Source organism: Roseospira marina (genome assembly GCF_014197855.1).
Classification (GTDB): Bacteria; Pseudomonadota; Alphaproteobacteria; order Rhodospirillales; family Rhodospirillaceae; genus Rhodospira; species Rhodospira marina.
The window spans coordinates 1-57,671 of the sequence record NZ_JACIGJ010000008.1; the positions used below are offsets into that span (position 1 = coordinate 1).

At 68.0% G+C, this 57,671-nt stretch carries 47 protein-coding genes (1 of these 47 running past the window's edge); 31 read left to right on the forward strand and 16 right to left on the reverse strand.

Annotated elements, in window-relative coordinates:
- Positions 1 to 217 precede the first annotated feature (217 nt).
- The 4 genes from GGD82_RS11715 (at position 218) to GGD82_RS11730 (ending at position 3,289) form a co-directional block, all read left to right on the forward strand.
- Positions 218 to 982 carry an SAM-dependent methyltransferase gene (locus GGD82_RS11715; protein ID WP_170284297.1) on the forward strand — a complete coding sequence of 255 codons (765 nt, stop codon included), beginning with the start codon at positions 218 to 220 and terminating at the stop codon, positions 980 to 982.
- A complete protein-coding gene (locus GGD82_RS11720) occupies positions 969 to 1,820 on the forward strand; it encodes an ABC transporter permease (protein ID WP_150062563.1) in 852 nt (283 codons plus the stop codon). The genes GGD82_RS11715 and GGD82_RS11720 overlap by 14 nt, the downstream gene beginning before the upstream one ends.
- Positions 1,821 to 1,861: 41 nt before the next feature.
- Positions 1,862 to 2,050, forward strand: coding sequence for a DUF2065 domain-containing protein (locus GGD82_RS11725; protein ID WP_150062562.1), 189 nt, complete (start codon positions 1,862 to 1,864; stop codon positions 2,048 to 2,050).
- Between the two features lie 192 nt (positions 2,051 to 2,242).
- Positions 2,243 to 3,289 (forward strand): hypothetical protein, encoded by a 1,047-nt coding sequence (locus GGD82_RS11730; RefSeq protein WP_150062561.1) that lies wholly within the window; start codon positions 2,243 to 2,245, stop codon positions 3,287 to 3,289.
- Between the two features lie 177 nt (positions 3,290 to 3,466).
- Here the strand turns inward: GGD82_RS11730 and GGD82_RS11735 are convergent, their stop codons facing one another.
- Together GGD82_RS11735 and GGD82_RS11740 are read right to left on the reverse strand one after the other, a co-directional pair.
- Positions 3,467 to 4,816, reverse strand: a complete 1,350-nt coding sequence (locus GGD82_RS11735) for a M16 family metallopeptidase (RefSeq protein ID WP_246163906.1) — start codon at positions 4,814 to 4,816, stop codon at positions 3,467 to 3,469.
- A gap of 14 nt (positions 4,817 to 4,830) precedes the next feature.
- The gene (locus tag GGD82_RS11740) at positions 4,831 to 6,276 is read right to left on the reverse strand and encodes a M16 family metallopeptidase (RefSeq protein WP_150062560.1); all 1,446 of its coding nucleotides are present in this window, start codon (positions 6,274 to 6,276) and stop codon (positions 4,831 to 4,833) included.
- A gap of 186 nt (positions 6,277 to 6,462) precedes the next feature.
- Between GGD82_RS11740 and GGD82_RS11745 the strand changes: the two genes are divergently transcribed.
- The 3 genes from GGD82_RS11745 to cysN all read left to right on the forward strand — a co-directional run bounded on the left by GGD82_RS11745 (position 6,463) and on the right by cysN (position 11,220).
- Positions 6,463 to 8,217 (forward strand): O-linked N-acetylglucosamine transferase, SPINDLY family protein, encoded by a 1,755-nt coding sequence (locus GGD82_RS11745; RefSeq protein ID WP_150062559.1) that lies wholly within the window; start codon positions 6,463 to 6,465, stop codon positions 8,215 to 8,217.
- A gap of 151 nt (positions 8,218 to 8,368) precedes the next feature.
- Entirely contained in the window at positions 8,369 to 9,310 is a 942-nt protein-coding gene (cysD, locus tag GGD82_RS11750; protein WP_150062558.1) for a sulfate adenylyltransferase subunit CysD, read from the forward strand.
- The gene (gene cysN, locus GGD82_RS11755) at positions 9,310 to 11,220 is read left to right on the forward strand and encodes a sulfate adenylyltransferase subunit CysN (RefSeq protein WP_150062557.1); all 1,911 of its coding nucleotides are present in this window, start codon (positions 9,310 to 9,312) and stop codon (positions 11,218 to 11,220) included. The genes cysD and cysN overlap by 1 nt, the downstream gene beginning before the upstream one ends.
- Before the next feature lie 33 nt (positions 11,221 to 11,253).
- Here the strand turns inward: cysN and GGD82_RS11760 are convergent, their stop codons facing one another.
- Together GGD82_RS11760 and GGD82_RS11765 are read right to left on the reverse strand one after the other, a co-directional pair.
- On the reverse strand, positions 11,254 to 12,765 hold the full coding sequence (locus tag GGD82_RS11760; RefSeq protein ID WP_150062556.1) for a sensor histidine kinase: 1,512 nt from the start codon (positions 12,763 to 12,765) through the stop codon (positions 11,254 to 11,256).
- Complete coding sequence (locus GGD82_RS11765; protein ID WP_150062555.1) at positions 12,762 to 13,643, reverse strand: phosphate/phosphite/phosphonate ABC transporter substrate-binding protein; 882 nt, start codon at positions 13,641 to 13,643, stop codon at positions 12,762 to 12,764. Before GGD82_RS11765 ends, GGD82_RS11760 begins: the two co-directional genes overlap by 4 nt.
- Before the next feature lie 406 nt (positions 13,644 to 14,049).
- On the opposite strand from GGD82_RS11765, the gene GGD82_RS11770 reads away from it, so the two are divergent.
- On the forward strand, positions 14,050 to 14,712 hold the full coding sequence (locus GGD82_RS11770; protein ID WP_150062554.1) for a YceI family protein: 663 nt from the start codon (positions 14,050 to 14,052) through the stop codon (positions 14,710 to 14,712).
- Positions 14,713 to 14,760: 48 nt separating this feature from the next.
- On the opposite strand, the gene GGD82_RS11775 is transcribed toward GGD82_RS11770, so the two are convergent.
- The 5 genes from GGD82_RS11775 to GGD82_RS11795 all read right to left on the reverse strand — a co-directional run bounded on the left by GGD82_RS11775 (position 14,761) and on the right by GGD82_RS11795 (position 19,028).
- The gene (locus GGD82_RS11775; RefSeq protein WP_170284295.1) at positions 14,761 to 15,489 is read right to left on the reverse strand and encodes a gamma-glutamyl-gamma-aminobutyrate hydrolase family protein; all 729 of its coding nucleotides are present in this window, start codon (positions 15,487 to 15,489) and stop codon (positions 14,761 to 14,763) included.
- A gap of 74 nt (positions 15,490 to 15,563) precedes the next feature.
- On the reverse strand, positions 15,564 to 15,914 hold the full coding sequence (locus GGD82_RS11780; RefSeq protein WP_150062553.1) for a carboxymuconolactone decarboxylase family protein: 351 nt from the start codon (positions 15,912 to 15,914) through the stop codon (positions 15,564 to 15,566).
- A gap of 219 nt (positions 15,915 to 16,133) precedes the next feature.
- Positions 16,134 to 16,910, reverse strand: coding sequence for a monofunctional biosynthetic peptidoglycan transglycosylase (gene mtgA / locus GGD82_RS11785; RefSeq protein ID WP_375782126.1), 777 nt, complete (start codon positions 16,908 to 16,910; stop codon positions 16,134 to 16,136).
- Between the two features lies 1 nt (position 16,911).
- Entirely contained in the window at positions 16,912 to 18,285 is a 1,374-nt protein-coding gene (locus GGD82_RS11790) for a hypothetical protein (protein ID WP_150062552.1), read from the reverse strand.
- 155 nt (positions 18,286 to 18,440) lie between these two features.
- Positions 18,441 to 19,028: a hypothetical protein gene (locus tag GGD82_RS11795; protein ID WP_150062551.1), complete on the reverse strand. Its 588-nt coding sequence runs from the start codon at positions 19,026 to 19,028 to the stop codon at positions 18,441 to 18,443.
- A 188-nt stretch (positions 19,029 to 19,216) separates the two neighbouring features.
- Between GGD82_RS11795 and GGD82_RS11800 the strand changes: the two genes are divergently transcribed.
- The 9 genes from GGD82_RS11800 (at position 19,217) to GGD82_RS11840 (ending at position 31,262) form a co-directional block, all read left to right on the forward strand.
- Positions 19,217 to 23,344 (forward strand): chemotaxis protein CheB, encoded by a 4,128-nt coding sequence (locus GGD82_RS11800; RefSeq protein WP_150062550.1) that lies wholly within the window; start codon positions 19,217 to 19,219, stop codon positions 23,342 to 23,344.
- A 330-nt stretch (positions 23,345 to 23,674) separates the two neighbouring features.
- Positions 23,675 to 24,034: a PAS domain-containing protein gene (locus GGD82_RS11805; RefSeq protein ID WP_246163904.1), complete on the forward strand. Its 360-nt coding sequence runs from the start codon at positions 23,675 to 23,677 to the stop codon at positions 24,032 to 24,034.
- A 263-nt stretch (positions 24,035 to 24,297) separates the two neighbouring features.
- Positions 24,298 to 26,727 (forward strand): DNA translocase FtsK, encoded by a 2,430-nt coding sequence (locus GGD82_RS11810; RefSeq protein ID WP_170284294.1) that lies wholly within the window; start codon positions 24,298 to 24,300, stop codon positions 26,725 to 26,727.
- A gap of 8 nt (positions 26,728 to 26,735) precedes the next feature.
- Positions 26,736 to 27,866 carry a DUF1835 domain-containing protein gene (locus GGD82_RS11815; RefSeq protein ID WP_184013276.1) on the forward strand — a complete coding sequence of 377 codons (1,131 nt, stop codon included), beginning with the start codon at positions 26,736 to 26,738 and terminating at the stop codon, positions 27,864 to 27,866.
- Positions 27,863 to 28,306: an acetyltransferase gene (locus GGD82_RS11820; RefSeq protein ID WP_150062547.1), complete on the forward strand. Its 444-nt coding sequence runs from the start codon at positions 27,863 to 27,865 to the stop codon at positions 28,304 to 28,306. The genes GGD82_RS11815 and GGD82_RS11820 overlap by 4 nt, the downstream gene beginning before the upstream one ends.
- A gap of 182 nt (positions 28,307 to 28,488) precedes the next feature.
- The gene (locus GGD82_RS11825; RefSeq protein WP_281292736.1) at positions 28,489 to 28,968 is read left to right on the forward strand and encodes an MmcB family DNA repair protein; all 480 of its coding nucleotides are present in this window, start codon (positions 28,489 to 28,491) and stop codon (positions 28,966 to 28,968) included.
- Between the two features lie 132 nt (positions 28,969 to 29,100).
- Positions 29,101 to 29,670 carry a queuosine precursor transporter gene (locus GGD82_RS11830; protein WP_150062545.1) on the forward strand — a complete coding sequence of 190 codons (570 nt, stop codon included), beginning with the start codon at positions 29,101 to 29,103 and terminating at the stop codon, positions 29,668 to 29,670.
- A complete protein-coding gene (locus GGD82_RS11835; RefSeq protein ID WP_150062544.1) occupies positions 29,667 to 30,017 on the forward strand; it encodes a hypothetical protein in 351 nt (116 codons plus the stop codon). Before GGD82_RS11830 ends, GGD82_RS11835 begins: the two co-directional genes overlap by 4 nt.
- Positions 30,018 to 30,245: 228 nt before the next feature.
- Positions 30,246 to 31,262 (forward strand): adenosine kinase, encoded by a 1,017-nt coding sequence (locus tag GGD82_RS11840; protein ID WP_150062543.1) that lies wholly within the window; start codon positions 30,246 to 30,248, stop codon positions 31,260 to 31,262.
- A 73-nt stretch (positions 31,263 to 31,335) separates the two neighbouring features.
- Here the strand turns inward: GGD82_RS11840 and GGD82_RS11845 are convergent, their stop codons facing one another.
- Complete coding sequence (locus tag GGD82_RS11845; protein WP_150062542.1) at positions 31,336 to 31,995, reverse strand: bactofilin family protein; 660 nt, start codon at positions 31,993 to 31,995, stop codon at positions 31,336 to 31,338.
- Positions 31,996 to 32,074: 79 nt separating this feature from the next.
- A complete protein-coding gene (locus GGD82_RS11850; protein ID WP_150062541.1) occupies positions 32,075 to 32,749 on the reverse strand; it encodes an EI24 domain-containing protein in 675 nt (224 codons plus the stop codon).
- A 524-nt stretch (positions 32,750 to 33,273) separates the two neighbouring features.
- On the opposite strand from GGD82_RS11850, the gene GGD82_RS11855 reads away from it, so the two are divergent.
- From GGD82_RS11855 to fdhD, 9 genes are all read left to right on the forward strand, one after another.
- Positions 33,274 to 34,740, forward strand: a complete 1,467-nt coding sequence (locus GGD82_RS11855) for a polyhydroxyalkanoate depolymerase (protein WP_221240781.1) — start codon at positions 33,274 to 33,276, stop codon at positions 34,738 to 34,740.
- Between the two features lie 267 nt (positions 34,741 to 35,007).
- Complete coding sequence (locus GGD82_RS11860) at positions 35,008 to 35,826, forward strand: N-formylglutamate amidohydrolase (RefSeq protein ID WP_246163897.1); 819 nt, start codon at positions 35,008 to 35,010, stop codon at positions 35,824 to 35,826.
- An 85-nt stretch (positions 35,827 to 35,911) separates the two neighbouring features.
- Positions 35,912 to 37,057, forward strand: coding sequence for a carboxylate-amine ligase (locus GGD82_RS11865; RefSeq protein ID WP_150062538.1), 1,146 nt, complete (start codon positions 35,912 to 35,914; stop codon positions 37,055 to 37,057).
- 255 nt (positions 37,058 to 37,312) lie between these two features.
- Positions 37,313 to 38,473, forward strand: a complete 1,161-nt coding sequence (locus GGD82_RS11870) for a glycosyltransferase (protein ID WP_170284293.1) — start codon at positions 37,313 to 37,315, stop codon at positions 38,471 to 38,473.
- A 225-nt stretch (positions 38,474 to 38,698) separates the two neighbouring features.
- Positions 38,699 to 39,184 (forward strand): formate dehydrogenase subunit gamma, encoded by a 486-nt coding sequence (locus tag GGD82_RS11875; RefSeq protein WP_150062536.1) that lies wholly within the window; start codon positions 38,699 to 38,701, stop codon positions 39,182 to 39,184.
- Positions 39,181 to 40,758, forward strand: coding sequence for a formate dehydrogenase beta subunit (locus GGD82_RS11880; RefSeq protein WP_150062535.1), 1,578 nt, complete (start codon positions 39,181 to 39,183; stop codon positions 40,756 to 40,758). Before GGD82_RS11875 ends, GGD82_RS11880 begins: the two co-directional genes overlap by 4 nt.
- A 106-nt stretch (positions 40,759 to 40,864) precedes the next feature.
- The gene (gene fdhF, locus GGD82_RS11885; protein ID WP_150062534.1) at positions 40,865 to 43,669 is read left to right on the forward strand and encodes a formate dehydrogenase subunit alpha; all 2,805 of its coding nucleotides are present in this window, start codon (positions 40,865 to 40,867) and stop codon (positions 43,667 to 43,669) included.
- Positions 43,670 to 43,740: 71 nt separating this feature from the next.
- Positions 43,741 to 44,901, forward strand: coding sequence for a THUMP domain-containing class I SAM-dependent RNA methyltransferase (locus GGD82_RS11890; RefSeq protein WP_150062533.1), 1,161 nt, complete (start codon positions 43,741 to 43,743; stop codon positions 44,899 to 44,901).
- Between the two features lie 31 nt (positions 44,902 to 44,932).
- A complete protein-coding gene (gene fdhD, locus GGD82_RS11895) occupies positions 44,933 to 45,745 on the forward strand; it encodes a formate dehydrogenase accessory sulfurtransferase FdhD (RefSeq protein ID WP_150062532.1) in 813 nt (270 codons plus the stop codon).
- Here fdhD and GGD82_RS11900 read toward each other — a convergent pair.
- Positions 45,742 to 46,128, reverse strand: a complete 387-nt coding sequence (locus tag GGD82_RS11900; protein ID WP_150062531.1) for a flagellar basal body rod C-terminal domain-containing protein — start codon at positions 46,126 to 46,128, stop codon at positions 45,742 to 45,744. The genes fdhD and GGD82_RS11900 overlap by 4 nt on opposite strands.
- Positions 46,129 to 46,264: 136 nt before the next feature.
- Between GGD82_RS11900 and miaA the strand changes: the two genes are divergently transcribed.
- From miaA to ilvC, 4 genes are all read left to right on the forward strand, one after another.
- Entirely contained in the window at positions 46,265 to 47,236 is a 972-nt protein-coding gene (miaA, locus tag GGD82_RS11905) for a tRNA (adenosine(37)-N6)-dimethylallyltransferase MiaA (protein WP_150062573.1), read from the forward strand.
- Positions 47,237 to 47,374: 138 nt separating this feature from the next.
- Positions 47,375 to 49,132 (forward strand): acetolactate synthase 3 large subunit, encoded by a 1,758-nt coding sequence (locus tag GGD82_RS11910; protein WP_150062530.1) that lies wholly within the window; start codon positions 47,375 to 47,377, stop codon positions 49,130 to 49,132.
- Between the two features lie 60 nt (positions 49,133 to 49,192).
- Positions 49,193 to 49,708, forward strand: a complete 516-nt coding sequence (gene ilvN / locus GGD82_RS11915) for an acetolactate synthase small subunit (protein ID WP_184013277.1) — start codon at positions 49,193 to 49,195, stop codon at positions 49,706 to 49,708.
- A gap of 98 nt (positions 49,709 to 49,806) precedes the next feature.
- The gene (ilvC, locus tag GGD82_RS11920) at positions 49,807 to 50,826 is read left to right on the forward strand and encodes a ketol-acid reductoisomerase (protein ID WP_150062528.1); all 1,020 of its coding nucleotides are present in this window, start codon (positions 49,807 to 49,809) and stop codon (positions 50,824 to 50,826) included.
- Positions 50,827 to 50,992: 166 nt separating this feature from the next.
- Here the strand turns inward: ilvC and thyX are convergent, their stop codons facing one another.
- The 3 genes from thyX to GGD82_RS11935 form a co-directional block, all read right to left on the reverse strand.
- Entirely contained in the window at positions 50,993 to 51,946 is a 954-nt protein-coding gene (gene thyX, locus GGD82_RS11925) for an FAD-dependent thymidylate synthase (RefSeq protein ID WP_150062527.1), read from the reverse strand.
- An 89-nt stretch (positions 51,947 to 52,035) separates the two neighbouring features.
- A complete protein-coding gene (cbiB, locus tag GGD82_RS11930) occupies positions 52,036 to 53,052 on the reverse strand; it encodes an adenosylcobinamide-phosphate synthase CbiB (protein ID WP_150062526.1) in 1,017 nt (338 codons plus the stop codon).
- 860 nt (positions 53,053 to 53,912) lie between these two features.
- Entirely contained in the window at positions 53,913 to 54,185 is a 273-nt protein-coding gene (locus tag GGD82_RS11935) for a hypothetical protein (protein WP_150062525.1), read from the reverse strand.
- A 209-nt stretch (positions 54,186 to 54,394) separates the two neighbouring features.
- On the opposite strand from GGD82_RS11935, the gene GGD82_RS11940 reads away from it, so the two are divergent.
- Complete coding sequence (locus GGD82_RS11940; RefSeq protein WP_246163895.1) at positions 54,395 to 55,777, forward strand: AmpG family muropeptide MFS transporter; 1,383 nt, start codon at positions 54,395 to 54,397, stop codon at positions 55,775 to 55,777.
- Between the two features lie 84 nt (positions 55,778 to 55,861).
- Here the strand turns inward: GGD82_RS11940 and tkt are convergent, their stop codons facing one another.
- Positions 55,862 to 57,671, reverse strand: the 3' portion of a protein-coding gene (gene tkt / locus GGD82_RS11945; RefSeq protein WP_150062523.1) for a transketolase. 176 nt of this gene lie beyond the right edge of the window; only the last 1,810 of its 1,986 coding nucleotides appear in the window; its start codon lies beyond the right edge, outside the window; the stop codon is at positions 55,862 to 55,864.

The window sequence follows — 57,671 nt, forward strand, 5'->3', positions numbered from 1 at the left end:
TCAAGGTCATCAAGCGGATGGCCTACGGCTTCCGCGATGACGCCTACTTCTTCCTCAAAATCCGCGACGCCTTCCCCGGAATTCCGTCATGAACCAAATAATTTCAACACATACATTACGGCTTTACGCGCCCGACCGGGAGCGCCGGCGGGGGATGCCAAAGCGGTGGGAAAATGGCACAGTGGGGCTCCTCTCCACCGCACGGACTCCCCCCACCGTGGCCGACGACACCATTGACTGGGACGCATTTTTCACCCTGCACCACGACATGCCCCGCGAGGGGCCGGGCAGCGACGCGATGACGGAAGAGGTCGCCCGCGCCCTGCCCCCCCTGCCCGGCGGCGCCATCCTGGATCTGGGATGTGGCCCCGGCCGGCAGACGCTGGTTCTGGCGCGAACCCTGAAGCACTCCATCATCGCCATCGACACCCACCGGCCCTATCTGGAGCGGCTGGCCATGGCGGCGGACGATGTCGGCCTGTCGAGCCTGATCGAAACCCGCCAGCAATCGTTCTTCAACCTCGCCGACGAACCCGAAGGCGTGGCCCTGATCTGGGCCGAGGGCAGCATCTACATCCCCGGCTTCGTGGACGGGCTGCGCCTCTGGCGCTCGCTCCTGGTGCCCGGGGGCCTGCTGGTCGCCAGCGACATCGCGTGGCTGACCGACGACCCGCCGGAGGCCGCGCGAGCCTTCTGGGACGCCGACGGCACCGGCATCGAAAGCCTGCAGGACAAGATCCGTCAGGCCGGCGAGGAAGGGTTCGAGGTGCTGAGCACCCATCGCCTGCCCCGCGACGCGTGGTGGACCGAATACTACGAGCCCCTGGCCGAGCGCAGCGCCCGCCTGCGCGACGGCGCCGGCCCGGCTCTGACCCAGGTGTTGGACGCCAACGACCGGGAGATCGACGTGTGGCGGCGCTTCGGCGAGACCTACGGCTATATCTTCTTCGTGCTGCGCAAGGTGGACGATGACGCCACCTGAGGCCGGATCCCGGCTCGATCCCCGTGAACGCTCCGCCGCGCAAGGGTTCGCGTTCCGCCGCGTGTACGCCCTCATCCTGCGGCACTGGTACCTGATGCGCGGGTCGCTGCCGCGCCTGCTGGAACTCGCCTACTGGCCGATCATGCAGATGATCACCTGGGGGTTCCTCACGCAGTTCCTGGCCCGTGAATCGAGTCTGGTCGCCCAGGCCGCCGGCATCTTCATCGCCGCCGTCCTGCTGTGGGACGTGATGTTCCGGGGCAACCTGGGCATCTCGCTGTCCTTCATGGAGGAGATGTGGGCCCGCAACCTGGGCCATCTGTTCGTCAGCCCGCTGCGGCCGCTGGAGCTGGTCACGGCGCTGATGGCCATGAGCATCATCCGCACGCTCATCGGCATCGTGCCCGCGACGCTGCTGGCATGGCTGTTCTATGCCTACAACATATACGAGATGGGCCTGCCGCTGCTGGCCTTCTTCGTCAACATGCTGGTGATGGGCTGGGTCATCGGGTTGCTGGTCAGTGCCCTGGTGTTGCGCGTCGGGCTGGGCGCGGAAAGCCTGCCCTGGATCCTGATCTTCGCCTTCTGGCCGATCAGCGGGATCTACTACCCCATGGACGTGCTGCCGGTCTGGCTTCAGGTGATCGGCTATAGCTTCCCGCCCGCGCATGTGTTCGAAGGGATGCGCCAGGTGATGCTGGAGGGCACCATCGCCTGGGGGCACCTGGTGGCGGCCGTGGTCCTGAACGGACTGTACCTGTCGGCGGCGGCGGCCTTCTTCCTGCGGGTGTTCACCGTCGCGCGGGTCAAGGGCCTGTTGCTGAACATCGGGGAATAACGCCCCATACGAATCGTTGTGCCAACAAGTGTGGGAGCATCATGGTCCAGGATCTTCTGACCGCCCTCGGCCTCGTTCTGGTCATTGAGGGCCTGTTGTACGCCGTGTTTCTCACCCCCATGCGCGCCATGATCCGCGCCGCCCTGGACATGTCGGACAACCAGCTGCGCATCAGCGGGCTGGTGACAATGGCCATCGGCGTCGTGGTGGTCTGGCTGGTACGGCTGTAGGACCGCGCCGGGCGCACGATCGGAATGCGATAACGCGGCGTTATCGTTCGTCAGCACAATCGGCTATACGGACGCAAGGCGGGAGCGGTCGGACCCCGCCCGAGCGGACGTGCTTTCCTCCGACACAAACCAGAGGACAACACCGCTGGAGCGGCCCCCCATATTGGCCGCTTCCGCAGGACAGGAAGACCTATGAGCATCCCATACAGCGAGACTACGGTTTATCGGTTCCTGAATACGGAAACGAACACACACTTTTTTACGGCCTCATATGATGAGGCAATATCTATCTACAGTACTATGGGCCAATACCGGTACGAAGGCCCTGCGTTCGACGTCGCTGACGACGATGGCACTCCCTTCTTCCGCTTCTTCAATACGGTGACGGGCACGCATTTCTACACAACGGACACGGACGAGCGGGACACCGTGATCGCGACGCTACCGGAGTACTCTTATGAGGGCGTCGCCTATCGGGTGGGCGAGTCCGGCGACGACGGAGATCCCCTGTACCGGTTCTTCAACACCGAAACCGGCACGCATTTCTACACGGCGAATGAACACGAGCGGGACACCGTCATGGCCACGTTGCCGGCCTACACCTACGAGGGAATCGCGGCCTATGTTCCGGCGGCCGAGCAACCGTCCCAAACGGAGGACGGCGTCACGCTGAACGGTGGGACGGTGCTACTGCCCGAGCCTGCGGACACCCCCCACGGTCCCGCGACGTTCACGAACATCGACGGCGTCAGCGGTACCGTCACCGTGCCGGCCGGTTCACTGTCTTATTCAGGCGAAACGACGATCACGGCCACCCATACCGGATCCCTTGTGTTCGATGCAACGGCCGCCCAAGGCACGGATACGACAAAGCTCGACCTCACATGGGAAGCCGCCTCGGCACACTCCGAAGTCTACTTCGGAGGTGGCAGTTACGCCTTTGTGTCGATGGGTCCGGGGACGGATATCATCCACTTCTCGGGTCAGGCCGACATGCAGGTTGCAGCCGTGTATAGTGGCGGCATAGCCAACGCCATCGGGGGCGAAGACATCATCAATGGGCTGACTATCGGCAATGAGGTCGGCCCGATGAACTTCACAACCGGCTTTACAATCACGCATACGGGTGCCGGCGACGTCGTGTTTGACTTCGGCGGTGGGGACACCATGACGCTGATTGGCGTTTCGAGCGTGTCTGAAACTGGATACGGCGGTTATGTCGTCGATGGCGTGATGTAAGGGCCGCACGCACCGGGTGACTGGGTTTTCCGCACCCGCCGCGGCAACCGGCACGCCCCCGTTTTGGGATCGGTCGCCCGGTCCACGGGACGTCCGCCGCGTGCCCTCCTGCACACGCGACGGATGGGGCCGGGGTGTTGCCGCACCCCGGCCCGTCTCATATGGGACCCGTCCCCCTTAATTCGATGTCGCGAGGCCCTCCGGCTGGCCCACCACGACCGTCGTCAGGGCGTTCGCGTCCATCAGGCGCGCGGCCACCCGCTGGGCGTCGGCCATCGTGACCGCCTCGATGTAATCGTTGCGGTCGTCGAGGTAGGAGATGGGCAGCCCCTCCTTCTGCATCGCCACCAGGATGCGCACGATGGCCCCGGTCGAGGAGAACCGCAGCGGCCACGCCCCGGTCAGGTAGGTTTTGGCGTCGGCCAGCTCGGTTTCGGTCGGCCCCTCCGAGGCCATGCGCGCCCACTCCTCGCGGATCAGGTCGAGGCTTTCCGCGACGCGGGCGTTGTTGGTCCCGACGCCGCCCATCCACACGGCCGCGTGATCGTAGGGCACGAGGTAGCTGTAGACCGAATAGGCCAGCCCGCGCGCCTCGCGCACCTCCTCCATCAGCCGGGACGAGAAGCCGCCGCCGCCGAGGATGTAGTTGACCACATAGGCCGCGTACCAGTCGGGGTCGGACCGGGCAATGCCGGCCTGCCCGAACAGCGCGACGCTTTGCGGCACGTCCTGCGGGATGACCTGGGTGCTGCCGTCGGCGTGAACCTTCGCGTCCGGAACCGCGGGCAGATCGGAGGTTGCCGGGAGGTCGCCGAAGGTGGCGTCCAGCATCGGCCCCAGCACCTCGGGCGTCACATCGCCGGCCACGCCGATGGTCAGGCGGTCGCGGGTCAGATGGGCGCGGGCAAAGGCCTTCAGATCGTCCACCGTCACCGCCGCCACGCTCTCCGCCGTGCCCTCGACCGCGCGGCCGTACGGATGATCGGGGAACGCGGCGCGAAACCACGCCCGCGAGGCGATATCCTGCGGGTCGTTCTCGTCATAGCGCAGGCCGGCCAACACCTGCCCCCGAATGCGCTCCACCGCCTCCGGATCGAAGCGCGGCGCGGTGAGGGCGACCTTCAGCAAGCCCAGCGCCTCGTCGAGATTCTCCGTCAACGTCTTCAGCGTGCCGCCGAAGGTATCGCGGGAGGCGTCGAAATTCAGTTCGATCGCCGACGCGGCCAGACGCCGCTGGAAGGCCCGGGAATCCATGTCCCCCGCGCCCTCGTCCATCAGGCCGCTGGCCATATAGGCCAAACCGGCCTTGCCCTCCGGATCGAGCGCCGCGCCGCCCTCAAAGGAAAACTCGATGGTGACCATGGGGTTGGCGGAATCGGGCACCAACCACGCGGTCAGGCCCCCGGGGCTTTCGACCGTCGCGACCTCAATGGCCCGCGCCGGTCCGGATCCGAGGGGCACCAGCAGCACGACCGCCACCGCAAGCATCAGGGCACGCAGCCGCCCCTTCGACGTGAACATCATCATGAGCGGACGGCTCCCTAGCTGGTGGTATCGGGCTGGAGGATGGCGGTGGCCGCGCTGGCCCCCTGGAAGACGGCGCGCGCGGCGGCCATGACGTCGTCCGGCGTCACGGCCGCAATGGCCTCCGGCCAGTGCTCGACATCGTCCACCGTGCCGCCGGTGGCCAGGGCCGTGCCGAGAATGCGCGCGGCGCCGAACGGATTGTCCCGGGCGTAGACGACCGATGCCTTCAGGCGGGTTTTGGCGCCCGCGACCTCGGCCTCGGTCACCCCATCCGCCAGCAGGCGGGCGATCTCGGCGTCGATAGCGGCTCCGACCTCGGTCGGGGTGCGGCCGGCGGCGGGCGTTGCGTACAGGCTGAAGGTGCCGTAGTCCACGGCCCGGCCGCTGTACCCGGCCCCGGCGGACACGGCCACGCCGTCCTCCACCACCAGCCGATCGTACAGCCGGCTGACCGGCCCGCCACCGAGCAGTTCCGCCAGCACCTGAAGCGGCGCGTACAGCTCGGCGTGCTCCGTGTTGGCACTGGGGGCGATGATGTGCCGCCACCAACTCGCCTGAGCGACGCGCGGGTTGCTCATGGTCATGGTGATGTCGACCGGCGGCGGCAGATCCCGCACGCGATGGCGCTCCGGCGTATCGGGGGCCGCCGGGACCTGACCGTACGTGCGCTCCGCCATCGGCCGCAGTTCGTCCGCCGTGATGTCCCCGGCGACCACCACGACCGCGTTATTGGGGGCGTAGTAGCGATGGTAGAAGGCCAGCGCATCGGCCCGCGTCAGCGCCGCCAGTTCATGCGCCCAACCGATGATCGGATTCTTGTAGGGATGGACCGACCACAGGGCCTGATCCATGCGCTCGCCCAGCAGGGCGGCCGGCTCATTCTCCGTGCGGCTCAGGCGCTCCTCCGTCACCACCGCGCGCTCGGTCTGGAAGTCATCCTCGGTGAGTCGCAGGTTGACCATGCGGTCCGCTTCCATCGCCATGACCGTCTCAAGCCGGTCGCGGGCGATGTTCTGGTAGTAGCCGGTGAAGTCGCTGCTGGTGAAGGCGTTGTCCCGGCCGCCGTTGCGCGCCACGATCTTGGAGAACGTGCCGGGCTCGATCTTGTCCGTGCCCTTGAACATCAGATGTTCCAGCAGATGGGCGATGCCGGACTTGCCGGCCGGCTCGTCGGCCGCGCCCACCTTGTACCAGACCATATGCGTCACGACGGGCACCCGATGGTTCGGCACCACCACGACCTGAAGGCCGTTGTCGAGCGTGAACGTCTCCGCATTGAACATTTGGGCGCGCGCGGTCGCGGGCGCGAACAGCACCAGGGCCAGCAGGGTCAACGCCAGAAGAACAGCGCCCCCCGTGAGCCAGAGACGGGCGCGGGCCTGTGCCTCGGCCTCGCGGCGGGCGACCGCGACGGCCCTCGCGCGGGAGCGGGTGGGGCGGATCGGAACATCATGGTGCATGGGCGAACCCTCGTGACAGCGCGTCAATCCGGAGGAATGGGTGACGGATATATGGGCCGCGGTCGGACGCGTCGCCACCGTCGGACGGAGAAAGCCGGTACGGCCCGGGTTGACAGAAACGAGAACCTTCGGAACAGTGCCCGGTATCGTTTCCGGCCCACCGTGGCCCCACCGTCCCGGACGGCGATGACCGCATCGAGCCCCGCCCCGCCCGACTCGCTGTCCACCGCGCTTGCCGAGGCGGCGCGTGCGCTCGACGGCACGGACCCGGCCCGCGCCGAGCGGCTGGCGCTCTCCGTTCTTTCCGCCGCCCCCGATCAAGCCACCGCCCACCACATCCTCGGGCAGGCGCGGCTGCGCCAAGGCCGGGCGGAGGAGGCCGCCGACGCCTTCCGCGCCGCGCTGGACCGGGAGCCCGGCGGGGTCGCCCACCTGCGCGGCCTCGCCCGCAGCCTGGATATCAGCGGCGCCGACCACGCCGCCCATGACGCCTATCACGCCCTGCTTCTGGCGGACCCGAAGGACCTCCGCGCACGCTGGTACGGCGGCCGGATGCTGCCCCGGGTCTACCACGACAGCGCCGAGATCCCGCTGTGGCGGCGCCGGTTCGCCGATGCGCTCGGCATGCTGACCGCCAGCCCCCTGGAAACGCCGGAGCAGGCCGCCACCGCGGTGCAGGGCATCGGCCAGGGCACCAACTTCATGCTGTCCTACCAGGGGGAGGACGACCGCGCGCTGCAAACCCTGTGGGGCCACTTCACGCATCGCGCCGTGGCCGCCTGCCAGCCCGATCTGGTCGCGCCCTGCCCGCCGCCTCCGCCGGTGCCCGGGCGCACGCTGCGGATCGGGTATGTGTCGGAGCACTTCTGGTCGCACACCATCACGCTGTTGTTCGGGCATTGGGTGCTGCGCCAGGATCGCGACCGGTTCGAGGTCTCCGTCTATCTGGTCGGCGGTCCGCGCGATTCGACCACCGAAGCGCTGGCCCGGAATGCCGACACAGTGCGCGACCTGCGCGCGGCGCCCGTCGTCACCGCGGCCCGCCGCATCCGCGACGACCAGCTGGATGTCGTGGTGTTTCCGGACCTGGGCATGGGCGCGCGCAGTTTCGTGCTGGCCGCCTGCCGGCTCGCACCCCGACAGTGCGTTTCCTGGGGCCACCCCGTAACCACCGGCCTGCCTACGGTCGATGTGTTCCTGACCTCTGAGGCCATGGAACCGGAGGGCGCGGAGGCGGTCTACACCGAACGCCTCGTCCCGCTGCCCCGCCTGGGCATCCACTACCGCCCGGCGCAACGCACCGATGGCCGCCGCGACGTGTTTGGCCTGCCGGAAGGCGTGCCGGTCTACCTGTGCTGTCAGGCGCTGCAAAAGTACCTGCCGGATCAGGACGACCTGTTCGCCCGCATCGCCACCGCCGTCCCGGACGCGCGCTTCGTCTTCCTGCGTCACCGCAGCGCCACCGCCGCCAATGCCGCCTTCCTGCGTCGGCTGGAGAGCGCGTTCGTCGCACGCGGCCTCGATCCCGGCGCCCACCTCGTGGCGCTGCCCTGGCTGGCGTGGGAGGACTTTCTGCGCCTGTGCGGCGTCTGCGACGTGTTCCTCGACTCGATCGGGTGGTCCGGAGGCAACACGACTCTCGAAGCCCTGGCCCAAGGCGCCATCCCCGTCACCCTGCCCGGACCGTTCATGCGCGGGCGCCACACCATGGCAATGCTGCGCCTGATGGGCCTGGACGAGCTTGTAGCCCGGGACCGGAACGACTACGTCGCCATTGCGGCCCGCCTGGGCCAGGACCGTGAGGTCCGGGCGCGGTTGAGGGCGGAGGTGCAGGAGCGACGCAACCGGCTGTATGGCGACGACGGGGCCGTGCGGGCGCTGGAGGCGTTCTATGAAGGGGAGCAACCGATCCATGGTCGTCCGGCGACAAAAAACACATAAATATACTGTTGTTAAAGTAGTCCGCTCATATTTTCTCTGTACATTAGGGGCGGATTGCCCCACATAGCGGAAGCACTTCATACTTAGTCCCACCGCCCAGCGCCGAGTCCGGCGCCCCTTCGTGCCCGTCGCGTCCGTTTCCGGAGTCCCCATGCCCAGCGCCGTCACGCCCAGCGCCACCCCATCCCGTGCCGTCCGCCTGACGCACCTGCAACGCCTGGAAGCCGAAAGCATTCACATCATCCGCGAGGTCGTCGCGGAGGTCCGCAAGCCGGTCATGCTGTATTCGATCGGCAAGGACTCGTCGGTGATGCTGCATCTGGCCCGCAAGGCCTTCGCCCCCGGCCCCCTGCCCTTTCCGCTCATGCACATCGACACGACGTGGAAATTCCGCGAGATGATTGAGTTCCGCGACCGCATGGCGCGCGAGTTGGGCTTCGAGTTGCTCGTCCACGTCAACGAAGACGGCGTGCGCCAGGGGATCGGACCGATCTTGCACGGGTCCGGCGTTCACACCGACGTGATGAAGACCCAGGGCCTGAAGCAGGCGCTGACCAAATACGGGTTCGATGCCGCCTTCGGCGGCGCGCGCCGCGACGAAGAGGCCAGCCGCGCCAAGGAGCGCGTGTTCTCCTTCCGGACCGCGACGCACCAATGGGATCCGCGCAACCAGCGGCCGGAGCTGTGGTCGCTGTACAACGGCCGCATCAGCGCCGGGGAGAGCATCCGCGCCTTCCCGCTGTCCAACTGGACCGAGTTGGACGTGTGGCAATACATCCACCAGGAAGACATTCCGGTGGTGCCGCTGTACTTCGCCAAGCCGCGCCCGGTGATCCAGCACAACGGCATGTGGGTCATGGTGGACGACGACCGCCTGCCCATTCCCGAGGGCGTCGAACCCGAAATGAAGAGCGTGCGCTTCCGCACCCTGGGCTGCTACCCCCTCACCGGGGCGGTCGAAAGCACCGCGACCACGGTCGCCGAGGTGGTCGCCGAGATGCTGAATTCGCGCACGTCGGAGCGCGCCGGCCGCGCCATCGACCACGATCAGGCCGGATCCATGGAACTCAAGAAGCGGGACGGATACTTCTGATGGCCGAGGATGGACGCACCTTCGACGCCGCCGCCACCGAAGCGGTGCTGAGCGGCAAGGCCGCCGACCGTGACCTGCTCCGCTTCCTGACCTGCGGCAGCGTGGACGACGGCAAGAGCACCCTGATCGGGCGTGTGCTGTATGATTCCAAGCTGATCTTCGAGGATCAGCTCAAGAGTTTGGAGCGCGACAGCAAGGTCCGGGGCCGCGCCGGTGGGGCGCTCGACCTGTCGCTGCTGGTCGATGGCCTCCAGCAGGAGCGCGAGCAGGGCATCACCATCGATGTCGCCTGGCGCTACTTCAACACGGACCGGCGCAAGTTCATCGTCGCCGACACCCCGGGCCACGAGCAGTACACCCGCAACATGGCCACCGGCGCGTCGAACGCCGATCTGGCCGTGCTGCTGGTGGACGCGCGCAAGGGCGTGCTGGTGCAGACCCGCCGCCATGCCACCATCGCCAAGCTGATGGGCCTGCGGCATGTGGTGCTGGCGGTCAATAAGATGGACCTCGTCGGGTACGACCAGACCGTCTACGACGCGATCCGCGACGACTTTCTGGCGTTCGCCGCGCAGATCGGCCTGCCCGCGCCGGTCTGCATTCCGGTCTCGGCGCTGATGGGCGACAACGTGGTCAACCGGGGCGAGGGCATGCCCTGGTACGACGGTCCCGCGCTGCTGCCCTACCTGGAAGAGGTGGACGTCGTCCAGAACAGCGTGGACGCCCCGTTCCGCTTTCCGGTGCAGTGGGTCAACCGGCCCAACTTGGATTTCCGGGGCTACTGCGGCACCATCGCGTCCGGTCGCGTGCGGCCGGGGGACCAGGTGGTGGTGCATCCCTCGGCCCGCCAGACGACGGTGGCGCGGGTCGTGGACTTCTCGGGGGACCGTGACGAGGCGGTGGCCGGCGAGTCCGTCACCCTGACCCTGACCGACGAGGTCGACATCGCGCGCGGCGATCTGCTCAGCCCGGCCGACGCCCGGCCGGACGTGGCCGACCAGATGGCGGCGCACGTGATTTGGATGGCCGACGAGCGGATGCTGCCGGAGCGGTCGTATCTGCTGAAGATCGGGCATACGACGGTTCCCGCCCAGATCACGGAGATCAAACATCGCCTCGACGTCAACACCCAGAACAAGCTGGCGGCCAAGCACCTCGACCTGAACGAGGTAGCGTTCTGCAATCTGTCGCTCGCCCGGCCGGTGCCGTTCGACCCCTACGAGACGAACCGCGCCACCGGCGGGTTCATCCTGATCGACCGGACAACCCACCAGACGGTCGGCTGCGGCATGATCGCCTTCGGCCTGCGCCGGGCCGAGAACATCCACTGGCAGGCGCTCTCCGTCGACAAGGCCACGCGCGCCACGCAGAAGCACCAGACGCCGGGCGTGCTATGGTTCACGGGGCTGTCCGGGGCCGGAAAGTCCACGGTCGCCAATCTGGTGGAGAAGCGCCTGATGGCGCTGGGCCATCACAGCTACATCCTGGACGGCGACAACGTCCGCCACGGCCTGAATCGGGACCTCGGGTTCACCCCGGAAGACCGGGTGGAGAACATCCGCCGCGTCGCCGAGGTCTCGCGCCTGTTCGTGGACGCCGGACTTATCGTGCTGGTCTCGTTCATCTCCCCCTACCGGGCCGAGCGTCGGCTCGCCCGCGAGAAGGTGGCCGACGGCGAGTTCCTGGAGGTGTTCGTGGACACCCCGCTGGCGGTCTGTGAGGCGCGCGACCCGAAGGGGCTGTACAAGAAGGCGCGCGCCGGCCAGATCAAGAATTTCACCGGCATCGACTCGGAGTACGAACCGCCCGAGGCCCCGGAGCTCCACCTGAACGCCGGCGAATCCACCCCGGATGAACTGGCCGAACAGGTGATCCAAGCCCTGCGCGCGCGCGGCATGCTGCGGGAGTAGGATGGCCACGGCCTTGATCCGGCCCCACTCGGATCAAGGCCGCCGGCCCGGTTTTACGCCCCGGGGTCCTGGAAAGTCATTCTCCGCTGGGATGATGGAACAGTCGAAGCCGTGTTCGTCCGGCAGCCAGAACCGGATATCGGCGCCGGTCTCGCAGGGCTCGGCCCAGATCCGTCCCCCCATGCTGACAATAAGGCGCTGGCACAGGGCGAGGCCGATTCCGGCCCGTTCGTGTTCGGGCTCAAGCCACTCGAACAGCGAGAAAAAGGTCTCCAGGCGCTCCGCGGGCGGCGACAGTCCGTTGTCGCGCAGAGAGATCACCCAGCCGTCCGCGTCTTTCTCGGCGCTGACGCACAGCCGCAACCGATCATCCGACTGGCGGACAATCACGGCCATGTCGATCAGTCGGTCCAACACGCGCTCGACCGAGCGGGCGTTGGCACAGACCGTCGGCATGACCCCGATGCACACCCAGGCATCGGCCGCGCGCAACGCATTCAGCTTCCGCCAATGGACCCGGGCCAGACACTCGCCCAGATCGATGACGACCATCGGAAACGCGGTGCTGGCGGCCTCCACGTATTCCTGCAGTTCGGTCAGTTGCGCCTTCATCCGCTTGCTGTCGCGCACGATGATCGACAGATACTCCCGGGCCTCGTCGTTCAGAAGGTCGACGTGGCGTCGCCCCAAGAGCTGGGAATAGCTGACGATCCCCCGCAACGGCTCCTGAAGATGATGCGCCGTGACGGCCGCGACATGGGCCAAATCCGCGTTGGAGCGCCGCAGATCCCGGGTCGCGCGATCGAGAGAGTCGATGCGACTCTGAATAGCGCCCGCCATGGCCCGCAGACTCCCGGCCAGGATGGCGACCTCGTCGCGGCCCTCGATCTCCGGGGCGGTCGCATAATCGCCCTGGGCGATTCGCACGCTGGTATCGGTCAGCATCTCCAGGCGCCGGGTCAGGAAAAACCCGAGGATGGACAGCACCACCACGGACAGCAGGATTTCCACGCCGGCGATGACCAGGCTTTGTGTCAGCATGTTCGCGCCCGCCTCCCGCAGCGATTCCGTCGACAGGCCATAATGCACGGTGCCGAAGGTCTGCTCGAACAGGCGAATGGGGCTGGCGGCGTTGTACACCGGCTCGTTGGGATCGAGCCGCGGATCCGCCGGCGGCACGACCCCGGTCCAGTCCGCGCCGGCCTGGGCCACCACTCTGCCGTCGGCATCTTGCACGATCACATAGCGGACATCGGGCAGATGCAGGAAGCCATCAAGCAGACCGAGCATGGTCGCGTAGTCGCGGGCGATCAGGGGACCGACAAGCGCCACGGAAAAGCTGGCCTCCAGCGACCGCAAGCGGTCATCAACCTCGTCCAGCAACTGCTCCTGCTGCAAACGCAGGGTGTTGGCCACCAGAATCCCCAGCATCAGAATTTCGATCAGGACGCTGGACAGAATAATCTTGAAGCGGAGCGACGCCGCACGCGACCGCAGCCGCCAGCCCGATCTGGACGCGCTATCTCCGGCCGCCGGTCGCGTCATGGCCCCGTCTCCGCGTCGATCCAATGCAGAGCCTCCACAAGGCCACTCAGCGCCCGCACGTCGGCCGTCGTAATCTCGGTGAATCCCGACAGCCCGCTTTTCGTCAGGAAGGCCCGGCCCTCCGGCGAGGTCTCGAACCCGCGAAGCGCCGCGCGGAGGGTGTTCTGCTCGGCCTGCGGCATGTCCGACCGCGCCAGGATAAACACGTGGGGCACGCGGAAGGGAATCTCGATGGTGCGAAGAAACTCGCGAACGGCCGCGCTCGTGCGCCGATAGGGCAGCTCGGCGGCGGCCGCGGCGGCGGCCTCCCCGTTGAACACCGCGAGAACAGCCGCGTTCTGCGACGGCGCGGTGGTGACGGTGACGTCAATGCCCGACCGAAGGCCCGCGCGTTCCAGCCAGCGCATGGCGCCCATCGACACCAAGCTGGTGCGACTGGGCAGGGCCAGCGTTTTCCCCTTCAAATCGGCCGGGACGTGAATCGGCTTATCGCTGCGGGACACCAGAATCGGGAACAGTTCGCCCGCATACCGCAAAAGCGGGGCATACCGTCCCTCGGCGATCATCGCGGCCCCGAAATGCGGCGCGGTGACCACGACGTCATAAAGGCCCTCGTGCAGGGCCCGACGATGCGCCGCCATGTCCGTGTCGCTGCCGAACAGGACCGGCCGGTCGAGGGCCCGGCGCAAATGCAGCACCATCGGGGAGTAGGCCTTGAGCATCCCCATGACATTCGTCGTCGGAATCACACCGAATCGCAGCGGGCGGTGGGACTCAGCCACCGCTGTGCCGCCCCCGGACGCGCATACGGTCAGGAGAAGCACCAAACAGAGCCCAGCGATCAAGCGGCGGGTGTTTTTAACGGCGGGCGGCCGCATCGGACTCCCTGCGTGGCACCTGGCCTGTGTGGCACGCGGGCTGCGTGCCACCGGAGTAAAAGCTGATTAGTGTAGTCTGAAAAGGGGCGGTTGTCTGCCGAAACATCCAGAGGTGATGGTGCTGAGGGGTTCATTTTTGTCCCACGCCGCGCCTCGCCAGGGGTCCGCGCCCGCGGCGTGATAGCCTGTCCGGGTTCACGCAACCGCCGGGCTCGACAGGCGGCGCACGGCCTCCCATGTCTTAAACGGAACGATGGTCAGGGCAGACGGGGCCCACGACGCCTGACTCCGTCGATGGGGGCCCGGGCGCCGAGCCCCCCCGACGATCGGCCCCGTATCACGCACAGGACATAATCACGCACAGGACATATGCCCTGGCAGGACACACAGACTGGGAGGACTGGCCATGACGCTCCGTACCCGCGACCGCGCCCGAGGGACCGCGCGTGCCGTGCCCGACTCCCGGCCGCGCCGCCTTATGATGGCGCTGGCCCTCGGGCTTGGCCTCATCACGCTGCTGGCTGCCGCGCAGGCCGCACGGGCCGCCAGTTGGACGCTCGATGGATCGCCCTCGTTCGTCAGCTTTGCCTCGATCAAGGCCAAGGACATCGGCGAGGTGCATAGCTTCGGCGCGCTATCCGGCTCGGTCGCCGAGGATGGCACGGCTACGGTGACGATTGACCTCGCGTCCGTAAACACCGGGATCGACATCCGCGACGAGCGTCTGCGCACGGAGCTGTTCCATATCGACCAGTTCCCGGCGGCCACGATCACGGCACCGGTGCCCTTGGACGGCCTATCCGATCTGGCCGTCGGCGAGAGCGCGGAGCGGGACGTTACGGCCACACTGGATCTGGCCGGCGAGAGCCACGATCTGGCCGTGCCGCTGCTCGTCACCCGGCTGAGCGAGACGCGGATGATGGTGCAGCCGCTTCAGCTTCTGATCGTCCAGGCAGACGACTATGCCCTGGGCGATGGCATCGGAACATTGCGCGAGATTGCCGGGCTGAGCGAAATCAGCCATGCCGTCCCGGTGACCTTCCTGCTGGTGTTCGAGCACACGCCGTAATGGGATAGGCCCTGAACCCGCCCCCCACCCCACCGCCGACAACGCCCCCTACCCCGCCGCCGCCGCCGCGGCCACGAACGCCCGCAAGATGGCGGTGTCGGCGGGGTCGATGGCGTATTCCGGATGCCACTGCACCCCCAGGCAGAAGCGGCGGGTCGGGTCCTCGATGCCCTCGATCACGCCATCCGTCTCGGTCCAGGCGTTGACCACCACCGGGGCGGGCACCGTCTGCACCGCCTGATGGTGGGCGCTGTTGACCGCCGCCGTCGCCTGCCCCGTGATCCGAGCCAGCAGCGTGTCCGGCCGGATGGTGACGGTGTGCCCCGGTTCCGTCCGGGGGTTGGGTTGCTCATGGGCCAAGGCGTTCGGCACGGCGTCGGGGATATGCTGGACGAGCGTGCCACCGAGGGCCACCGCCAGCACCTGTTGGCCGCCGCAGATGCCCAGCACCGGCATGTCCCGCTCCAGGGCGCCGCGCAGGATCGCAAGTTCGAAATCGGTGCGGCCCGCCTTCAACGTCACCGAGGCGTGCCGCGTGTCGGCCCCGAACAGCGCCGGATCGACATCGAAGGCCCCGCCCGTGACCACCAGCCCGTCGATGAGATCGAGATAGCGCCCGACCAGGGCGGGCTCATGCGGCAGGATCAGGGGCACGCCCCCCGCCGCGCGCAACGCCCCGGCGTAGTTCTGCCGCAGGGCATACCAGGGAAGCGCGGAATACCCGCCCCCTTCTTCGGCATCGGCGGTCAAACCGAGGATCGGACCGGACGGGCGCACGCGGACCTCCTGATGGGAAACCGCCCCCCAGGACCGTGGCGGTTCGCACGGGCCGAGGGGGCGCGGGTGTCAGTTCAGGACGCGGCCGCCGCGAACTGGTCGTAGGCCTCCAGGGCCAACGAGCCGTACACGGAGGACGGTCCTCCCCCCATGTACATCGCCGTCGAGATGGTCTCCAGAACTTCCTCCCGGGTCGCACCATACTTGATCGCGGAGCGGGTATGGAAAGCGATGCAGCCATCACAGCGGATGGCGATCCCGATCGCCAGAGCAATCAGCTCCTTGGTCTTGGCTTCGAGCGCCCCATCCTTGCTGGCCCCGGCGGCCATCTTCGAGAATCCCGCCCATGCATCGGGGATCCCCTTGCGGCAGGTTTCCATATTTTCGGAGAGGTCCTTTGCATACTGGACCCAATCCTTGGTCATCCCTCAATCTCCTTTGCCCGTGGGGCTCTTTTTGGCAGGGCACGCGCCCCGAGACCCTCCCGAGCACGCGCGAAACATGCCCGGCGGCGGGCATATTCGGTTTCTCTTATAAACCCGGACACCGGATCGGGTCCACATCCGCCGCGGCGGGGGCGCGCGACGGGGCCAGAAGCACCGGCCAGCAGTGGGCACCGTGTCCGACGCACGCGCCGTACGCCCCTATGGCGCGCCGCACGGCCGGTTGCCGTCGCCGAGAGACACGGCGGCCGCGCGCGCCTGGATGGTGGCCGCGCGGCCGCGCACATAGGCTCCCGGCGTGCCGGCGGACCAGGACCGGGGCGCGGGGAGAATGGCGGTGAGACGGGCGGCCTCCACAGGCCCCAGGGTCTCCACCGGGCGGTTGAAGTGGTAGCGTGCGGCCGCGCCCGCGCCGTAGATGCCGGGGCCCCATTCCGCCACGTTCAGGTACACCTCCAGAATGCGAGGCTTGGGCCACAACAGTTCCAGGGGCGGCGTCAGGACGGCCTCCAGCCCCTTGCGCACGATATCCCGCCCCGGCCAGAGGAACACGGAGCGCGCCGTCTGCATGCTGATGGTGCTGGCCCCGCGCAGGCCCTCGCCCCGCCGCCATTCCTGCCAGGCGTTGGCGATCTCGCGCCAGTCGAACCCGTTGTGAACGCAGAAGCGGGCGTCTTCGCTGGCGATGACCGAGCGCACCAGGGCGGGCGGCATGGCCTCCAGCGGCACCCAGTCCTGCTGTAGGCCCTCGCCCTCGACCAACCGGACCAGCATCAACGGCGTCACCGGCACCGGCAGCCAGCGGAAGGCGACCAATCCGATCAGCGGCGGCCCAAGGAGAAAGAGGAGCACGGCGCGCGCGATCCGCCACCGCAGGCGACGACCCCGACCCGTCCCCCCCGATTTGGCGCCATCCCGTTTCGACGCGCCCCCCCGCGCGCGGGATCGCGGTGCCGACGAACGCGGACTCCGTGCCACGTCAGAAGATCTCCAGATGCCCCAGGCGCAACGACTGGAAGATGCCGGCCCCGATCAGGCGCAGGCTCTCCCGGTTGTTGGGCGCCCCCAGGCCGGGCGTGGCATCCGGTTGGTACTTATAGGCGTTGTTGAACTTCGCGGGGAGCGTGTTCCAGATCGGCTTGCGGACCGGATCGGCGAGATACCCGGCCAAAACCTCGTCACCCAGATCCTCACGGGCCAGGGTGATCAGGTCCCGCGCCAGCGTGCGGTCGCGGATATGGCCCAGAATAGCGGACACGTCCGGCGGCACACGATGGCAGAGCGGCCCCAGCACCCGCAGCAGATGGTCGGGCACATTCCGCGCGTTGTGCAGCCGGTCCGGCTGTTCGAACACCATCCAGATGTCGGCCCCATACACCTGGGTCAGGCGCCGGACTTCGCGACGCGCGCTCAGGCCCATCTCGCGAATGGCGTCCAACGCCCCCGGATGCCGCAACACAATGGCGTCGAGCGTGGTGCTGACCTCGGCGGCGATCTGCTCCTCGATCCGATCGCGATCGCGCGCGGCCTTGCCCTTCAGTTCCCACCGGGGGCCCTGGTCCGGCGGCACCCCCAGGGTCGTCTCGGCGAACGCACGACAGGCGGCCTGGATCACCGAAAGCTCCTCGACGTCCAGGCTGATCAGTGTTTCCAGCATTTCCGGCGCGCGCACACGCCAGATCAGATGCCCCAGAACCTTGGCCTGGGCCGTTCCGAGGCGGGCATACTGTTCAAGGAAGGCGAACTGCCACGGCTCGACCAGATAGGGCCGGAGCACCGCGAACAGACCATGGCCGGGGTAGTGGGCGCGAAGGTGCGCGGGATCGAGGTCGTGATCACCCTCGAACATGGTCTTCAAGGGCGAGATCAGGCGGCTCGACAACGGCCCTTTCGCGCCCGCTTCCCGCCGCTTCGACCGCCGGGCCGCCTCCTGCTTCGCGCGCCGCTCGGCCCAGGCGCGTTCGCGCCGTTCAAACACCAGCCGCGCGGCCCCGGTCAGAAGCGAGCGACCGATCTGATCGAAGGTCAGGTCGCACGGCGCGATTGGGGTGCTGCGGTCCTGAACCGGCCCGTCACCGCGGCTGCCACTGGCGCGGAAGAACACCACGAAGTCCGGCTGCGCGCGAAGCTGCCACGCCAGTTCCAGAAACGTCGGCACATGGTCGGGATAGTTGCGCAGGACGTCATCCACCCGCTCGGCGCCCCCGATCAGGTCCAACACTTCCGACCGGCGGGCTTTCCGCAAGACGGTCAGCAACCGGTCGAACACGGCCTGAACGGCCGGCCGCAGAACCGGATTTGTCCGACGTTCCGACCCGCCGCCTTCGTTCGAGGGGGCTTTTGCGGGGGTCATCGATATCCCTGCCGGCCGAACCGGGCCGCGACTCATTGCAGGCGCGCTCCTTATCTGCTCACCACTGATCGCCTCAGACCCCTGCCTTCGGATCCGAGGCCACCCCCCTGCTCCAATAGGCCCCCTGACCCAAGAGGGAAAGTGTCCGGCGGATGTCAGCCGAGATCAAGCAGGCGGGGCGCCCTATCAATGATTTCATTCAGGATCCTCTCCGCCTGTCGCTGCTTTGACATAAGATCGCCCGGAATACGACCCTCAAACCGCTCTTCGGACAGGGTTGCGTGCGCATCGTGCAACGTTTTGATTTCGCGCAAAAACACCTCGCGCGACCCAAGCGGCAGATGTTCCTCGTTGGCGATAGCCCGCAGGAAGGTCAGCGACCCGTCCAGCAAGGTTCCCCAAAGCGCCACCAGAATCTCGGTGAGACGGTCGTAGTACGGCGCGCGCCGGGAGTCGGGCAGCCCCTCGATCCGGCGTTCGATCACGATCAGGAACGCCATGCACTCCGATGTCAGATTGCGGGTGCGGGCGTAATCCATGAACCGCGGAGCCCGGTCCTCGTCCCCGTCCAGCACCCGCCCCGACTCCGCCAGCCGGCCGGTGCGCAGCGCCAGCGAGTCCAAAAAGGTATCCAACTCCTGCTCCAGGGTGGCGACATCAACGCCACCGGCCAAGCGCCTGGCCCCGCCGCCGTCCGATGCCTCGGCCGCGCGCGCGTGCCGTTCCCTGTCCACCATATCCATTGACCCGAAATGCTCCACTGCTCGGCGCGCCCCCTCCGGCGGCGACGCGAGTGTAGCCGCAGGCGGGACCGCGCGATAGGCGCCTTTGCGGAACCGCTCCCGTCCTCCGGTCTCGCGCGCGTCCCCGGGATCGTCACGGTGGGAAAACGGCGACCGAAACGCCCTTTGCACGCTTGGTGGAAGCGGGTATGACTTGGCATGGCGTGCCCGCAAAAAAGCGGTCTGGGGCGCAGGGCCAGAGCGGCGGCACAGAACAGGCGAGGACCACCATGGCCGAACGGGGGCGTTCCCGTCAGGACGCAGGACCGGACACGGAAACCGACCAGGCGACCGACGCACCGGCATACGTCACGGGCACGCCGGGCGAGGTGCCGGATCCGGAGTCGGGTTCTGAACTGGGCAACATACAGGGTTTGCCGAACACCGGCGGCGCCACCAGCGCCGACTCGGATCCCGATGTCGAAGGCGAGCTTGAGGCCGAGAAGCCCGAAGAGGGCGGTCTGGTCGTGGTCGGCATAGGCGCTTCAGCCGGCGGGCTGGAGGCCCTGCGACCGTTCGTGGCCAATCTGCCCGCTCAGTCCAACATGACCTATGTGGTCGTGCAGCACATGGCGCCGCAATACCGCTCGATGCTGGTGCAGTTGCTGAGCCGCGAAACCAGCCTGCCGATCAAGGAGATCGAGCACGGCTCCCCGGTGGAGCCCAACACCGTCCACATCTGCCCGCCGAACAAAGACGTCCGCCTGTCCGACGGGCGCCTGATGCTGAAGGAACCGTCCGCGCCCCACGGCCCCAAGCCCTCGGTGGACGTGTTTTTCAACACGCTGGCGGACAGCAAGGGACCGAACGCCATCGGCGTCATTCTGTCGGGCACCGGCAGCGACGGCTCTCAGGGTGTGCGGGCGATCAAGGCCCACGGCGGCCTGACCGTAGCCCAGGTCCCGAACACCGCGAAATACGACGGAATGCCGAGCGCGGCGATCGAGACCGGATGCATCGACCTGCGGCTCGCCCCGCACGAGATCGGGCCGGAACTGACCTCCATCGTGCGCTTTCCCCGCGCGGTGATGCTGGCCGATGTGGACGCGGATCACACCGACGACACGATGGGCTCCATCTTCCAGCTCGTCCGCGAACGCACGGATATCGACTTTTCCAAGTATAAGCCGAGCACCATTCGCCGCCGCCTGGAGCGCCGGTTGGCCGCGAACCGGATCGAAAGCCTCGACGCGTACCTGGAATATGTAAAGCGCAATCGTGACGAGTTGAACCTGCTGACCAAGGACATCCTGATCTCCGTCACGTCGTTCTTCCGGGACGACAAGGCGTTCTCCGAAGTGGACGAAACCCTGGGCGAGATCATCGCCGCCAAGCAGACGGGCGAAAGCCTCCGCCTGTGGATCCCTGGGTGCGCCACCGGCGAGGAAGCCTACTCGTTCGCGATGCTCTTGGCCGACCGGTTGAGCGGGAACCCGCGCGGCCTGAAGGTGCAAATCTTCGCCACTGACGTGGACCTGGACGCGATGGCGCACGCGCGGCGCGGCATCTACTCCGAAACCACGGTCGAGAACCTGGACCGGCGCTTCATCAAGCGGCATTTCGAGCCGATCGGGCAGGCCTTTCAGGTCCGCAAGGAAATCCGCGACATGGTGGTGTTCGCACGCCAGGATCTGGCGAAGGACCCGCCGTTCGTGCGCGTGGACCTGGTCAGTTGCCGCAACCTCCTGATCTACTTCGACGCGGCACTTCAGGATCAGGTGCTGCGCACGTTCCACTACGCGCTCAACCCCGGCGCCCACCTGTTCCTGGGCAAGTCGGAATCGCTCGGCCAGAACACCGAGCTGTTCCGCCCGGTAAAGGCCCCGTCCTCCAAGATCTTCCGCAAGCGGACCGCCCAGGGCGTCTCCCACGCGCTGCCGCCGTTCGGCTCGCTTCGCGCGCGCGTTCCCGACGGTGCGCCTCGTCAAACGCAGCGCCGCAGCCAGGACACCATCGAGTCCCTGGCCATCCGGACGTACATCAACAGCGCCATGCCGCCCAGCGTGGTGGTGGACGAGAATCTCGACATCCTGTTCCTACACGGGGACCTTTCCCCGTTCGTCCGCATGCCGCAGGGCAAGCCGGACATGAATCTCGCACGCATGGTCGTCGATGATCTGCGCACGGAAAGCCGTACCCTGGTGCACAAGGCCCGCAACGAGGGCGGATTGGTGCAGGGCTCTCGCCGCACCCTGCGGACGGAGAGCCACCCGCCCGTTGCCATGCGGCTGAGTGTGCGGCCGATGGGCGCATCGGTCGATCATGATTCCCTGTTCCTGATTTCCTTCGACGTCTCCGAGCCCTCGACGGATCCGGTCGGCATGGCGGACGATGGCGCGGACGCAACCGCCGCCGCCGCCGGTCGCGAGGCCGACCTGCGCGCGGTCGAGCTGGAGCAGGAGCTGATCGCGACCCGCGAGCACCTTCAGACGGTGGTGGAGGAGCTGGAAACCTCGAACGAGGAGCTTCAGGCCCTCAACGAGGAGCTTCAGGCGGCCAACGAGGAACTGCAATCCTCGAACGAGGAGCTGGAAACCTCCAACGAAGAGCTTCAGTCGACCAACGAGGAACTGACCACCGTCAACGAGGAGCTTCAGATCCGCACGACGGAACTGGCCGACGCCAACTCCGACCTCATCAACATCCAGGACAACATCGGCTTCGCGATGGTGGTGGTGGACAGCTACTACCGCATTACCCGCTTCACACCGCCCGCCGTGCGCCTGTTCGGCCTGCTGCCCTCGGACGTGGGGCAGGTCATCACAACGATCCCCACGCACCTGGGCCTGAAAAACCTGCGGGAACAACTCGCCACCGTGGTCAACCAGGACAAGGGCGTCGAGGAAATTCTGGAGACCGACGACCGCGTCTATCGCATGCGGATCATGCCGCACCACAGCAGCCAGGGCGAAACCGACGGGGCTATTCTGGCCTTCGTCGATGAAACCGAAAGCCGAGAGCAGCAGCACAAGATTTTCCAAAGCGAGCAGTGGCTGCGGCTGATCACCGACACCGTCCCGGTCTCGATCATTTACGTCAACGAGGACCAAAAGGTCACCTTCTGCAACCTGTACTTCGCCGGCACCTTCGGCCTGAACATCGATCAGGCGGTGGGCGCCCAGGTCGAAACGCTGATGGGACGCGCCAATCACCGCCGCCTGCGCAATGCCCTGCGCGGCGCACTGGAAAACCGCCTCCAGTCCGGCGAGGCGCAGCTTCAGGTCGCACACGGCGAACACCGGTTCATGGGCTTTCACATGGTGCCCCATTGCGACGAGATGGGCCGCGTGCTGGGCGTCTTCATGCTGCTGTCCGACATCGACGAGATCAAACGGGCCGAGACCTCGCTGCGCAACGCCAAGGAAATCGCCGAGGAGGCCAACCGCGCCAAGTCCGATTTCCTGGCCAACATGAGCCATGAGCTGCGCACGCCGCTAAACGCCATCCTTGGGTTCTCGGAGATTCTGTCGCAAGAGATGTTCGGGGACATCCTGAACGCCGAGTACAAGGACTACAGCCGCATTATCCACGAAAGCGGCCAGCACCTGCTCAGCCTCATCAATGACATTCTCGACCTGTCCAAGATCGAATCCGGCCGAATCGAATTGCAGGAAGAGACGGTCGATCTTTACGAAACGGTCGAGACCGTCATTCGTCTGGTGGGCGAGCGCGCCCGAAACGCCCGGGTCGACATTAAGGTCGACCTGCCGGACGACCTGCCGGCGCTGCGGGCCGACGCCACCGGTCTCAAGCGGGTGCTCATCAACCTGCTAACCAACGGCATCAAGTTCACGGAGCCGGGCGGCACGGTCACCATCACCGGGGCGCTGACCAAGCGGTGGCTGACCCTGGGCGTCGCGGACAGCGGCGTCGGCATCTCGCAGGCCGATATCCAGCGGGTGTTCGCGCCGTTCGAGCAGGTGGACGGCTCCCTGGCTCGGCGCTCCGACGGCGTCGGGCTCGGGCTGCCGATCACCCGATCCCTGATGCGGTTGCACGGCGGCGACATCAGCCTGTCGAGCCAGGAGGGTCAGGGCACGACGGTGACCGTCCGCTTCCCGCGTGAGCGGGTCTTGGAGGACGCGCCGCCGGCCGAGGATGGCGAGACCGTCGAAGACGCAGCCTCCCGGGCCGAAACCGCCGAGAAGTCATCACGGGACATGGCGCCACAGGACACGGCGCCCGCAATGTCCGAGGATACCGACGCGACCTTTGCGCAGGGCGGTCCGGACGATCCGGCGACGCCCGACCCGACCCGGGGCGCGGGCTCCACGTGACGCCATTCGCGCGCGGCCGGGGGGCGCCTCCCGGGGCAGCCCCAACGTGAGGCGCGGAGTAAGGCTCTGAGTGAGGCCCCGGGAGGGGTCTTGCCATCGCGGGGGTGGCGCTGATACGACGGTGTCCCGCGCGGCGCGGTCGTGAGTTCGGGAGCAGCCGGCCGCATCCACGCGGCCATCCGCCCCGTGCGCGGCGCGGTCATTTGTTCGTTTGCTGTCTGGAGGCTTCGGTCAAGCACTATGAGCCGTCTCGTTCTTGTCCTTCGCCACCCCAGGCTCAAGGGGTTATACGATTACTGGCTCGGCCTGTGCGCAAACGAAACGCCGCCGATGGCCGATGATATCGAGCCGGCGGATCTGCGCCCCTGGATGGGCAATCTGGTGGTCATCCGGGTGGACGGCGCCGGCGCCGACACCGGCTACACCTACTCGTTCTATAGCCAGTTCTTCACCGGACGGTTCGGCACCGACAAGGCCGGGCAGTCCGTGGACGCCCTGCCAGACGGCCCACGCGACATCATCCGCGCCGAATACGACCGGGTGGTGTCGGAAAACATTCCGGTGTCGCGGGTGTACACGGCCGACTTCGATGGCCTGACGCAGACGTGGGAGCGGCTCGTCCTGCCGCTGTTCAACCTGGACGGACAGGTGGACAAGCTGCTGGTCGCGGCCTACGAACTGGAACGGTAACGATCGGGCGGCCATGCCTCGGTCGTTCCGCAAAGGCCGGTTGTCCCACAAAGGGTGGTGGACAACAGGTCGCGTTTTCTACAGCATATCGCCACCAGAGGCTCCCCGGCGGCCCCCGGGTTTGAGCGCGCGTCCCGGGTCCTGGCCCGGCCGAAGCCGTCCCCCGGGCCCCCGGCGCGCCATGCCTCTCTCCGTCCGATGCCGCATCGGTGCGTTTCCGCGTCGCGCCGCGTGGTGGTCGGTGCCCCTGAAGGGACTGGTCCATGACGCTCACCCCGCCTTCGCCGTCGAATGACATGATGGAATCCGAAGTCCTCACCGCCGACGAGTTCAATCTCTGGTGCGCCCTGAACAACATGCCGTTCCGGCTGACCGAGCACGTCTGGCCGGATGGTGCCACGGAATGGGACGTGGAGGTTCACCCCGGCCGCGCCAGCCAGACCGTGGCCTATGGCACCGGTCAGAACGACGAGACGACCGCCGCCGCGATGGCGTTCGCCTTCGTGGCCGGGGTCGAGTGGTCGGACAACGCGCACCGGGCGGCCGCCGAGGCCAGCGGCACCATTGACCCGACGGGCGAGGGAGAGGGCGACGACACCACCATGCCGCCGCGCCAGGTCGGTCCCGTGTTCACGGCGCCGCCGGCGGCGCTGGCCATGGGCCAGGAGAGCGCCCGCGACCCTGGCGCCCCGACGGACGCGGACGCGAACGCGGCGTGGGACGACAGTGCGGCCCCGACCGCACCACACGACGGCGCCCACCTCGACGCCGACACGCACAGCGTCGATACGCACAGCGCCGATACGCACGAAAATGAGAAGCCCTCGGACCGGACGGCCGCGTCCGAAACAGACGACACCGAGAGACCGGACGGGGACACCGACGACGAGACGGTGTGGCAGTCCGATGCCTGGGGCGCCGAAGCCGGCGAGGAGGGCGGCGACGGCGCCACCGGCGACGGCCTGCCCGACGACCTCGACGACACCAACGACCCGCCCCCGCTGATGCCGCTGTCCGATGGCTCCGATGCCGGCGACCGTATCGGCCCCGCCACGCTGGGCGATGCGTTCGGCGGCGACACCGGCGAGGCGGACGAGCCCGCGCCGGACGATGAGGAGACCGCGACCGGCTACCGGCGACCGTCCCTGGCGGTGTTGCAGGACTCCATCGACACCCGGGAGCGCGTGCTCGACGAGAAAGCCCTGGCAGAAAAGGCCCGGTCGCTGGAAACCGTGCTGCGCAACTTCAAGGTCCGGGGCGAGATCATGCAGGTCCACCAGGGCCCGGTCATCACCCTGTACGAGTTGGAGCCGATTCCCGGCACCAAGTCCTCCACGGTCATCAATCTGGCCGACGACATCGCCCGGTCCATGAGTGCGGTCACAGCCCGTATTGCCGTCGTCCCCGGCCGCAGCGTGATCGGCATCGAACTGCCGAACGAGAGCCGGGACACAGTCTTCCTCAAGGAAATCCTCGAATCCGACGCCTTCGCGGGCACCAACGCGAAGCTGCCCCTGGCGCTTGGCAAGGGCATCGACGGCAGCCCGTTCTCGGTCGATCTGGCGCGCATGCCGCATCTGCTGATCGCGGGCACGACCGGGTCCGGCAAGTCGGTCGGCATCAACGCCATGATCCTGTCGCTGCTGGTGCGCATGGCGCCGGACCAGTGCCGCCTGATCATGGTGGATCCGAAGATGCTGGAGCTGTCGGTCTACGACGGCATCCCGCACCTGCTGACCCCGGTGGTGACCGACCCGAACAAGGCGGTGATGGCCATGAAGTGGGCGGTGCGCGAGATGGAAAGCCGCTACCGCGCCATGTCGGCGGTGGGCGTGCGCAACATCGAGGGGTTCAATCAGCGCATGCGGGAGGCCCGCGCCAACGGCGAGGTCATCACGCGGCAAGTCCAGGTCGGCTATGACCGGCAGGCCCGCGAGCCGATCTACGAGGATCGGCCGATGGACCTGAAGACGCTGCCCTACATCGTCGTCGTGGTCGACGAGATGGCCGACCTGATGCTGGTGGCCGGCAAGGAGATCGAGGCCGTCATTCAGCGTCTGGCGCAGATGGCGCGCGCCGCCGGCATCCACTTGATCATGGCGACGCAACGGCCCTCCGTGGACGTCATCACGGGGACCATAAAGGCCAACTTCCCGACCCGGATCAGCTTCCAGGTCACCAGCAAGATCGACAGCCGCACCATCCTGAGCGAAGCCGGCGCGGAACAACTCGTGGGCCAGGGCGACATGCTCTACATGGCAGCGGGCGGGCGCATCACCCGCGTGCACGGCGCCTTCGTCACCGACCGCGAGGTCGAAGCGCTGGTCGCCCAGCTCAAGACCCAGGGCGAGCCGGAGTACGTCCACTCCATCATCGAGGAGGACGAGGACGGCGCCCCGGTCATGGACAACGACGCGGGCGGCCCCGGCGGCGATGCCGGGATCGCGCTGGGCGAAAGCTCCGGCGACGACCTGTACGATCACGCGGTGGCACTGGTCCTGCGCGAGAACAAGGTGTCGGTCAGCTTCATCCAGCGCCATCTTCAGATCGGCTACAACCGCTCCGCGCGCATCGTCGAGCGGATGGAAAATGAGGGTCTCGTCAGCGCAGCCAACCATGTGGGCAAGCGCGAGATCCTGACGCGCGGGCGCCCGGTCGGCGGCGATGCTGGGGCGTACGACGACGATGCGTGAGCGGGATGATGCCTGACCCGCGTCCGGGCGCGGCGATCGTCTCACTGGCCCAGGCAGCGCCCCGGGCCGGGGGCGCCCGGGGCCCACGGCGCGCCGCGCCGGATGGGGATGCGCCGACTCTGCATGTGCGGTGCGGCTCGGATATCCGGGACAGCCTTGCCATGGCGGGCTTCCAGGGTGATTTCCTGGAGGTCGCGGATCCCCTGATCCAGGGGCCGGTGCCCGCCACCCGGTCCCTGGACGGCTACCACGACACCCGGGCGCGGTTCGTCAGCGCGGCCTATGGCGTTCCTCTGGCCGAGGCGCGTCGGCGCATGGCCGGAGAGTGGGCGGCACTGCTGGCGGCGGATCGCTACGACCGCGTCGTGCTGTGGTTCGAGCATGATGCCTACGACCAGTTGATCCTGGCGCGGGTGCTGGATGCTCTGCACGGACGGCGCGGGCTGGAGGGACGCGCGGCCCTCGTGCTGTACGACCCCGCCCGCGACGGCGCCAGCGTCGGCGTCGTGCGGGGCCTTGGGGAGTTGGGGCCGGACGCACTCCTTCGACTCTGGGGTCAGCGGCGGATGGTGACCCGCGCCCTGACCGCGCAAGGGGTGCGGGTGTGGGACGCGCTGCGCCAGCCGGCCCCCCGGGCGCTGGCCCGCATGGCGGCCGGTCTTGTACCGGGGTTGGCGACGATGGCGCCCGCCCTGCGCCGCTGGCTTCAGGATCTGCCCTGGACCACCGACGGCCTCGCCCTCACCGAACGCGGCCTCCTGCGCACCCTGGCGGATGAAGGCGGCACCGCCTCCACCGGCACCCTGTTCCGCGCCTATCTGACCACGGACCCGCAGCCGACCCTGGGCGATGCCATGATGACCCATGTGGTGCACGGCCTGTGCGCTGGCCCGGAGCCGGCCGTGATCAAGGATGATCCAGACGCTGCCGACCGCACGGCGACCTGGACCCTGACCGAGACCGGCCGGCGCCTGCTGGACGGCACCGCCGATTGGGCCGCGCTGGGCGGCCTCGACCGCTGGATGGGCGGCACGCATCTTGTCTCGCCGATGCCCTCGTGGCGGTGGGATCCCGAAACAGCCGCGCCCATCGCGACCGGCATGGCGGACAGGGCTGGGCGCGGCGAAGCACAACCATGATCACGCTCCGGCCGTCCACGCCTCAGGACGCGGAACGTGTCATGGACATCTGGCGCAAGGCGGTTGACGCGACTCACGCCTTTCTGGCGCCGCGTGACCGTGCCGCGCTCGATCGGGAGCTGGCCGCCTTCTTTCCGCATGCGCCGTTGCTCCTCGCGGTCGATGCCGCGGAGACTCCGCAGGGCTTCATGCTTCTGCATGACGGGCATCTGGAGGCCCTGTTCGTCGACCCGGACCAGCACGGCCGGGGCTTCGGAACCGCTCTCATCCGGGCGGCGCTGTCCCATCGGTCGGACCTGACGACCGACGTGAACGAGCAGAACCCCCAAGCCCTGGGATTCTACACACACAGGGGGTTCGCGCGGATCGGACGGTCGGCGCACGATGGCCAGGGACGGCCCTATCCGCTCATCCACCTTCGGCATCGCACCCCGAACTGAGCGCCCGCCCGATCCCGGCGGCCCGGTGGCCCGGCCGCCCGCGTACGGATCAACGGGCCTTGCGGCCCCCGATGGCATGCCGTAGCGTGAGCTTCGACGTGAACAGAAGACGAACCGCCGCCGGTTTCCGGGCCACACGCGCCCACGGATCGGGGCGGGGCGTCCGGTCGAAGGATGCCGCCGTGCCCCCCTCGCTGCTGGTCCCGGCCCCCGGCCGCCGGGCCATCGCCGACAGCGACACCGCCGCCATGACGCGCGGCATAACCCGTGGCGTCTGCCGGCATCTGGCGAACACGGGCCATGCCGTCCTGACGGAATTCAAGCTGCCGAACCGCCGACGCGCCGACGTGGTGGCCCTGGACCCGGACGGCCAGGTGGTGCTGGTCGAGGTCAAGAGCGCCCTGGCGGACTACCGCGCCGACGGCAAATGGCGGGAGTATCTGCCGTACTGCGATGTGTTCGCCTTCGCCGTGGCAGACACCTTTCCCATCGATGTGCTGCCGCCGGAGTGCGGCCTGCTGGTGGCCGATCCCTGGGGGGCCGAGGTGGTGCGCCTGATGGCGCTCGCCCCCTTGCATCCGGCCCGACGCCGCGCCATGACTCTGCGCTTCGCCCGGTTGGCCGGCGAACGCCTCCACCGGTTGCTCGACCCGCCGGTCTGATGCAGGCCCGCCCCTCACACGACCGGACCCACGCCACGAAGCGGTCACAAAGCCGTGACATAAGAGTCTCATCGTACAGGTGCCCACCGATGATCGTGGCGCCGTCCGTTGCTTCAAAGGAGCCCTGTGCCCATGACCGAGCCGCGCCACCACGACGCCGGCACCGTTCCCACGCCGGTCGCCTGGAAACTGCTGGCCCCGGCCATCGCCGCCATGACCGCCGTGGTCGTCGCGTCGAATATCCTGGTCGGGTATCCGATCAACGACTGGCTGACCTGGGGCGCGCTGTCTTATCCGGTGGCGTTCCTGGTCACGGATCTGACCAACCGGCACTATGGGCCGGCGCTGGCGCGCCGTGTGGTCTATGTGGGCTTTGCCCTGGCGGTCGTGCTGTCCTTTCTGCTGGCCTCCCCGCGCATCGCACTGGCGTCCGGAACGGCCTTCCTGGTGGCGCAGACGCTGGACGTTCAGGTGTTCGACCGGTTGCGGAACCGGGCGTGGTGGCTGCCGCCGCTGATGTCGTCGTTTCTGGGCTCCGCGCTCGACACGGCGCTGTTCTTCTCGCTCGCGTTCGCCGGGGAGCCGCTGCCCTGGGTTCAGTGGGCGTTCGGCGACTTCGCCGTCAAGGTCTGCGTCGCCCTCGCCCTGCTGCCCGCGTTCCGGATCCTGGCGCGGGGACCGGGCGTCGCGGTGGCGCGATGACAATGGCCCGCGCGCCCACCCGCCGCCGGAACACGGCCCGGATCGGAGCCCAGATCGGGTCCGTGGCCGCCGTGCTGGCGCTGCTTGCGACGGCGTTTCCCGCGCCGGCAGCAGCGCAGAGTGCAATCGACGAGCGCCCGGGCCCGCGCGTCATGCTGTGCCTGTACGGCGCCGAGGGCCAAATGCTGGCCGGCAGCCCGCATTGCCCCGACCGCGCCCGGCCCCGCGACGCCATCCTGCCGGCGGCCCACTGCTTTTATGACCGGGAGGGCCGCCTGTGGCGCGGCCTGCCGCGCTGCCCCCGGACCGCGCCGCCGTTCCTAATGGACGAAGCGCGCGGCCAGTAGGCCCCCCCGTCGGCAACACCGCCACCGCAGCACCACAACCACATCAGGCGCCGCCACCGGAGCCGGCCCTGGCCAGGCCGGCATGAAACGCGCGCACCTCGGCGTCTCGGCCATGACCAAGCCCACGCCAGGGGAACGCCTTGTGAGCGGTGGGGTGGGTCCCCTATGCTACCCGCCGCAATCGTCGTATGCCCTGTCTGGACTCACTTGAAAGGACCCGTTGCCCTCATGACTGCTCCGCGCCATGACGTTGTTGCCCTTGGCAACGCCATCGTCGATGTCCACGCCCACGCCAACGAAAGCTTTCTTGCCGAGCACGGCATGAACAAGGGTGGCATGATGCTAATCGACCGCGCCCGCGCCGCCATGCTGTATGACGCCATGGGCCCCGGCGTGGAAAGCTCGGGGGGATCGGCGGCCAACACCGTCGCGGGGCTCGCCTCGCTGGGGGCGCGGGCCGCATTCGTCGGCAAGGTTGCCGAGGACCAGCTCGGTCAGATTTTTACCCACGATATCCGGGCCATCGGCGCGGCCTTCGACACGCCGCCTCTGACCGGACCGAAGGCGGAAGAGTCGTCGACCGCCCGCTGCCTGATTCTGGTCACCCCGGACGGCCAGCGCACCATGAACACCTACCTCGGCGCCTGCATCGAGCTGGGGCCGGAGGACATTGACGAGGCGCTGTTCGCCGGCGGACTCATCACCTACATCGAAGGCTATCTGTGGGATCCGCCACGCGCCAAGGACGCGATCGTCAAGGCCGCCGCCGCCGCCCGCGACGCCGGCCGCAAGGTCGCCCTGACCCTGTCGGACAGCTTCTGCGTCGATCGCCACCGCGAGACGTTCATCGAGCTGACCAGCGGGTTCGTGAACCTGCTGTTCGCCAACGAGGCGGAAATCAAGGCGCTGTACCAGACCGACGACCTCGACCAGGCGGTGGCCCAGATCAAGGGGCACACCGACATCGCGGCCATCACGCGGTCTGAGAAGGGATCGCTGGTGGTGACTGGCGACGAGGTGCTGACCGTGCCCGCCGAGCCGATCGCCCAGGTCATGGACACGACGGGCGCCGGCGATCTGTACGCCGCGGGCTTCCTGCGTGGCCTGACCAGCGGCCGCAGCCTAGCGGACTGCGCCCACATCGGGCACGTCTGCGCGGCGGAGATCATCAGCCATTTCGGCCCGCGCCCCGAGGTGGCGTCACTGGCCGATCTGGTCTCGCAGAAAATGGGCCGCGCCGCCTGACGCACCCTCCCTAACGAGATCGCCCCGACGGGGACGGGGTGGGGGCACGCCGGTCGCGCCCCCGCCTCCGGGATCAGGCGCCGGGTCCGGCGCTTTCGCCGCCGCCGATCACATCCATCTGGCCGCGAATCTCGCCGCCTTCCTCGATCACGAGGGCCGCGTACTGCACCGAGCCGTTGATGCGCCCGCCGTTGCGCAGGGTCAGCCGGCGCTTGACGATCAGGTTGCCCTCGAAACGGCCGGAGATGTCCGCCTCCTGAATCGAGGCGGTCCCCTTGAACAAGCCGCTGGCCGTGACCTCAATCGCCTCGGCGTCGTTCAGGTCGGCCTCCACCGTGCCCTCGACCACCAGACGGTCGCAGGCGCTGATCTGGCCGTTGAGCTGAATGCCGCTGCCGACGATCAGATTTTTCGTCTCCCCGGACTCCCGCGTGGCCACCGTTCCGGGCTTGGGCGGCGACAGGGTCGGCGGGGCGCTCTCCGCCTCCGGGGCGGCCGGCGCCGGAGCCTTCAGCCCGTCGGCCCGGCCCACCATGGGCGGTTCCGGGCGGAACGCGCCGGTCTGCGGCTTGACCGGCATACCGGGTTGAAACTTCGGAGACGACACTTGAGACGGCTCGTGGGACGAGGGGCCGCCCTTAGGCTCCCCGGCGTCGAGACGGTCCTCGGTCGTGGCGCCGCCTTGGCCGCCACCGGACGGACGGCCCTGAGGGCTGTTGCCAAAAAAAGCCATGGGTTGTGATCCCTCGTTGAAAGCTGCGCATGCGGGCCGGGCGCGTATCGCCAGCGTCGGTCACCGCCTCATCTGAATCTTAAGCGGAGGCGGGGCGCCCCCGCAACGTCTGGACAACGTGCACCATGAACGCGGTGGCGAGAACCGGCACCAGAAGATTGAGGAACGGAACCAGCATCAAACCCGCGATCACCGCCCCCGCGACGAAGATCTGGGTGCGATGGGTGCGCCGCTCCGCCGTGAGGCTGTGGCGGTCGAGCCGACGTGCCGCCACGAGCTCGTGATACTCCCGCCCCAGAAGATAGCCGTTGAGCACGACATAAATGACGGGGCTGAGCACCGACAGAAAAATGTAAAACGGCAGCGCCACGATGTTCAGCAGCACCGACACCGCCGCGAACGAGAGAGCGCCACCCAGTCCCTCCAGCAGCGGCACCTCGCGCGCCGGGGGCAGATTCGGATAGTGGCGGCGCTCCACGGCGTCCGCAATGCGTTCCAGGAACAGACTGACGAACACGGTCACCACGGCGGGGAAGAAGATCAGCGCCACCACGACCGCCGCGCCCCCGCCCACGACATCGATAACGGTATCCAGCCACGGCGAATCGACCACGGTGATCGATCCCAGGCCGAACCAAAGCCCCAGGACGAGCGCAATGTAACAGGCGAGGGTCAGGCCCAGGCTGATCCACAGCGGCTGGCGCACACGCGGGTCACCGAGCTGTTCGATGGCTTTGATAAGGGCGCGGATCATGACGGAAACTCGCTTCGCAGTCTCGGAGATGTCTCGGACCTCGACGGGGGCACCGACGGGGCCCGAATCGCCGCACGGTAGACCACCGACGCCCGCCAGGAAACGCCCATCTCGCGGTCGCCACACGGTTTTGGCGGCCATCCGGCGGGCGCCCAAGCTCTTTGGAATCCTTATTGTTTCTCAAGCGAACACAGTCGTTTGGAGGGGGCTTTTTGCGCCGTTCGATAGGATTCGACACCCCCTCCTTCGCATGCGCGATAATTTTTTATTGCGAGATCGCCCATCTTCACGTTATGAAATTACCCAACTTGGTTGGTTCTGAATGACAGTTCCATGTCGCCCAGCGGGCAAATTCGCTCGCAAATTGACTGGAGCATCATACATTTGCCACCCACATAGAGATTAGAATAAGAAAAAATGACGGGGAGCAAGCGGCACGCGCGGTGCATAGGCCCGCTCAGGCGGACCACCTCCGGATCACCCGGACAGAAACCGTACGGCCGCGCATGGGGCCCACGCGCACCATGCCATCACATAGGAGGACGTGCGCAGTGCTGTATCACATCCATGAGATGAATCATCATGCGATGATGCCCATGCGAATGATGGCCCAGGCCGTCAACATGCTGGCGACCAATCCGCTGTTGCCCTCCAGCCATACGGGCCTGGGTCGGACGGTCGCGGCCGGCACCGACGTGTTCGAGCGGGTCACGCGGAAGTACGCCAAGCCCGAGTTCGGCCTGAACGACACCATCGTCGACGGCGAACTGGTGTCCGTCACCGAGCGCGTGGTCGATCACAAGCCGTTCTGCAACCTGATCCACTTCGAACGCGACCTGGACGAACCGCGCGACGATCCGGCCATCCTGGTCGTCGCCGCCTTGTCCGGCCACTACGCAACGCTGATGCGCGGCACGGTCGAGGCCCTGCTGCCCGACCATGAGGTCTACATCACGGACTGGCTCAACGCCCGCGACGTCGCGCTGTGGCACGGCGATTTCGACATGGAGACCTATGTCCGCTACGTCATCGAGTTCCTGGAGGTGTTGGGGCCCGACACCACCGTTTTGGCGGTCTGCCAGCCGGGCGTGCCCGTCCTCTGCGCCGCCGCGCTGATGGCCGAGGACGACAACCCGAACCGGCCGCATTCGATCGTGCTGATGGGCAGCCCCATCGACACCCGCGAGAGCCCGACGGCGGTCAATCTGTTCGCCGAGAGCAAGGATATGTCGTGGTTCCGGCGGCGCTTCATCCAGACCGTCCCGGCCCCCTACATGGGGGTCGGCCGCAACGTCTATCCCGGTTTCCTGCAACTCGGCGGCTTCATGGCCATGAACGTCGAGCGGCACATGGACGCCCACAAGGACTACTTCAACCACCTGATCGAGGGCGACGGCGACTCCGCGGCCGCACACCGCACGTTCTATGACGAATATCTGTCAGTCATGGATATGCCGGCCAACTTCTACCTCCAGACCATCGAGCGGGTGTTCAAGGAGCATCACTTGCCCGAGGGCCGCATGAGGATCGGCGACCGTCTGGTCCGGCCGGAGGCGATCACGGACATCGGCCTGTTCACGGTCGAGGGCGAGAAGGACGACATCACCGGCCTGGGCCAGACCGAGGCCTCCCACCGCCTGATGTCCAACGTCCCGGCCGCCTTCCGGGAGCACATGGTGTGCCCGGGCGTGGGCCACTACGGCGTGTTCAACGGACGGCGCTGGCGCGAGGTCATCCGTCCGCGGATCGCCAGCTTCGTGCGCAAGGCCCGGGCGCGCCGGGGCTTCGGCTCGCCGGTCGAACCCGCCGTGACGGACTCCGAAATCCGGGCGAGCGCCGTGGCGCACGAGCCGGCGGCGGCCGCCGGCACGGGTGCCAGCAAGAGTAAGGGTCGCGCCCGCACCGGCGGGTCGACCGGCACCACCGCGACCACGCGCAGCCGCTCGGGAAGCGCCCGACGCACAGCCGCCGCGACGCAACCGGCCGAATAGGGGCGGCCGAATAGGGGCGGCCGAATAGGGGCACCCGACATCATCCGACAGACGCGAGACGGCGGGCGCTCCCGGGCGCCTGCCGTCTCCGTTTGCCCCCACGCCCCGGCGAGACCGGCTCCAAACGGGTCCAAACACCCCCCTGTCCCCAGCCGCCGGGTTGGGTATACTCCGTGCATGACATCCCGGTCGCACCCCGCGTCCGGCCCCTTGGCCGGCTCCGCGCCTTCCTCCCCGTCGTCCCCGGCGCGCCCGGTCACCGGACCGTTGCCCGGCGCGGACGACCCGCCCCCGTTCGAGGTCCTCAACCCGGACGCCCAACGGCCGGTGCTGCTGATCTGCGATCACGCCGGACACCGCCTTCCCCAGGCGCTGGGGACGCTGGGGCTCGACAACGCCGACCTGCACCGGCACATCGCCTGGGATATCGGCGCCGCCGCCGTCACGCGCCACCTCGCCCGCCGCCTGGACGTCTGCGCGGTGCTGGCGACCTACTCGCGGCTCGTCATCGACCTCAACCGGGTGCCGGGTGCGGCGGATTCGATCCCGGCGGTCAGCGACAACACGCCCGTCCCCGGCAACCAGAACCTGACCGAAGCCGAGGAGGAGGCCCGCATCACCGGGCTGTTCCATCCCTATCACGCGGAGATCACGCGCCGGCTTCATCATTTGTGGCGCGCCACCGGGCAGGCGCCGGTTCTGTTCTCCATCCACTCCTTCACGCCGACGATGACATGCGGCGGCCCGCCCCGCCCGTGGCACATCGGCGTGCTGTGGGACAGCGACGGCCGCCTCGCCCTGCCCTTGATGGAGGGGCTGGCGCACGACCCGGACCTGATCGTGGGCGACAACGAGCCGTACTCCGGCTGGGTGGTCGGATACACGGTCGCGGCCCACGCCGGCAGCGCCGGTCTGGCCCGCGCCGCCATCGAGATCCGGCAGGACCTGATCGCGACCGAAGCCGGGGCCGCGGACTGGGCCGGCCGTCTGGCGTCCATTCTGGAGGGTATCCTGGCGGACCCGGGCCTGTACGTGCACCTGTCGGACGGTGGCCCGGACCCGTCGGGCTCCGACGGCCTGGAATAACCGGCCGGGAACAACCGCCGGAGAGCCGGCTCCGCCGCCGTCCAGGAGGGCGCGGACGGGCCGTCATCGCAGGGGGAGGAGCGCGATGAGCACCATCATGAACACCGAACCGGCGTTCACCCTGGGCGTGGAGGAGGAATACCTCCTGGTGAACCCGGACACCGGCGACCTGGTGACCGACGTCCCGGATTCGATGATGCAGCAGTTCGCCGATATGCCGGAGGGCGTGGCGAGCCCAGAGTTCCTGCGCAGCCAGATCGAGGTCGGCACCCGCAAGTGCGAGACCGTTGCCGAACTCGGCACATGCCTGCGCGCGCTCCGCCGACGGGTCCATGATGTGGCCGCCCTTCACAATCTCGCGCCCATCGCCGCATCGACGCATCCGTTCGCGCAATGGAGCGACCAGAAGCATACGGTCAAGGACCGCTACACCGCGCTCGCCAAGGACTATCAGGCCGTCGCCCGACGGCTGCTGATCAGCGGCATGCATGTGCACGTCGGGATCGAGGACCCGGACCTGCGCATCGACCTGATGAACCAGACCGCGTACTTCCTGCCGCACCTGCTGGCGCTGTCGACCTCATCGCCCTTCTGGCGCGGGCTGGACACGGGCCTGAAGAGCTATCGCATCAGCGTGTTCAACGAACTGCCGCGCACCGGCCTGCCCGGGCGGTTCGAGTCCTACGCGGACTACAAGCGCCATATCGACATCGTGGTGCAGGCCGGCCTGCTGGAGGACGCCAGCAAGATCTGGTGGGACCTGCGGCCGTCCGCGACCTTCCCCACCCTGGAAATGCGGATCACCGACATCTGCACCCGCGTCGACGACACCCTGTGCCTCGCCGCGCTGTACGTCTGCATCCTGCGCATGCTGTGGCGGCTGCGCCGGTCCAACCAGCGCTGGCGCATCTACGCGCAGATGTTGGTGGAGGAAAACCGCTGGCGGGCGCAACGCTACGGGCTCGATGAGGGGCTGGTGGATTTCGGCAAAGGGCAGGTGGTGCCGATGGCCGCCCTGACCGAAGAGCTGATCGAACTGACCCGGGAAGACCAGAAAGTGCTCGGCTGCCGCGACGAAGTGGAGCACGTCCGCGACATCATCGCACGCGGCACCAGTGCGCACGCCCAGCGCCGCACCTACCAGGAGGCCATCGAGGGCGGCGCGGATTCGGAGGACGCCCTGCGCGAGGTGGTCGCCATGCTGCGCCGGCAAACCATACTGGGCGTGTAACGCCGGACGTCCGAAGGCGCACGCGGTGCGGTCCGCCCCCTTCGGTCGGCCGCAAGCCCCAAACCGCTCCTTCTTGCGGGCGTATCTCCCGCCCCGTACGATGCCCGCGCGACACGCCCGGCGCCCGCTTGGTATCGCGGCCGGCCCCCTGCCCCTGCACGCCCACACCACCCCTGTCCTCGACGCAGCCCCCATTTGGCCCCCGCTTGGCCCCCCAATTGGCCCCTCCCAATTGGATGCCGGAGATCGAAACCCGTGGACCGACAGAACGAAGAGGGCGATCTCCTCGCTCATATCGTGGTCACGACCGATGCCAGCATCGTTGTGCCGACCTACAAGGAAGCCGAGAACATCCCGCTGGTCATCGATCGCGTGCATCGGCTGCGGGACCGGCTTGGCGTCGACCTGGAACTGCTGTTCATGGACGACGACAGCCGGGACGGCAGCGTCGAAACCGTGGCGGCCTGTGGCTTCGACTGGGTCCGGATGATCGTCCGCACCGAGAACCGGGGCCTGAGTCCGGCGGTGATCGACGGCTTTCGCGCCGCCCGCCATCCCATCCTGATCTGCATGGACTGCGACCTGAGCCATCCGCCGGAGGCGATCCCGCACATGATCCTCGCCCTCAACGCGGGTCAGCAGTTCGTGATCGGGTCCCGCTACGTCCCCGGCGGCTCGACGGACGACACCTGGGGTCTGTTCCGCTGGCTCAACAGCGCCGTGGCCACCCTGCTGGCGCGCCCCTTGACCTCGGCCCGCGATCCGATGTCCGGGTTTTTCGCGCTCCGTAAGGCCGACTTCGACGCGGCGGACTCTCTGAGTCCGGTGGGGTACAAGATCGGCCTGGAGCTGATCGTCAAATGCGGGTTCGAGAACGTGGGCGAAGTGCCGATTCACTTCACCGACCGCCAGCACGGCGAAAGCAAGCTGTCCGTAAAGGAACAGTTGAAGTACATCCAGCATCTGCGCCGCCTGTATATTCATCAGTTCGGCAACGCCATGCACTTCCTCCAGTTCATGGTCGTCGGCGCGTCCGGTGTCGTGGTCAATCTGTCCGTTCTGACGGTCCTTGTGGCGTTGGGATGCCCGGACACCATCAGTCTGGCCGGCGGCATCCTGGTCAGTCTGGTGACGAACTTCCTGCTGAACCGGCGGTTCACGTTCAGCTATGCACGCCAGAACAAGGTCCTCCCGCAGTTCCTGGGCTTCCTGGCGGCGTCGGTCGTCGGCATGGTCGTGAACTATTCCGTGGCGCTGACCCTGCGGACGCATGTATTCGGCTCGTCCCACGCCGCCCTGTATGGCGCCGCGTTGGTGGGCATTCTGTGCGGGATGGTGTTCAATTTCCTTGGCAACCGCTATCTGGTCTTCCGGCAGCGCTTTGGCGGGTCGCCGGACGGATCGCCGGGCGCCTGATAGCAATATCCATTTTAAGATTACGTTCTTGGGTCCGCGCGCGATAGATTTGTGCTATCGCGGCATGACGATTTGCAATTTGATAACCACGCCCGTTTCCCCGACACTGGGTGCAATTGGGAGTGGACCGGTCCAATCCACGCCCGCCAAACAGAAAACAGCACCGCGCCCCCATGGGCGCGGTCAACAGGATGGCGCCTGCAAGGACGCGGACAGGGAGGACCGATGGCGGAACGCTCACCCTGGGCGGAGGATCGCGCGCGCGCGATCGTGGACGACCACCGCGCCATGCCGGGGGCGCTGCTACCGCTGCTGCATGCGTTGCAGGAGGAGTTCGGCTGCATCGACGAGCCCGCCGTGCCGCTGCTGGCGGACGCGCTGAACCTGTCGCGGGCCGAAGTCCACGGCGTCGTCACCTTCTATCAGGACTTCCGCCGCACCCGGCCAGGCCGGCATGTGGTCAAGGTCTGCCGCGCCGAAGCCTGTCAGGCGGTCGGCGCGGAGTCCCTGCTGGATCACGTCAAACGCACGCTGGCGGTGAGCGAGGGCGAGACCACACCGGACGGGGCCTTCACGCTGGAGGCGGTCTATTGCCTGGGCAACTGCGCCCTCGGGCCAGCGGTGATGATCGACGACACCCTGCACGGGCGCGTTGGCCCGGCCCGCTTCGATGCGCTCGCGAAGACACACCGGGCGGAGGATCCGGCATGAGCACGCCGCGCGTCTTCATCCCGCGTGACGCGGCGGCCCTGTCCGTGGGCGCGGACGCCGTCGCCTCCGCCGTCCGGGCGGAAGCCGAAGCGCGTGACCTCGCGGTGGAGATCGTGCGGACGGGCTCGCGCGGCCTGCTGTGGCTGGAGCCGCTGTTGGAGGTCGAAGGGCCGGACGGCACCCGCTACGCCTTCGGTCCGATGACACCGGAAGCCGTCCCCGAGCTGTTCGAGGCCGGCGTTCCGGCGCCCGACACCGCGCACCCCCTCGCCCTGGGGCCGACCGAGGCGATCCCCTATCTGGCGGACCAGCACCGCGTCACCTTCAGCCGCTGCGGCATCATCGACCCGCTGTCGGTAGCCGACTATCGCGCCCATGGCGGCTTCGCCGGGCTCGACCGCGCCCTGACCATGACGGCGGAGGAGATCTGCGCGGCGGTCACCGACAGCGGCCTGCGCGGGCGGGGCGGCGCGGGCTTCCCGGCCGGCCGCAAGTGGGACACCGTCCGCACGGCACCCGGCGAGACCAAGTACATCGCCTGCAACGCCGACGAAGGCGACAGCGGCACCTTCGCCGACCGCATGCTGATGGAGGGTGACCCCTTCCTGCTGATCGAGGGCATCACCATCGCCGGGCTGGCGACGGGGGCCACCGAGGGCTTCATCTACATGCGCTCCGAATACCCGCACGCCATCACCACCATGCGCGACGCCGTCGCGTTGGCGGAGGCGGAGGGCTGGCTGGGCGACGGCATCCACGGCACCGACCGACGCTTTCACCTGCATGTGCGGGTGGGCGCGGGCGCCTACATCTGCGGCGAGGAAACCGCGATGCTGGAAAGCCTGGAGGGCCGGCGCGGTCAGGTCCGGGCCAAGCCACCGCTGCCGGCGCTGGAGGGGCTGTTCGGCAAACCGACGGTGGTCAACAACGTGCTCACCCTGGCCGCCGTGCCGGACATCCTGGCCTTCGGCCCCGACGTCTATGCCACCTTCGGGGTCGGACGCTCGCGCGGGACACAGCCGTTCCAGTTGGCCGGCAACGTGCGGCGCGGCGGGCTGGTCGAGGTGCCGTTCGGCATCTCCCTGCACGATCTGGTCTACCGCTTCGGCGGCGGCACCGCGTCCGGGCGGCCGGTCAAGGCGGTGCAGGCGGGCGGCCCGCTGGGCGCCTATCTGCCGGAGCACCTGTTCCACCTGCCCAAGGACTACGAGGCCTTCGCGGCCGTGGGCGCCATGGTCGGGCACGGCGGCCTCGTCGTGTTCGACGACACCGTGGACATGGCCGCCCAGACGCGCTTTGCCCTGGAGTTCTGCGCCATCGAGAGCTGCGGCAAGTGCACGCCCTGCCGCATCGGCAGCCAGCGCGGCGTGGAGGTCATCGACCGCATCGTCGCGGGCGAGGACCGGGACGCCAACCTTGCCCTGCTGGACGACCTGTGCACGGTGCTGGCCGACGGCTCGCTCTGCGCCATGGGGGGCCTGACGCCGCAGCCGGTGCGCAGCGCGCTGCGGCATTTCCCGGAGGACTTCGACCGCCCGCCGCACACGGGGACCGCCCGTCAGGCGGCCGAGTGATGCCGTAGAGGGTGGCGTGTCGCTGTCGCGCCTCCCCTCCCCCCGGCGGGGGGAGGGTGGGAGGGGGCGCTCCTGTTCCGTGTTCCGATCGCACATGAGGCCTGCCATGACCCTGATCCGCGAGCCTGACCACGGCACCCCGGCGGTGGACGCCGCCACCCTGGTTTCGCTGACCATCGACGGCCGGGCCGTGACGGTGCCCGAGGGCACCTCCGTGCTGCGCGCCGCCAGCGAGGCCGGCATCTCCATCCCCAAGCTCTGCGCCACCGACAGCGTCAAGGCCTTCGGCTCCTGCCGGCTGTGTCTGGTGGAGATCGAGGGCCGCACGGGCACCCCGTCGTCCTGCACCACCCCGGTGGCGGAGGGCATGGTGGTCGCAACCCAGACCCCGCGCCTCGCGAAGCTGCGGCGGGGGGTGATGGAGCTGTACATCTCCGACCACCCGCTGGACTGCCTGACCTGCGCGGCCAACGGCAACTGCGAACTTCAGGACATGGCGGGTGCGGTCGGCCTGCGCGAGGTCCGTTACGGTTCTGACGGCGCCAACCACCGCGCGGCCGAGAAGGACACCAGCACGCCCTATTTCACCTACGACCCCAGCAAGTGCATCGTCTGTTCGCGCTGTGTGCGGGCCTGCGAGGAGGTCCAGGGCACCTTTGCGCTGACCATCGAGGGGCGCGGCTTCGACTCCCGCGTCTCCCCGGGCGCCCACGAGAGCTTCCTGGACAGCGAATGCGTCTCCTGCGGCGCCTGCGTGGAGGCCTGCCCGACCGCGACCCTGACCGAAACCAGCGTCATCCAGCACGGCCAGGGCGAGCACGCCGTCTCCACCACCTGCGCCTATTGCGGCGTGGGCTGCTCGTTCCGGGCCGAGATGCAGGGTGAGACCGTGGTGCGCATGGTGCCGGAGAAGACCGGTGGGGCCAACGCCGGCCATAGCTGCGTGAAGGGGCGGTTCGCGTTTGGCTACGCCACCCATCCCGACCGCGTGACCACACCGATGATCCGCGAGAGCATCGACGAGCCCTGGCGCGAAACGACCTGGGAGGAGGCCATCGCCTTCGCCGCCGACCGCTTCACGGCGATCCAGGCCGCCCACGGCCCGCACACCATCGGCGGCATCACCTCGTCGCGCTGCACCAACGAAGAGGTCTTCGTGGTGCAGAAGATGATCCGCGCGGCCTTCGGCACCAACAACGTGGACACCTGTGCGCGCGTCTGCCACGCGCCCACCGGCTACGGCCTGAAGCAGACCTTCGGCACCTCGGCCGGCACCCAGGACTTCCAGAGCGTCGAGCACGCCGACGTCATCCTGCTGATCGGTGCCAACCCGACCGATGGTCACCCGGTGTTCGGCTCGCGCATGAAACAGCGCCTGCGGGCGGGGGCCACGCTGATCGTCGCCGACCCGCGCCGGATCGATCTGGTGCGCACGCCCCACGTCCAGGCCGCGCACCATCTGGCGCTACGGCCGGGCAGCAACGTGGCGCTCATCAACGCCATGGCGCACGTCGTGATGACCGAGGGGCTGGAGGACCGCGCCTTCATCGCCGAGCGCTGCGATCCGGACAGCTTCGCCGAATGGGCCGCCTTCATTCGCCAGCCCCAGAACGCACCCGAGGCGCTGGAGGGCCTGATCGGCGTGCCGGCGGCGGACATCCGCGCCGCCGCCCGCCTGTACGCCACTGGCGGCAACGGCGCCATCTACTACGGCCTGGGTGTCACGGAGCACAGCCAGGGCTCCACCATGGTCATGGGGCTAGCCAACCTCGCCATGGCGACCGGCAACATCGGCCGGCGGGGCGTGGGCGTGAACCCGCTGCGCGGCCAGAACAACGTGCAGGGCTCCTGCGACATGGGCTCCTTCCCGCACGAGTTCAGCGGGTATCGCTCGGTCACCGACGACACCGTGCGCGCCACGTTCGAGGCGGCCTGGGGCGCGGCGTTGCAGACGGAGCCGGGGTTGCGCCTGCCCAACATGCTCGACGCCGCCGTCGCCGGCACCTTCAAGGGGCTCTTCATCCAAGGGGAGGACATCGCCCAATCGGACCCCAATACCCGCCATGTGACGGCGGCCCTGCGGGCGATGGACTGTGTGGTGGTGATGGACCTGTTCCAGAACGAAACCGCCGCCTACGCCCATGTGTTCCTGCCGGGTACCTCTTTCCTGGAAAAAGACGGCACCTTCACCAACGCCGAACGGCGCATCAACCGGGTGCGCCCGGCCATGCGCCCGAAGACGGGCACGCACGAGTGGCAGGCGGTGTGCGATCTGGCGACCGCGATGGGCCACCCGATGGCCTACGACGACCCGTCGCAGATCATGGACGAGATCGCGGCGCTGACGCCCACCTTCGCCGGGGTCTCGTTCGACCGGTTGGACCGGCTGGGCAGCGTGCAATGGCCCTGCAACGACGCGGCCCCCGAGGGCACGCCGATCATGCACGCGGACGGCTTCGTGCGTGGCCAGGGCCGGTTCATGGTCACGGACTTCGTGGCGACGGAGGAGCGCACCACCCGCGCCTTCCCGCTGATCCTGACCACCGGGCGGATCCTGAGCCAGTACAACGTCGGCGCCCAGACCCGCCGTACCGCCAATGTGACCTGGCATGCCGAGGACCGGCTGGAGATCCACCCCCACGACGCCGAGGTGCGCGGCATCGCGGAGGGCGACCGGGTCTCGCTCGCCAGCCGCATGGGGGCGACCAGCCTGCGCGCGACCCTGACGGAGCGGGTGCCGCCGGGCGTGGTCTACACCACCTTCCACCACCCGATCACCGGCGCCAACGTGGTGACGACCGATCGGGGGGACTGGGCCACCGACTGCCCAGAATACAAGGTGACGGCGGTGCAGGTGACCCTCGCCAACGCCCCGGCCGATACCCCCACGGCGCCCGTGGCGGCGGAGTAGCGGCCGGACGCCCCGCGCCGCACCGACAAACAGTCGACGGCCCGCTGCGGGGGCGCTATGCAGGCGGTATCATGACCCATACCACCGCCCCCACCAGCCTGACGTCCCCCACACCGCCCGCGCCCGACGACCTGGAGCTGTTCCTGGTCACCCTGCCCGGGCTTGAGGAGGCGCTGCGCGACGAAGCCCGCGCCCTCGGTTTCCGCGACGCCGCCGCCGTACCCGGTGGGGTGACGGTGCGGGGCGGCTGGCCGGAGGTCTGGCGCGCCAATGTGATGTTGCGCGGCGCCAGCCGGGTGCTGGTGCGCATCGGCGCCTTTCGCGCCTTCCACCTTGCCCAGTTGGACAAGCGCGCCCGCCGTGTGGACTGGGGCGCCATCCTGCGGCCGGACGTGCCGGTGCGGGTGGAGGCGTCGTGCAAGGGCTCGCGCATCTACCACGACCGCGCCGCCGCGCAACGCATCGCCCGCGCCATCGAGGCCGGGGCCGGCGCCCCCATCGGCGCCGAGGCCGAGGTGGTAGTCAAGGCGCGCATCCAGGGCGACGTCTGCACCCTCAGCCTCGACACCTCGGGCGAGGGCCTGCACAAGCGCGGCCATAAGGAGGCCGTGGGCAAGGCGCCCCTGCGCGAGACTCTGGCGGCGCTGTTCCTGCGGCAATGCGGCTACGACGGGCGAGAAACGGTGGTGGACTCCATGTGCGGGTCCGGCACCTTCGTGATCGAGGCGGCGGAGATCGCCGCCGGCCTCGCCCCTGGCCGGTCGCGGCGGTTCGCGTTCCAGCATCTGGCGACCTTCGACCCGGCCGCCTTCGCGGCGATCACCGTCGCCAGCGCGGACGCCGATGGTCCGGCCGCCCCCCGCGCTTATGGCTATGATCGGGACGCGGGCGCCATCACCATGAGCGGGGAGAACGCGGCCCGCGCCGGGGTCGAAGCCTGGACGGCGTTCGCCCAACAGACGGTCAGCGACCTGGAGCCGCCGCCGGGACCACCGGGGCTGGTGATCGTCAACCCGCCCTATGGCCTGCGCATCGGGGAGAAAACGGCCCTGAAGCCGCTCTATCAGGCGCTCGGGCGCACCCTCCTGGAGCGGTTCACCGGCTGGCGGGTCGGTCTGGTCACCAGCGAGGCGCCCTTGGCCCGGGCCACCGGCCTGCCGTTCGGTCCCGCCGGGCCGCCGGTGCCGCACGGCGGGGTCCGCATCCGCCTGTACGCCACCGGGCCGCTCTGACGAGCGTGCCCGGGAACCGGAGGCCCACAGCATGACCCACGGCATTCGGCACCCGACGACCGGCGACACAGGAGACGAGGCTGGCGCCGTGGACTGGGCGCTGCCCGAGGAAGCCCCCATCGCCTTCGTCTACAACGGCGCGCCGTTCGCGGTGATGATGGCGACCCCAGCCGATCTGGAGGATTTCGCCCTCGGCTTCTCGCTCGCCGAGGGGATCATCCCGACCCCGAACGCCCTGCTGCTGACCAAGGTCCGCCGTGTGGCCGAGGGTCCCGCCGAGGGGTGGGAACTCTGCCTCGCCGTGGATCCGGATCGCGCCGCTATGGAGCGCCTGGCCGGCCGGCGGGCGCTGGAGGGCCGCGGCGGCTGCGGGCTGTGCGGGGTGGAGACTCTGGCGGACGCCCTCACCACCCTGCCGCCCGTGGCGCCGATATCCAAGGGCGTGAGCCCGGCCGCCATCGCCCGCGCCTTCGCCGCCCTGCCGGAGCATCAGCCGCTCAACGCCCGCACCCGCTCCGTCCACGGCGCGGCGTTCTGCGATCCGGATGGCCGCATCCGGCTGGCGCGCGAGGACGTCGGGCGGCATTCCGCGCTCGATAAGCTGATCGGCGCCATGGCGCGCGCCGGTCTGTCCGGAGCTGAGGGTTTCGGGGTGCTGTCCAGCCGCTGCGGCGTCGAACTGGTGCAGAAGGCTGCCCGAGTCGGGCTGCCGTTGCTGGCGACGCTATCGGCACCGACCACGCTGGCGCGGGAGACGGCGGCGGCCGTCGGCATGACCCTTGCCGCACGCGCCAAGCCAGAGGGCGTGGTGCTGTTCGCGCCCGACGGTCAGACCGGTGATTAACCGACCACGTCCAACAGGGTCTGCTGCATCTCGTCGGCGGTCCGAATGACGCTGGCGGCGCTTTCATAGCTCCGCGAGGCGTCGTTCAGAGTGATGATTTCCGTGGTCAGATCGACGTTCGGCATGGCGTCGACACCACCCTGCCCGTTCGGCACCGCCGTCGAGGCCGGATCGACCGCCTGGATCGTCGCGCGCACCCCGCCCCCGTCCAGCGACACCGGGGCCACCGTGCGCGGTGTATAGCCGGTCTCGCCCTGCGGCCGCGCCGCCGGGTCGAGCGCCACACGGTTGGTCGCGTTCGCGATGTTGTCGGCCGCGACCGCCACCCGGGTTTCGTTCATCCGGAGCGCGGACACGCCGATGGACAGCGCGGGAATGGCCATGAGGGATGCCCTTTCGTTTCGATCTCCCAACTAGGGTACGCGAGATCCCATCGTCCGGACCACCCCGCCATTGGGCATAGCGATTCCCCTGTCGGGCGCGGTGCCAAAGCGGTCGCATCCCCGGCCGGAACCCGGCATCCTGCGCCCCATGACGACCGCAGCGCTTCCCCTCGTCCTCCTCGCCGGCCCCACCGCCAGCGGCAAGTCCCGTCTGGCCCTGAGCTTAGCTGAGCGCCTGGAGGGCACCATCATCAACGCCGACAGCGCGCAGGTGTATCACGACCTGCGCATTGTCAGCGCGCGACCGACCCCGGACGAGGAAGCCCGCGTCCCGCACCGGCTGTATGGCGTGCTCGACGGCAACGCGGTCTGTTCCGCCCCGCGCTGGGCCGACATGGCCGCCGACGCGGTGCGTGAGACCTGGGCAGCCGACCGCTTGCCGCTGATCGTCGGCGGCACCGGCCTTTATATGAAGGCGCTGACCGAGGGCCTCGCGGCCATGCCGGACATTCCGCCGGCGATCCGGGCCGAGGTGCGGGCGCGCGTGGCCGCGCTGGGTCCTCCAGCGGCCCATGCCGCGCTCGCCGCCCGCGACCCGGAGACGGCGGCCCGCCTGGACCCCGCGAACCCCCAGCGCATCGCCCGCGCCTGGGAAGTGCTGGAGGCCACGGGCCGTCCCTTGGCGTGGTGGCAACGCCAACCGCCGGCCCCGCCGCCGCTGGCCGCCCGCGTTCTGACCCTGGTCCTCGATCCGCCGGCCGACGCCCTGCGCCGCGTCATTGATCGCCGGGTCGAGACCATGCTCGTCGCTGGCGCCCTGGATGAGGTTTCGGCCCTCCGGGCGCGCGGTCTGCCCCCCGACCGCCCGGTCCTGAAGGCCGTGGGCGTACCCGAACTGAGCGCATACCTGACCGGCGCGCTGCCCTGGACTGAGGCGGTCGCTCGCATGCAAGCCGCGACGCGCCGGTATGCCAAACGCCAGCGAACGTGGTTGCGGGGCCAGATTACACCTGACTCCATTCTGCATACGACCGATCCGACGCAATTTTCGGAAAGCCTTGCCGACCAAAGCTTTGCAATCGTTCGGCGGTTTTTGTTGACCCCCTAGGGGTCTGGGACTAGGGTGGCGCTCCCCCGCGCCCGGTTCGGGCCCCTGCGGGGCTTGCCTCCGTTCCGATTCAGTCTGCCGGCGGCTCCCTCCGGACCCCGTCGGCGCGATCCCGTTCCGCCACCAAGGATGCGCACCATGTCAGAGCAGCTCTCCGGCGCCGAGATTGTCCTCAAAGCCCTCGTCGATCAGGGCGTGGAGGTCGTATTCGGATACCCGGGCGGCGCCGTACTGCCGATCTACGATGCTCTGTTCCGGCAGAACCGCATCCGTCATGTGCTGTGCCGGCATGAACAAGGCGCCGTCCACATGGCCGAGGGCTATGCCCGCTCGACCGGCAAGGTCGGCTGCGTGCTCGTCACATCCGGCCCGGGCGCGACCAACGCGGTGACGGGTCTGACCGATGCCCTGATGGACTCCGTGCCCATCGTCTGCTTGACCGGACAGGTACCCACCTTCCTGATCGGGAACGACGCCTTCCAGGAGGCCGACACCACCGGCATCACCCGCCAGTGCACCAAGCACAATTATCTGGTCAAGGAGCCGGACCGGCTGGCCCGCACCATCCACGAGGCCTTCGTGGTTGCCTCCACCGGTCGCCCCGGCCCGGTCGTGGTCGACCTGCCGAAGGACGTGCTGATGGGCAAGGCGCCCTACATCCCGGCCAGCCGGGTCAAGCACCGCTCCTACAAGCCGCAGATGAAGGCGGACATCGCGTTGATCGAACAGGCGGTCGAGCTGATGGGCAAGGCCCAGCGGCCGATCTTCTACATCGGCGGCGGCGTCGTGAACTCGGGGCCGAGTGCCTGCAAGCTGCTGGCCAGCTTCGTGCGGTCCACCGGCTTCCCCATCACCAGCACGCTGATGGGCCTGGGCGCCTACCCGGCGTCGGACCAGCAGTTCCTGGGCATGCTGGGGATGCACGGCACCTATGAAGCCAATCTGGCCATGCACGCCTGCGACGTGATGATCTGCATCGGCGCGCGGTTCGACGACCGGGTGACCGGCCGCCTGGACGCGTTCGCGCCGAACGCCAAGAAGATCCACGTCGACATCGACCCGTCCTCGATCAACAAGAACGTCGTGGTCGACGTGGCCATCGTCGGCGACGTCGCCCATGTGGTCGAGGACATGATCCGGGTCTGGAAGGCCAAGCAGATCCGCCCGACCCAGAAGGCCCTGGCCACCTGGTGGGGTCAAATCGACGCCTGGAAGGCGCGCAACTGCCTCGCCTACAAGACCAACGACACCACCATCAAGCCGCAGCAGGCGATTGAGCGCCTGTACGCCCTGACCAAGGACCGTGACACGTACATCACGACCGAGGTCGGGCAGCACCAGATGTGGGCCGCTCAGTTCTACAAGTTCGAGGAGCCGAACCGCTGGATGACCTCCGGCGGCCTGGGCACCATGGGCTACGGACTGCCCGCCGCGCTCGGCGTGCAGGTGGCGCATCCGGAGTCGCTGGTGGTGGACATCTCCGGCGAGGCCTCGTTCCAGATGAACATGCAGGAGATGGGCACCGCGTCCCAGTACCGCCTGCCCGTCAAGGTGTTCATCCTGAACAACCAGTACATGGGCATGGTGCGTCAGTGGCAGGAGCTGCTGCACGGCAGCCGCTATTCCGAAAGCTACAGCGACGCCCTGCCGGACTTCGTCAAGCTGGCGGAGAGCTTCGGCTGGCTCGGCCTTGAGGTGGAGTCCCCGGCCGACCTGGACGATGCGATCAAGACCATGATCGAGTCCGACAAGCCGGTGCTGATGAACGTTCATGTGGACCCGTCGGAGAACTGCTATCCCATGATCCCGTCGGGCGCCGCCCACAACGACATGCTCATGGGACCCGAGGACACCGCCGGCGCCGGCGTGTCCGATCACGGCATGGTGCTGGTATAGGCCGATGCGCCGACCCTGCCCCATCCCTCAACGAACGAAAAGACCCGGGAAATGTCGTACATGATCACCCAGCAGGACATCCGCACTCACACCATTGCCGTCCTGGTGGACAATGAGTCGGGCGTCCTCGCCCGCGTCATCGGGTTGTTCTCCGGCCGCGGGTACAACATTGAAAGCCTGACCGTCGCCGAGGTGGATCCGGTCGAAAAGCTGTCCCGCATCACGCTGGTGACCTCCGGGACACCCATGGTGATCGAACAGATCAAGGCGCAGCTCGGCCGCCTCGTGCCGGTGCGCAAGGTGGCCGACCTGACGGTCGAAGGGCCGTCGGTCACCCGCGAGCTGGCCCTGCTGAAGGTGGTCGGCACCGGCGAAAAGCGCGTGGAATCGCTGCGGATCGCCGATATCTTCCGCGCCAACGTGGTGGACAGCACCAACGAATCGTTCGTGTTCGAGATTGTCGGCAAGCCCGAGAAGCTCGACGCCTTCATCAAGCTGATGGAACCGCTCGGCCTGGCCGAGACCAGCCGCACCGGCGTGGCGGCGATCGCCCGCGGCAAAGAGTCCTTACTCTGATCCGCGCGCGCCGGCCGCGCGGCCGGCGCCATTGCGCCCCCGTCTTCGCGTCCGCCCCCCGGACGTCCGTGATTCTAAAACCCAGGGAACCAACAACGATGCGCGTGTACTACGACCGTGACGCCGACGTGAACCTCATCAAGGCCAAGAAGGTCGCCATCGTCGGCTACGGCAGCCAGGGCCATGCCCACGCCCTGAACCTGCGCGATTCCGGCGTGGCCGAGGTGGCCGTCGCCCTGCGCGAGGATTCGGCCAGCCGCAAGAAGGCCGAGGGCGAGGGCCTGAAGGTCATGAGCCCGGCCGAGGCCGGCGCCTGGGCCGACGTCATCATGATCCTCACCCCGGACGAGCTGCAGGGCGACCTGTACCGCGACCACCTGCACAACACCATGAAGGAAGGCGCCGCGCTGGCCTTCGCCCATGGCCTGAACATCCATTTCAACCTGATCGAGCCGCGCGCCGATCTGGACGTGTTCATGGTCGCGCCGAAGGGCCCCGGCCACACCGTGCGCAGCGAGTACCTGCGCGGCGGCGGCGTGCCCTGCCTGATCGCCGTGGCCCAGAACGCCAGCGGCAACGCCCATGAGCTGGGCCTGTCCTACGCCTCCGCCATCGGCGGCGGCCGCTCCGGCATCATCGAAACCACCTTCCGCGAAGAGTGCGAGACCGACCTGTTCGGCGAGCAGGCCGTGCTCTGCGGCGGTCTGACCAGCCTCATCAAGGCCGGCTACGAGACCCTGGTGGAAGCCGGTTACGCCCCGGAAATGGCCTACTTCGAGTGCCTGCACGAGGTGAAGCTGATCGTCGACCTGATGTACGAGGGCGGCATGGCCAACATGCGCTACTCGATCTCCAACACGGCGGAATACGGTGACTACGTCTCCGGTCCGCGCGTCATCACCGACGAGACCAAGGCCGAGATGAAGCGCGTGCTGGACGACATCCAGTCCGGCCGCTTCGTCCGCGACTGGATGCTGGAGTGCAAGGCCGGCCAGCCGTCGTTCAAGGCGACCCGCCGCCTCAACGCCGAGCACAACATTGAGGAAGTCGGCACCAAGCTGCGCGGCATGATGCCCTGGATCGCCGCCAACCGGCTGGTCGACAAGGCGAAGAATTAAAAAGGAGGCCCGTCGGGGCCGGCCTGTGCCGCGCCCCGCGCCCTCTCACGAAAACGCCCCGGAATTGGCCGTCCTGGCCGGGTCCGGGGCGTTTTTTTATGTGCGGACCGTTGCCCCCCCTCTAGGGGAGGGGCTGGGCCGCGCCAGGCTTCACACGGACGGCGCGTTACCCCGCCGCGTCGGGATCCGGGCGGCCCAGCGCCTGCCACAGCTCGCGCCACTCGCGGGGCGACAAGCCGCTGTCGGCCTGGGTCACGGCCTCCCCGGCCAGCGCCCGCCGGACCACCGCCAGCCCGGCGCGCGACAGGTGCATCCCGCCCATGCGGTAGTCCTGGAACGCCTCGTGCACGATCGGCACCCAGCGGGCCATCAGGTCCAGCATGATCTCGGCATAGACGCGGATTTCGTACTGCGCATGAGAGTCGGCACGCAGCGACAGGAAGTGCATCAGGTTGTGCAGATCAACCTTCCAGTACCACTGCGTATAGGTGTTCAGCGTCAGGTTCATGCGCGCCAGTTCGCGGGCGAGGCCTTGGCGGTCGTCGTCGTCTTCCCCCAGCATGCGCGCGTAGTTGCCGTAGCACCGCATCGCGTCGCCGCGCAGCAGGTCCAGGACCTCGGCGGCCTCCGCCCCCTCCAGCACCGCGCCGCGCCCCTGGCGGTTGTCGGTGGACTGCGCCGCGAGGTTTTCCGGCGTCGGGATATAGAACTCCTTGTCCAGCACCGAATAGCGCGCGGAGTACTCGTTCACGTTGGCGGTGCGGTGGCGGATCCACTGCCGCGCCACAAAGATCGGCAGCTTGATGTGGTACTTGATCTCCGCCATTTCGAACGGCGTGGTGTGCCGGTGCCGCATCAGGTAGCGGATCAGGCCCCGGTCCTCGTTCACCCGCCGGGTGCCGCGCCCGTAGGACACGCGCGCCGCCTGCACCACCGCGCCGTCGTCGCCCATGTAGTCCACGACCCGCACGAAGCCGTGGTCCAGCACCGGGAACGGCTGGTGCAGGATGTCCTCCATAGCGTCCACCGTCGCGCGGCGGGTGGCCGCGGTCTGCCCGCGCAGGGCCTCGATCTCGGCCTGAAGGGTGGGGTCCAGGCGGGTGGCGTCGGGCTCGATCATGGTAGAGGATTCCGGACAGGGGACAGGATGGAAGGCGCCGCACATTAGACGCGGCAGCGGGCCGGCTCAAGACGGCGGAACGTCAGGGGTCAGCCGGCGCCGACCACGGCCAGCTTCACAACCAGAACCACGGCCACCGCGAGCCCGCCGCCGAGGCAGGCACGCACGTACAGCCGCAGCGCGCGGCGGATATCCTTGGGCCTCACCCCGGCGCGGCCGTCGCCCACCCAGGGCTCGTGAGTCTCGTGCCCGTGGTAATAGCGCGGGCCGGACAGCGCGAGCCCCAGCGCGCCGGCCGTCGCGGCCTCCGGCCAGCCCGCGTTGGGGGAGCGATGGCGGCGGGCGTCGCGGCGCAGGATGCGCACCGCCTCCCGCCAGCGCGCGAACCGCAGCGTCGCCGCCGCACCGATGATCAAGGCACCGGAGAGGCGGGCGGGGATCCAGTTCGCCACATCGTCGATGCGCGCCGCGGCCCAACCGAAGTCCTGGTGACGCTCCGTCTTGTGGCCGATCATGGAATCGAGCGTGTTGATCATCTTGTAGGCCAGCAGGCCCGGCAGGCCGAACACGACGTACCAGAAGATCGGCGCCACCACGCCGTCCGAGAAGTTCTCCGCCAGGGATTCGATGGCCGCCCGGCCGATGCCGCCCTGGTCCAGCGTCTCCGGATCGCGGCCGCACAGATGCCGGATGGCCTTGCGCCCCGCGTCGAGCCCATGGCGCTCCACCGCCACCGCCACGTCGCGGACGTGATCGTACAGGCTTTTCTGCGCCAGCATGACCGCGACCAGCAGCAGCTCCAGCACCCAGCCGGCGGGCGCCTGGGTCGCGAACCATTGCACCGCGACCCCTATGCCAGCGGCGGCGGCGATCAGGCCCACGGCCGTGACCACGCCCCGGATACGACGGTCGGTGGGGCTGCGTTCCGGCCGGTTCAGGCGGCCGTCGGCGTCCCCGATGGCGTGGCCCATCAGGACGACCGGATGCGGGAGGAGGCGGAACACGGGACCGAACTCGCCCAGATAGGCGTCGATCGCCATCGCCGCCAGCAGCAGCACCAGCGGGTCGAAAACGTCGGTTCCGGTGTAGTCGAACAGCAGAAACATGGCGGCGGGACCTTCCCACCCCCCGGTCAGGAAGGCAAGAGCGGCCGAGGTGGATGCAGACAGATCCGAGCAGAGAGGCGATCGCGAATCAAAACACTACTTAGGATTGCTGCTGCCCGGAAGAAGACCCGAATGTCACCCGATACCCAGCGTGCCTAGTAGACTTGATCGCTTGATAGCGGGTTGAGGACGTAAATTGTGTCGGCAAGCGCCCGGTCGCGCGCGCAACTTCGGCGACATCAATCCGACCGAAGCGCTCAAGCGCTGTGACGAAAGAGGCCCAATTCCGGGACCAATAGGTATCAAAAAAGGGAACCGTCAGAGATACCACCTCGCCATATGTATTACGGATAACTATCATTTCATCATCCGTCAAATCCGCTTCCGCACCGCTGTCATCTACATTTGCTCCAAAATACAGAGTTCCTGTACTAGCATCGTAACTCGCTACCCGAAGCACAGGGCGTCCCACCCCGTCCGGAGATACGGAACCGTGTTTTATGTCGGCCATATGGCCGGTCCCTTCGACGATCCGTCCTGCGATGTATGGACCGCCGTGGCGACCACATACGGACCACCCTGCGGGACGGCTGCGACCACCTGTCGATCCGGCTTCACAACAGTAAGCGTGTAGCATGATCTGTCTCCATCCGAGGCCCGGCTTTGTGCGGGCGCGCAATGCCAAAACGCATCAGCCTGGATCCTTGATCGATATATGGCTGTCGGTTCGCCGATAGAAGCCCGAATCTCCCTGACCTCGGGACAGAGCTTTGGGGGTTTGCGTGCGCGAATATGATTTTCGTATGTATAATCATGAAGCACAACATCCACCCCAAGCGGGCTCGCTTCGCGAAATAATATCATAATAAACTGTCCCCACCTTCATCTAAATCAATATAATTCATGAGCAACGATGCCAATTTTTTCGCCGATGCTCTTGTCATAAAGACGCGCCTCTCGTAGGGCTTTCCCTGCCCTATACTTTCGAGACCGAAACACAGAACAAACTCATCATCGCGAACGGCCACACCAATATTGTTTGCATAAAAAGAATCTATGTCGGGTCGCAAAATATCACGCAACGTTTGATCCAAGGCGGCGGCATCGCTTTCTGTATCAGGTGTATTGGTCATCCGAAACATCCTCGATCTTTGTAGCTCGACGTCTCAAAGGCGCCCTGTCACAACGTACGCTAGGCTCCTCGTGCCTGCCAGAGCCTAGATAGTCCCTGCCGCCCGCGCCACCTTGCGCCGAGGGGCGGGGATCGGGATCATGGCGCCCGCGTTCCGATCGCATGGTCCGCGTGCCGCGCCCCGTTCCCTCCCGCGAAAGGCTGTTCGCCGTGTCCCTTCCCTCCGCCCCCTTGCGCAACTGGGCGCAGAGCCTGGCCGTCTATGGCGACATCCGGGTGCTGCGGGTGCTGTTCCTGGGCTTTGCCAGCGGCCTGCCGCTGCTGCTGGTGTTCACGACGCTGTCGTACTGGCTGGCCGAGGCCGGCGTCTCGAAGACCGCCATCGGCCTGTTCGCCTTCGCCAGCAGCGCCTATGGCTTCAAGTTCCTGTGGTCGCCGCTGGTGGACCGCCTGCGCTTGCCCCTGCTGACCCGCTGGCTCGGCCAGCGGCGCGGCTGGCTGCTGCTGGCGCAGGGGCTCATCATCGGCTGCATGATCGGCGTGGGCACCACCGACCCCGCCGAGGACTTGTGGTGGACGGCGCTGTGGGCCGTGCTGCTGGCCTTTGCCTCGGCGACCCAGGACATCGTGATCGACGCCTACCGCGTGGAGACGCTGGAGGAGCATCAACTGGGCGCGGGCGCGGGCACCGTCGTGCTCGGCTACCGCATCGGCATGGTGGCGGCCAGCGGCGGCGCGCTCATCATCGCGGACGCGGCCGGCTGGTTCTGGGCCTATGCCGTCATGGCCGGGCTGATGGGGCTGGGCATCCTGACCACGCTGCTGAGCCCGGAGCCCGACCGCACCGCCGCCACCCGGACCGCCGCGGAGGAAGAGGATCGTGTCGCGGCCTTCCTGGACCGCCGCGCCGACCTGGCGCCCTGGCTGCGCGACACCGCCGGCTTCCTGTACGGGGCCGTGGTCTGCCCGTTTACGGACTTCATGAAACGCCCGCACTGGATTCTGATCCTGGTGTTCATCGCGCTGTACAAGTACGGCGACGCCCTGCTGGGCAACATGGCGATGCCGTTCTACGAGGAGATCGGGTTCACCAAGACCGAAGTCGGCGTGATCTCCAAGGGCTTCGGGGTGGTGATGACCATCATCGGCGGCCTTGGCGGCGGTCTGCTGGTGGCCCGGCAGGGAATCTTTCGGGCGCTGCTGGTCTGCGGCGTGTTGCAGGCGGCCTCCAACCTCGTGTTCGCGTGGCAGGCCCATGTGGGCGCCGACGTAAACTGGCTGGTCGTGACCATCGGCGTGGAGAACCTGACCGGCGGCATGGGCACGGCGGCTTTCGTCGCCTATCTGTCGTCGCTGTGCAACGTGGCCTACACCGCCACCCAGTATGCCCTCGTCTCCAGCCTGATGAGCTTCGCCCGCACGTTCTTTTCAGCGGGCGGCGGCTGGCTGGCCGACCATGTGGACTGGGTGAGCTACTTCCTGGTCACCACGGTGGCGGCGGTGCCGGGGCTGCTGCTGCTGTTATGGATGATGCGGGTGTTCCCGGCCGAGGGGGTGCGCGCCGATCCGAAAGCCGCCTGGGCGGATGATTGATACGAATCGGCCAGGAACCGGGTGGGTTCGGTTCCTGGCCTGAGCCGTGTCACGGCGCCTTCGGGTGGTTATGCCCCGTCGGGATCAGGCGTCCACCAACTGACGCTCGACCGCCGTGACCACCGCGTCGGCGGTGATGCCGAAATGCTCGAACAGATCCGCGGCGTCGCCGGAGGCGCCGAAGCTGCTCATACCGATAAACGTGCCGTCCTCGCCGATGTAATGGTCCCAGCCGAGGCGCACGGCGGCCTCAATCGCGACGCGGATGGTCCCGCGCCCGATCACGCGCTGGCGGTAGGCCTCGTCCTGCTCCTCGAACAGGTCCCAGCACGGCAACGAGACCACGGCCGTCGGCACCCCCCGGACCTGAAGCTGCGCCCGCGCCGCCAGGGCCACCGACACTTCCGAGCCGGTCGCGAACAGCGTCGCGCGGCGCGGCCCGCCCTCGGCCTCCGCCAGGATGTAGCCGCCCCGGGCGCACCGGTTCTCCTCGGTCCAGGCGGTGCGCACCGGCGTCAGCGGCTGGCGCGACGCCACGATAGCGCTCGGCCCGTTCCGCTTCTCCAGCGCCAGCGCCCAGCATTCGGCCATCTCGACCGGATCGGCAGGGCGCATCACCCGCATGTTCGGATAGGCCCGCAGCGAGGCGAGGAATTCCACCGGCTGGTGGGTCGGCCCGTTCTTGCCGATGCCGATGGAATCGTGGCTGAACACGAACAGACTGGGAATGCCCATCAGCGCCGCCATGCGCAGCGTATGGCGCATGTAGTCGGAGAACACCAGAAACGTAGTGCCCACGGCCAGGATCCCGCCGTGCACGGTCATGCCGTTCATCAGGGCGCCCATGGCATGCTCGCGCACACCATAGTGGACGTAGCGCCCGCCCCGATCCGTTGCCGTGAAGGGAGCCAACTGGCGCTTGTGCTGGGTCGCGGCCTCCAGGTCCGGGGCGCCGCTGACCAGTTCCGGAATCGCGTCGGCCACGGCGGCCAGCATCGCACCGGACGCCTTGATGCCCGCCTGAGGCTTCGGCTCGTCGGTCCAGGCGCGCTTGACGTCCAGCACGGTGCGCCGCCATGCCTCCGGCAACGCCCCGGCGATGCGGCGTTCGAACTCGGTGCGCTCGTCGTTGGGCAGGGCGGCTAGCCGCGCCTCCCACGCCTTACGGGCGCCGGCTCCGCGTACCCCGGCCTCGCGCCAGCGTGCCAGGATATCCTCCGGGATCACGAAGGGCGCGTGCGGCCAGTTCAGGTGCGCGCGCGCCGCGTCGGTGTCCTCCTGGGTGATCTTGCCGCCGTGCGCCGCCCGCGTGTTCTCGATGCGCGGAATGCCGAAACCGATTCGGGTGCGGCAGGCGATCATACTGGGGCGCGGATCGTCCCCGGCCTGCGCGATCGCGGCCGCCACGGCGGCGGCGTCCTGACCGTCCACGTCCCGAATTACATGCCAGCCGGCCGTGTCGAAGCGGGCCGCGTTGTCCTCGCTGACCGCCTGATCGGTGCTGCCGTCGTCGGTCATGCGGTTGTCGTCCCACAGGAACGTCAGCTTGCCCAAGCGCAGATGCCCGGCCAGCGCGATGACCTCGGCGGCGATGCCCTCCATCAAACAGCCGTCGCCGACATAGGCGAAAGTGCGGTGGTCCACGATACCGTCACCAAAGCGGTGGTTGAGCATCTGCTCGGCCACGGCCATGCCGACGGCATTGCCGATCCCCTGCCCGAGCGGCCCGGTGGTGGTCTCGATGCCCGCGTCGGGGTGGTACTCGGGATGGCCCGGAGTGTGCGACCCCAGCACCCGGAAGTTCTTCACCTGCTCCCGGTCGATGGCATCGTAGCCCGCCAGATGCAGTGCCGCATACAGCAGCATGGACCCGTGCCCGGCGGAATGGACGAAC

Excerpts from the sequence above, each read along its gene's own strand:
- GGD82_RS11760 (WP_150062556.1), bottom strand. The coding sequence starts at position 12,765 with ATGACGCGACCGGCGGCCGGAGATAGCGCGTCCAGATCGGGCTGGCGG.
- GGD82_RS11800 (WP_150062550.1), top strand. The coding sequence starts at position 19,217 with ATGACTTGGCATGGCGTGCCCGCAAAAAAGCGGTCTGGGGCGCAGGGC.
- GGD82_RS11900 (WP_150062531.1), bottom strand. The coding sequence starts at position 46,128 with ATGGCCATTCCCGCGCTGTCCATCGGCGTGTCCGCGCTCCGGATGAAC.
- GGD82_RS11910 (WP_150062530.1), top strand. The coding sequence starts at position 47,375 with ATGTCAGAGCAGCTCTCCGGCGCCGAGATTGTCCTCAAAGCCCTCGTC.
- cysN (WP_150062557.1), top strand. The coding sequence starts at position 9,310 with ATGGCCGAGGATGGACGCACCTTCGACGCCGCCGCCACCGAAGCGGTG.
- GGD82_RS11805 (WP_246163904.1), top strand. The coding sequence starts at position 23,675 with ATGGCCGATGATATCGAGCCGGCGGATCTGCGCCCCTGGATGGGCAAT.
- cysD (WP_150062558.1), top strand. The coding sequence starts at position 8,369 with ATGCCCAGCGCCGTCACGCCCAGCGCCACCCCATCCCGTGCCGTCCGC.
- GGD82_RS11840 (WP_150062543.1), top strand. The coding sequence starts at position 30,246 with ATGACTGCTCCGCGCCATGACGTTGTTGCCCTTGGCAACGCCATCGTC.
- GGD82_RS11880 (WP_150062535.1), top strand. The coding sequence starts at position 39,181 with ATGAGCACGCCGCGCGTCTTCATCCCGCGTGACGCGGCGGCCCTGTCC.
- GGD82_RS11830 (WP_150062545.1), top strand. The coding sequence starts at position 29,101 with ATGACCGAGCCGCGCCACCACGACGCCGGCACCGTTCCCACGCCGGTC.
- GGD82_RS11770 (WP_150062554.1), top strand. The coding sequence starts at position 14,050 with ATGACGCTCCGTACCCGCGACCGCGCCCGAGGGACCGCGCGTGCCGTG.
- thyX (WP_150062527.1), bottom strand. The coding sequence starts at position 51,946 with ATGATCGAGCCCGACGCCACCCGCCTGGACCCCACCCTTCAGGCCGAG.
- GGD82_RS11875 (WP_150062536.1), top strand. The coding sequence starts at position 38,699 with ATGGCGGAACGCTCACCCTGGGCGGAGGATCGCGCGCGCGCGATCGTG.
- GGD82_RS11790 (WP_150062552.1), bottom strand. The coding sequence starts at position 18,285 with ATGACCCCCGCAAAAGCCCCCTCGAACGAAGGCGGCGGGTCGGAACGT.
- GGD82_RS11820 (WP_150062547.1), top strand. The coding sequence starts at position 27,863 with ATGATCACGCTCCGGCCGTCCACGCCTCAGGACGCGGAACGTGTCATG.
- GGD82_RS11780 (WP_150062553.1), bottom strand. The coding sequence starts at position 15,914 with ATGACCAAGGATTGGGTCCAGTATGCAAAGGACCTCTCCGAAAATATG.
- fdhF (WP_150062534.1), top strand. The coding sequence starts at position 40,865 with ATGACCCTGATCCGCGAGCCTGACCACGGCACCCCGGCGGTGGACGCC.
- fdhD (WP_150062532.1), top strand. The coding sequence starts at position 44,933 with ATGACCCACGGCATTCGGCACCCGACGACCGGCGACACAGGAGACGAG.
- ilvC (WP_150062528.1), top strand. The coding sequence starts at position 49,807 with ATGCGCGTGTACTACGACCGTGACGCCGACGTGAACCTCATCAAGGCC.
- GGD82_RS11845 (WP_150062542.1), bottom strand. The coding sequence starts at position 31,995 with ATGGCTTTTTTTGGCAACAGCCCTCAGGGCCGTCCGTCCGGTGGCGGC.
- GGD82_RS11725 (WP_150062562.1), top strand. The coding sequence starts at position 1,862 with ATGGTCCAGGATCTTCTGACCGCCCTCGGCCTCGTTCTGGTCATTGAG.
- GGD82_RS11935 (WP_150062525.1), bottom strand. The coding sequence starts at position 54,185 with ATGACCAATACACCTGATACAGAAAGCGATGCCGCCGCCTTGGATCAA.
- GGD82_RS11855 (WP_221240781.1), top strand. The coding sequence starts at position 33,274 with ATGCCATCACATAGGAGGACGTGCGCAGTGCTGTATCACATCCATGAG.
- GGD82_RS11795 (WP_150062551.1), bottom strand. The coding sequence starts at position 19,028 with ATGGATATGGTGGACAGGGAACGGCACGCGCGCGCGGCCGAGGCATCG.
- GGD82_RS11720 (WP_150062563.1), top strand. The coding sequence starts at position 969 with ATGACGCCACCTGAGGCCGGATCCCGGCTCGATCCCCGTGAACGCTCC.
- GGD82_RS11835 (WP_150062544.1), top strand. The coding sequence starts at position 29,667 with ATGACAATGGCCCGCGCGCCCACCCGCCGCCGGAACACGGCCCGGATC.
- GGD82_RS11745 (WP_150062559.1), top strand. The coding sequence starts at position 6,463 with ATGACCGCATCGAGCCCCGCCCCGCCCGACTCGCTGTCCACCGCGCTT.
- cbiB (WP_150062526.1), bottom strand. The coding sequence starts at position 53,052 with ATGTTTCTGCTGTTCGACTACACCGGAACCGACGTTTTCGACCCGCTG.
- GGD82_RS11865 (WP_150062538.1), top strand. The coding sequence starts at position 35,912 with ATGAGCACCATCATGAACACCGAACCGGCGTTCACCCTGGGCGTGGAG.
- GGD82_RS11730 (WP_150062561.1), top strand. The coding sequence starts at position 2,243 with ATGAGCATCCCATACAGCGAGACTACGGTTTATCGGTTCCTGAATACG.
- GGD82_RS11850 (WP_150062541.1), bottom strand. The coding sequence starts at position 32,749 with ATGATCCGCGCCCTTATCAAAGCCATCGAACAGCTCGGTGACCCGCGT.
- GGD82_RS11740 (WP_150062560.1), bottom strand. The coding sequence starts at position 6,276 with ATGCACCATGATGTTCCGATCCGCCCCACCCGCTCCCGCGCGAGGGCC.
- GGD82_RS11765 (WP_150062555.1), bottom strand. The coding sequence starts at position 13,643 with ATGCGGCCGCCCGCCGTTAAAAACACCCGCCGCTTGATCGCTGGGCTC.
- GGD82_RS11735 (WP_246163906.1), bottom strand. The coding sequence starts at position 4,816 with ATGATGATGTTCACGTCGAAGGGGCGGCTGCGTGCCCTGATGCTTGCG.
- GGD82_RS11810 (WP_170284294.1), top strand. The coding sequence starts at position 24,298 with ATGACGCTCACCCCGCCTTCGCCGTCGAATGACATGATGGAATCCGAA.
- GGD82_RS11815 (WP_184013276.1), top strand. The coding sequence starts at position 26,736 with ATGCCTGACCCGCGTCCGGGCGCGGCGATCGTCTCACTGGCCCAGGCA.
- ilvN (WP_184013277.1), top strand. The coding sequence starts at position 49,193 with ATGATCACCCAGCAGGACATCCGCACTCACACCATTGCCGTCCTGGTG.
- GGD82_RS11890 (WP_150062533.1), top strand. The coding sequence starts at position 43,741 with ATGACCCATACCACCGCCCCCACCAGCCTGACGTCCCCCACACCGCCC.